Source organism: Bradyrhizobium sp. CCBAU 65884, from assembly GCF_028128835.1.
GTDB lineage: Bacteria > Pseudomonadota > Alphaproteobacteria > Rhizobiales > Xanthobacteraceae > Bradyrhizobium > Bradyrhizobium ottawaense.
The window spans coordinates 1-44,922 of the sequence record NZ_LBJU01000085.1 but is presented as its reverse complement, the minus strand read 5'-3'; the positions used below and the strand labels follow the sequence as shown (position 1 = coordinate 44,922).

Sequence of the window (44,922 nt, the reverse complement as noted above, 5' to 3'; positions counted from 1 at the left end):
GTAAGATGATTTTCGAAAGAGGTTCCGATGAAGGGGGATGCAGCGGTTGTCATGGGATTGAAGACGGCGAGCAGCGCTTTCCATTCATCAAAACATGGAGAACCGTGGTCCAGAACGTCGGTACCGATACGCGTGAGTACGATGTCCTCGCCTGGAAAGCCAAGACGGGCGTGCTGAATGGAGCGTACATTCCCTTCGCGACCGCTCCTCTTAAGGAGAAGGATCAGGTTCTTAACATTCTCGCGACCTCGGTGATTGGTTCGATCGCAGAACACCTGGTGGCCGGTGGCGCCCCTTCCACCAACGCACGGGTCGCGACGGCGCCAGATCCGGGGTCGTCGGAGACCCCGGAGTCTCTGGGGTTGGTACGACTACCGCCGACCCTGCAGGATCTGGTAACGGCGTTCGACGCTGTCAGCACTTCGGAAGAGATCAAAAAAGCCAGGCGGAAGGGGGCAGAAAAAGCGTCGCGCAGTCGACTCCCTCAATGGGGCGCCTACGAGGCCCGCGTTCTTCAGGGCATTTGGGCCGCCGCACCTTATCTTCATAACGGCTCGGTTCCTACCCTGGCGGAATTGCTCAAGCCGTCCGCACAGCGCAAATCGCAGTTTAGCATTGGGCGGAAGTACGACATCGAAAACGTTGGTCTTGCGGCCACCCAGGAGCCTCAAAGTGACTCACTATCCGTCACGGATTGTAATGACATCAATTCTGGAAACAGCCGATGCGGCCACGAGTACGGGACGAATTTGAGCGAACAAGACAAAAAGGCGCTGCTCGAATACCTCAAGACGCTGTAACCCGCTGCGTCGTTCGCTCGCCGAGCATTCTCAAGAGGTCGGCACCCAAGGTCGCTTGAGAAAATGAGGCCGTCGGCAAATCCGCCTCTGGAGAAAATCTAGCGAAACTACGAAGCGAGAACTTTTTGTGGACGGGGTGCATTTCTGGGTTGAGTGTGGAAGCGAATTGCATGGCCGTATCGTCTGAGCGAACCTATATCCGGCAGCGTTTGTGCAGTTGCCTAATGCCTAGGGGAATACCATGACACGCTTGTTTGTGCTTCTGCTCTTTGCCGTCATATCGGTATCTGCTCACGCGCAGTTGCCTGTCCCCTCCGCATGGGTGAATCAAAGGGGCTCGCTTCTCTTGATCCAGACGCTAGACCCGTCAACAGGAAATTTCGCGGGAACGTATGTCAACAACGCGACTGGATTTTCGTGCCGGGGACAGCCTTACCCTGTCGCAGGTGTCGTCACCGCAGATAGAATAGATTTCTACGTCAATTGGACGGCACCCGCGGCCCCAGACTGCAAAACAATTACGATTTGGAACGGTCGTGTAGCTGCTAATAAGATTCCAGCTGATTGGACGCTATATTACGTGGGATCGAACTGGCAGTTTCACAAAATGACGGGGCGTGACTTGTTCACGAGGAGGTAGACCAAACTGCTTCAAGTTGTTCCTCCCTTGTCAGGGGAGCGAGCGAGGTCCGTCACTGCGTGTATGCGCCTTCTCCGCCGACGTGATGATGCGCAACGCAAAAGGCGAGATCGGCATTTTCTTCTGCCAGTCGTTGGACAGAGTTCGGAATCTGTCTGTCGTCAGATAATTTGAGACTGATTAGGCTTTTCGAGAAGGGAGGCTCTGGCTTATCAGGGGTAAGAGTTTAAGAGAGCTGGCCCCGGTTGTTTGAACAGAATTTCCGCGTTGATAGGTGGAGCGTCTGCCATGGTTAGGCTGCCATCCGGAGCGGCAGCGAGTTGAAGTAGGCTTGATCCGGAGTGCCGCCGTCAAGGCTCGACTGAGGACTCCGGCTTTTGTAAAAGTCGAGATATCGGCCCATCGAGGCGGGCATCGGACACCGTGTCGTAGGCGCGCAGGTAAACCTCCTCGTATTTGACGCTGCGCCACAGCTGCTCGATGAACATGTTGTCCATCCAGCGCCCGCGACCGTCGATCGAGATCCTGACGCCGGTGGCGGCCAGCGCGCCGGTGAAGGCGGCGCTGGTGAACTGGCTGCCCTGGTCGATATCGAAGATCTCAGGCCGGCCGAAGCGCGCCAAGGCCACTTCGAGCGCTGACACGCAGGACGATGTGTCCGTCGTGTTCGACAGGCGCAAGGCCGAGGTGACCATCGGTCTTCAGCTGTCCGATGATGGGCTCGATGGCGGAGCGGCGGCGCAGCTCGCGCTTGATGACACCGAAGACGCCGCGCTTCTGGCCGGAGATGAAGACGCGACGAGGATTTTGCGCGTCGTGGCCACGGTATCCCTTGTCGACATAGGCCCGCTCGATCGCACAGCCGGTGAGTGTCTCGGTGCGGTCGATGACGTCCCGCAACATGTGACCATCGTACGGGTTATCGGATAGCGCCCTGGCGTGCAGCACGAACAGGCCTCCAGGAGCACGGCGGTTGTTGGTGACGATGGAGGCTTTGACACCGAACTCGTAGGGCGCGGCGGCCTTGCCCTTGCCGATGCACTCGACCTCTGGAGCGTGGAAGGAATAAAGCTTTCAGCCGCGCTGGCGCTGCTACTGCGAGCGGATCTGCGAGGCCCGGCCGACGGCGAAGGCGTTCTCGAGCACGGCCTGACCTTCGATCTGCGGCGGATATCGCGGATGATCCGGCCCAGCCGGCTGCGCAGGATGCGCAACTGCCGCTGATGCCGCTTGAATTGCTTGGCGTGGGCGTAGCGTCCCGCCATCATCGCCGCGGTCTTGGCAATGCGAAGATAGGACTGGCGCAGCTTGACCCCGTGCTTCCTCGCCAGGCCGTTGAGCCCCTTGATTTTCGCGTGCAGCAGCTTGGCATCGATCGGGAAGGTGATGGCCGCCTTCGGTTGCACCGTGGTATCGACCGTGACCCGCTTGAGGTCCTGGCTGCGCAACGCGCCGGCCTGGTGCGCCACCCGCAGGCTCTCGGACAACAGCAGCTCCAGCTTGTCGCCGAGCCGCTTGCGCCAGTGGCTCAGGTCCGAGCGCTCATACGGGAACGCATGCTGAAAGAACTCTTCGCCCGTGAAGTACTGGAAATTCGGGCCGTGGACCCAGCGCTCGCACACCCCCTCATCGGACAGCCTTTGCATACGAGGAGCCTTACAGCTCTAGTTTCTGTGCTCTTCTCCGACGCAAAGTCGAGGAGGCTAGCCTGCGCGAAGCGATATCATCATTGCCGTAGAATTCGCAGAACGGATGGTGAGCATCGCCCGCTGGGGATCGACGAACCTAAAATGGGCTTGCCGGAGAACGGCCCTTGATGCGCGCGACTTTGCGGAGCGAACGACGCGAGCACCGAACTTGCCGCACGATGAGCATTGGATGTCAGCGCGGATCGCACCGCAGAAGCGCTGAGAAGCTCTGCCCCATCGCGTTCCGTCGTCGGCTGCACGCTTGTCATCAGCGCCGCGAGCTGGTCGACATCGATTTCGCGGGCAAAGCTGACTGAAAAAGCAGTTGCTGGCATTTACCTCCCCCAAAGCACATTTGATCGTTAGGCGTCGGCGATGCTCAGGAAACGTTCGAAGAAGCCCAAATGAGGGGACACACCCGCCGAGTCAGGCCGCAATCCCGCGAAGTGTTCTCATGGAGCGCTTCCATTCGATTGCGGGCCAAGCCAAGCTAGGGTTTCTCAAGAGAAAGAGACTATACTCCGGATCGTATCGACGTTTCGAGGCCTCGCTCGGTAGGCGTCCCAATGCCTCGCAACAGAGGTCGATTCCTGGCTTTGTATAATGCTCGATCGCGCGCCATTCCTCAGCTTCATCGTCAGGAACGTTGTCAAGAAATGATAGATCGCTAACGAGCAGGTACCCGTTCAGTAGACTATGAATATATTTGTTATGAATCGGGCAAAGCCATAGGTGATCGTGGATCGGTTGGTCCAAGCCGCACTCGAATTGAAGGAGCGCGGAAATGCGTGATGGGGTGGACGAATGCGACGTACTTTTTGCAAACCGCGCAGGGTTGTCGTTTGCCTCTTACCCATTCTTCAAATTCTGATCGAGCAGCCTTGATCCAGCGGGATCGCCGAGCACGCATTTCCGCGCGCCCCTTCGGGCTGCCCGCGTTTTCCAGAGTGGGGACGATATGTTTGCGCGTCGGCGAATGAGGCGCGCCACACCGTTCTTCATTCGCCACAATGCAGAAGCGCAAAGGGGCCTGTCGACGTAGGGGGACCAACCATGGCCTAAATCCTAGACTACGGCAGGCCTCGTACCGCGCGCGACCGTCCCAAATCAGGCCTTCATAAAGGGCAATTGGGAGATGCTGCCCCTTGGAGCGCATGTTCTCCAATAACAGCTCATAAAAGCGTTCTTCAAGCTTGGGCAGTTGTGCTGCCAGCGGATGGATTTGCAAGTGAGTCATTCGTTGAAGCCACATTGCCATACAGCGGTCGCGAATCGCGATCGGCATGGCGCTCATCTTAAATTCTGCGCCGCAGGTACCCTATGAAGGCGCTGTTGATTGTCGGCGCGGTAGAAGTTAGCGGTCACGTGACTCGGCGCCATTGTCAGAGGGAAGCGCTGTCCCTGCTGCGCGCCGCCAACTTCACCGCCAGCCTTCGCGAGCAGCACAAGCTGGCGGCGGGTATATCGTCTCGGAAAAATCCGCGGCACAACTACTAGAAATGATCGGCGCCTCAGGTCCCTCTCGAAGGGGATTCGCACTCACTTCCTCCCCTCTAGAAGCGTGCGTATGCGCACAGCGATCTTCCGTGCCTCCTCTGGCCCGGGGTCGAGTTTCACGCAATCTAGGATGCCTAAGATTTCCTGGGCGTCCTCAGCATCAAACGTCGCGACCTGGCGATCTGCCAGGCTCAAAGACTGATCGACCGCCCGGGCCTGATTGGCTGCAAGCACCGCAAGCGCTTGCGACCTCAGGGACGCGATGTACCGCTCGAATATGTGCATCCGTTGGCCTGTAGCTACCCTTAACGTACGCTTCACAAGCGCTGGTGGCTAGCCCGTGCCCTGGAGACGGGCTAGCCACCTTTGCTCCCGAGAGGCTCAAACTCTCAAGGGTGCCACCAACTTGTATCGTCGAGAAGTGGCCTGCGCACCTGTCAAATTTGGTGGGATCGCTAAATCTCGTTCGGGGCCTGTTGAAGAATCGCTTTTGCCGCTGCAATCGCCTGATCCTTCTCCTCGCCTCCGAATGAGGCGGATCGAAAGGAAATTGGGTGGTTATGATTTTCGGATGCTGTGGATCGGCCTGATCGACAGCAATAAGTGTCGCGGTAGCATTGATGAGATCAACGTTGATGTTCTGGACCTTGAAAGCCATTTGGACCTTCCCGTTGAGACATCGCCTCTGGTGAAGCCCCGCCGCGCCTGCGTCGTCCACAGTCGAAGTTAGCGGCCACGTGACTCGGCGCCCGTGCATACGAAAAGCGCTGTCCCTACCACGCGCTGCTAACTCCACCGCGCCAGCCTCAAAGCAGCGGAAGAAGCTGACGGTGGGGATCATCCATCGGAAATAGCCGTGGCACAACTATCAGAATCGATCGGCTCCATCTCGTCAGACACGCTCTAAGCCTGTCCGACAGTGTGCAGAGAGAGGAGACACCCGCAGCATGGCAAAACGCGTGCGCATTTCATTGCATAAACAAGGCCGACCGGCGAAGCGCTCATGAGAGAATCAAATACGTTGGCGGGCTGAATTCAGACGGAACGCGATGGAGGCTATCCGTTCAGAAGACTATCCAAGACCTCGAAAGCCGCGAGTGGGAGTACTACGTCGAAGAATCAGGCATCACTGCCGAGGTCATCGTCGCGACCGACGGCCGACACAAGTACATCAAGAAAGGCGTTCGGCCCGCTCACGATCAGCGGCCACCGCACCCGGGCGACGGGCCGGATTGGCGCTCAGCCAAGCCACTGTTGAAGATTTTGTCAGGTGACATTCCTTACACAGACTGAACGACCTTGCGACCCTCAGCCGGTAAGGCAGTGAAGACTGCGGTCGGGGATACATCGATGTCTGTGAGAAAGCAGCTTGGATGCGACTCGGCGCCTTTATCGACCGGGGGCCTTAGGTAACGGCGCTGTCCCTGCCGCATCCGCACTTCCGGGCGAGTCAGAAGCGACGTGAGCCTCCCTCTGGAGAGCAAAGGAAAGCACGGTCACTATCGCGTGCTGCTAGCGGGAAAGCTATCCGAAGTGACCTACCAGGATTGGTGGTCATGAAGACCGAGCGACTAAACGCCGACCAGTGATACGTTGATGCCTGTGTAAAGCAGCTCGGATGCGACTGGCGCCTCTAACGACCGAAGAGCCCTCAGATAAAGGCGCCGTCCCTGCCGCATCCGCACTGCAAGTGAAGTAAGCGGTGGCATGACTCGGCGCATTCCGCTGGAGTAGAAGGCACTGTCCCTATCACGTGCCGCTAACCTCAGGCGATGGTTTAGCGGGCAAGTGGCCTTAAGGGACCTACTAAAGGTCTAAACTTGGAGGACGGGCAGGGAGCCGCGAACAAGCGTTTGCCCACGCGCTCCCTCTAATTTGACTCTCCCGCAACCATCAGCGAATTGAAGGAGCTGGTCTAAACCTAAGCGCGCCTCGTTGATGAACTCGCGATTTTCGGACGGATGCTGCAATACATTTCACTCAAATTTAAACTTTAGCGCGTCGATAAAATCGCAGCAAAATTGAAAGCTCTTCGTGCCTTTTCAGAGGAGATCGAAAAAACGGCCGCGACAATCTACGGCCGCGTGACCGGCGAAAGGCGATTAGCTGATCGATCTTTCGGTCAGATGACAAGCTACGGCTATCGTGTTCCGGCTCGCAGTTTTGGGATTCGCAATCTTTTCGTTTTTAAGGTTGCGCGCACTTGAAGGACTCGGCGACGAACCGTCATTGTGGGTCTCAGCGGTATTCTGATCGCGTCTTGATTTGCCCCAACCCTGACTATGAGTGCGAGCGGGAACGTCTGCACCTCCGATACGGAATGTATGGCGCACCAAATTCCGGCAAACTTGGACGAAGGGAGAAGGCGGATCTTACTGAAACGCCGCCTAATGACTCCGCCTCCTATACAGCAAGTATTTTTTCTCTGCTCCACGCTAGTCCCCTACGACGGCTGAATACTTGTTGAACTAAGCCAGTTCCTGCCATTTCTATCCATCCCCGTCGCCGACCGCTTTTTGCGATTGGCGCTCGACGGGGGGACGATCGTGGCGGGCACTTCACTCCATTCGGAAGCCTTTTCGCGTGGCGCACGCATGCTGCGCACCGCGCTTGGCCCGGCGATCGCGACGTTTCTCGAAGACCCCTCGATCGTCGAGGTGATGCTCAACCCCGATGGCCGGCTCTGGATTGATCGGCTGTCAGGCGGGCTTGAGGATAGCGGACGCACGATGTCCGCCGCCGACGGCGAGCGGATCGTGCGTCTGGTCGCACACTATGTCGGCGCTGAGGTCCATGCGGAGAGGCCGCGCGTCTCGGCCGAGCTTCCCGAGACGGGAGAAAGGTTCGAAGGGCTTCTCCCGCCTGTCGTTGCGGCGCCGGCCTTTGCGATCCGCAAGCCAGCCGTCGCGGTGTTCACTCTCGATGATTACGTCGCCGCCGGCACGATGACGGCTGCTCAGGCCGCGGCGCTGAGAGCTGCGGTCGCCTCGCGCAAGAACATCCTGGTTGCTGGAGGCACGTCGACCGGCAAGACTACCCTCACCAACGCACTGCTCGCCGAAATCGCCGGCACCACAGATCGTGTGGTGCTGATCGAAGACACGCGCGAGCTGCAGTGCCGCGCACCGAATCTCGTCGCGCTACGCACTAAGGACGGCGTCGCGTCGCTTTCTGATTTGGTCCGGTCCTCGCTGCGTTTGCGCCCCGACCGCATTCCGATCGGCGAGGTACGAGGCAGCGAAGCCTTGGAACTCCTCAAAGCCTGGGGAACCGGCCACCCCGGCGGCATCGGTACAATTCACGCTGGGACTGCGCTGGGCGCGCTCCGTCGGCTCGAACAGCTTATCCAGGAAGCCGTCCTCACCGTTCCCAAGGCGCTGATTGCCGAAACGATCGATGTCGTCGCGGTGCTGCGCGGCCGTGGCAGCGAACGCCGCCTTGCTGAACTTGCTCTCGTCGCCGGCCTCGATCCCGCCACTGGCGACTACCGCGTCCAATCCGCCGGGGCGGGCGGCGAAACCTCACTTCCCGGAGATTCATCATGACCCAATTTGCGCGCGTAGTCCTGCGCATTCGCCGTCGCTTCACCGACGTCGCGACCATTGCTTTCATCTCGGTCGCTTTTGCACCGGTGGCGTACGCCTCGGGCTCCTCGATGCCCTGGGAGACGCCGCTGAACCAGATCCTGGAGTCGGTGCAGGGTCCGGTCGCCAAGATCATCTCGGTCATCATCATCACCGTAACCGGCCTGACGCTTGCGTTCGGCGACACCGCGGGCGGCTTCCGCCGGCTGATCCAGATCGTCTTCGGCCTATCGATCGCCTTCGCCGCCTCGAGTTTCTTCCTGACGTTCTTTAGCTTCTCGGGTGGAGCGCTGGTCTAATGGCTGGGCTTGTCGATCCAGAGGTGCCGGGTTTCTTCGCGCCGGTCCACCGCGCGCTCACGGAGCCCATCCTGATGGGCGGCGCTCCGCGCGCGGTGGCGATCGCCAACGGCACGTTGGCGGCCGCCATCGCGCTTGGGCTGCGGCTCTGGCTTCCCGGCGCACTGATCTGGGCCGCGGGCCACGCCGCGGCCGTCTGGGCGGCCAAGCGCGACCCGCAGTTCGTGGACGTCGTTCGCCGTCACCTCCGCTATCCGCCCTACCTCGCCACATGAGGATTCCATGCTGAACCTCACTGAGTATCGCAATCGCCCCGCGAGCCTTCCCGACTTCCTGCCCTGGGCCGCGTTGGTCGAACGCGGTGTGGTCCTCAATAAGGACGGATCATTCCAGCGAACGGCCCGCTTCCGTGGTCCGGATCTCGACAGTGCGACGCCTGCGGAACTGGTCGGTGTGACGGCCCGCCTCAACAATGCGCTCCGCCGTCTCGGCTCAGGCTGGGCGATCTTCGTCGAAGCCCAGCGCAGCGCCGCGCAGACTTATCCCTATAGCGCCTTTCCGGATGCCGCATCGGCACTGGTTGATCTCGAGCGGCGGGACGCTTTCGAAGAGGCCGGTGCGCATTTCGAGAGCCGCTATTTCCTGACCTTCGCCTGGCTTCCGCCAGCCGAAGACGCCTCGCGCATCGAGGGCTGGCTTTATGAGGGCCGTGCGCAGAGCGGCGTCGATCCTTACGAGCTGCTGCGCGGTTTTGTCGATCGGAGCAACCGCGTCCTGCAACTGGTCGAAGGATTCATGCCCGAGGTGGCGTGGCTGGATGACGGCGACACGCTCACCTACCTGCACTCGACCGTCTCGACCCGACAGCAGCGCGTTCGTGTCCCGGAGACGCCGATGCATCTCGATGCGCTGCTCGCCGACGAGCCGCTCGCCGGCGGCCTCGAGCCACGCCTTGGTAGCTACCACCTCCGTACGCTCAGCGTGGTCGGTTTTCCCACCGCAACGCATCCCGGAATCCTCGACGAGCTCAACCGGCTTGCCTTTCCCTACCGCTGGTCGACACGCGCGATCCTCCTCGACAAGACCGAGGCGGTGAAGCTGCTGACCAGGATCCGCCGGCAGTGGTTCGCCAAACGAAAGTCGATCGCCGCCATCGTCAAGGAAGTGATGACAAACGAGGCTTCGACCCTGGTCGATAGCGACGCTGCCAACAAGGCCACTGACGCCGATCTCGCCTTGCAGGAACTCGGTACCGATGATGTCGGCCAGGCCTACGTCACCGCGACCGTCACCGTCTGGGACGAGGATCCCGGCCGTGCCACCGAGAAACTTCGTCTCGTCGAGAAGGTGATCCAGGGACGCGATTTCACCTGCATGCCGGAAGGGGTGAATGCGCTCGAAGCCTGGCTCGGCTCCCTCCCGGGCCACGCCTACGCAAACGTTCGTCAGCCGCCGCTCTCCACATTGAACCTCGCCCACATGATTCCGCTGTCGGCGGTCTGGGCTGGACCAGCGCGGGACGAGCGTTTTCGTGCCGCCCCGCTGTTCTTTGGCAAGACCGAGGGCTCGACGCCGTTCCGCTTTTCGCTGCATGTCGGCGACGTCGGACATACCTTGATCGTCGGCCCGACCGGCGCCGGCAAGTCCGTATTGTTGGCGTTGATGGCGATCCAGTTCCGCCGTTACCGCAAAAGCCAGATCTTTGCCTTCGATTTCGGCGGCTCGATCCGCACCGCGGCGCTCGCCATGGGCGGCGACTGGCACGACCTCGGCGGAAGCCTCTCGAACAGCGCTGATGAATCCGTCTCGCTCCAGCCGCTCGCGCGGATCGGCGATGCGGCGGAGCGCGCCTGGGCTGCCGAATGGGTGACCGCGATCCTCGCCAAGGAAGGCGTCACCATCGACCCGACCGCGAAGGAGCACGTCTGGTCGGCGTTGACCTCATTGGCTTCCTCGCCGGTCGAGGAACGGACGATCACCGGCCTGACCGTCCTGTTGCAATCCACTGCGCTCAAGCAGGCGCTGCAACCCTATTGCGTCGGCGGCCCGTCGGGACGGCTGCTCGATGCCGAGGTTGAACACCTCGGCTTCGCGTCGGTCCAGGCCTTCGAAACCGAGGGTCTGATCGGCGCCGGCGCGTCTCCCGCCGTCCTCACCTACCTCTTCCATCGCATCGAAGGACGGCTCGACGGCCGGCCAACGCTCCTCATCATCGACGAGGGTTGGCTCGTCCTCGACGATCCCGCCTTCGCCCAGCAGCTTCGCGAATGGCTGAAGACGCTGCGGAAGAAGAACGCCTCCGTCGTCTTCGCCACGCAATCGCTCTCCGACATCGACGGCAGCAACATCGCACCCGCGATCGTCGAGAGCTGCCCGACGCGCATCTTCCTGCCGAACGAGCGCGCCATCGAGCCCCAACTCACGGCAATCTATCGGCGCTTCGGTCTGAACGATCGCCAGATCGAGATCATCGCGCGAGCGACTCCAAAGCGGGATTACTACTGCCAATCGCGCCGCGGCAACCGGCTGTTCGAGCTCGGTCTTGGGCCGATTGCGCTTGCCTTCTGCGCGGCCTCCTCAAAGGCGGATCATGCCGCAATCGAGCGTGTGCTTGCCGAGCATGGCCGCGAGAACTTTACGCCGGCGTGGCTCGCCGATCACGAGCTGCTTTGGGCCGCCGATCTCATCCCCGACCTGACAAACCTTGAGGTGCAATCATGACCATCCGCAAGACGCGCCATAGCTTAATGGCCGCGGCCGCCGTGTCGCTTGTGCTCTCGATCTCGCCGCTTTTGACGACGCGGACGTCTGCGCAGGTGATCGTCTACGACCCCAGCAACTTCAGCCAGAACGTGCTGACCGCGGCGCGCGAGCTGCAGCAGATCAACAATCAGATCCAGATGCTGACCAACCAGGCCCAGAGCCTTGTGAATCAGGGAAAGAACCTCGCGAGCCTGCCGATGTCGACGCTGGCCCAGCTCCAGTCGACGATCGCTCGGACCCAATCGCTTCTGAGCCAGGCGCAAAATATCGCCTTCAATGTTCAGGGTATCCAGACCGCCTATTCCAGCAGCTACGGTACCGCTCCGGTCACAGGCTCTAATGCGACGCTGTTCGCCGCTGCCCAAACGCGTTGGCAGAACTCGGTCGGCGCTTTCGAGGACTCCCTGAAGGTCCAGGCCGGCGTCGTAAGCAATATCTCGACCAGCTCCAACGCGATGACGTCACTGGTCACCGCCAGCCAGTCCGCAAGTGGCGCGCTGCAGGCCGCTCAAGCCGGTAACCAGCTCCTCGCGCTGCAATCCCAGCAGCTTTCTGACCTTGTCGCAGTTCTCGCCGCGAAGGGACGAGCGGACGCGCTGGAGCAGGCGCGCGTGACGGCGACCGAGTCCCAAGGGCAGCAGCAATACAAGATCTTCTCGACGCGAACCGGCTACCAGCCCGGCACCGTCACCATGTTCCACGGCAACTAAAGGCGTGGGACTATGGAGCGCTCAGATATTTTACGCGCCGTTGCGATGGTCATTCTGATGGCCGTCTTCGTGGCCACGCTGTCCTACATCCATCGGTCCCCTGCGCCGCGGACTTTATCTGACGTTCCCGCCGTGTCCACACCCGATGATCTGTCGGTCGAGCTGCGCCGCTGCCGCGCGCTCGGACCCCAGGATGCCGAAGATCCGCACTGCCAGGCGGTCTGGGAGGAGAACCGCGCGCGCTTCTTCGGCAGGCCGGCGCGGCCACTTCTGCCGCAGGCCGCGTCGGCCACTCCGTCGACGACCAACGTGAAGTAGGGAGGCCAGCGATGAACAATGTCGGTGTCATCGACACCTTTCTCAACACCTTCACCACCTATATCGATTCCGGCTTCGGCCTGGTCAAAGGCGAGGTCACCTATCTCGCCTCGACGCTGATCGTGGTCGACATCACCTTGGCAGGTGTATTCTGGGCGTGGGGCGCAGACGAAGACATTCTCCAGCGGCTGGTGAAGAAGACCCTGTATATCGGATTCTTCGCCTTCATCATCACGAACTTCAACAATCTCTCCGGCGTCATCTTCAATAGCTTCGCCGGCCTTGGCCTGAAGGCCGGCGGCTCGTCGATCTCGACGGCGGACTTCCTGCGGCCTGGCCGGCTCGCGCAGGTCGGCTTGGATGCCGGGCAGCCGCTGCTGGACGAAGCAAGCCAGATGATGGGCTTCACCAGCTTCTTTGCGAATTTCGTTCAGATCGCGGTGCTGATGGTATCCTGGCTATTGGTGCTGATCGCCTTTTTCATCCTGGCGGTGCAGCTGTTCGTCACGCTGATCGAGTTCAAGCTCACGACGCTCGCCGGCTTCATCCTGATTCCGTTCGCACTGTTCAACAAGACCGCCTTTCTCGCGGAGAAGGTGCTGGGCAATGTCGTCGCATCCGGTGTGAAGGTGATGGTGCTCGCTGTCATCGTCGGCATCGGCACCGGGCTCTTCTCCCAGTTCACGTCAGCCTATGGCGGCGGCCAGCCGACGATCGAGCAGGCGCTCTCTGTCGTGCTCGCGGCGCTCGCCATGCTCGGCGTTGGTATCTTCGGACCAGGCATCGCATCCGGTCTGGTGTCTGGAGCGCCGCAGCTTGGTGCGGGCGCAGTGGTCGGAACTGGCCTTGCCGTCGGCGGCACGGCGATGGCGGGGGGCGCGGCGCTTGGGCTGGCCGGAACGGGAGCTATGGCAGCAGCGTCCGGCAGTGCCGCGGCTGCGCGTGGTGGTGCGGCGATGGCGGGCGGTATGTCCTCCGCCTACAGCCTCGCATCAGCCGGCCAGTCCGGTGCTGGCGGCGTCGCCTCCGGTCTCGGCGGTGCCGGCCGCGTGGCTGCCAGCGCGGTGGCAGCTCCCGTCAGGCGTGCCGCTGCGCAAGCAGCCGGGTCAATGACCGAAAGCTTCGCATCTGGCGCCCGGTCAGGGGTCGCGAATACCGGCGGCTCCTCGACCATGGGGACCATTGAGCGCGGTGAGGCCGCAAACGATGGACCCGCATCTCAAGCAGCGAGCGGGAGCGCTCCGCCCGCCTGGGCCCAGCGCGTCAAGCGCAATCAGGCGGTCATTCACGGCGCGCAGACCGCCGCACAAGCACTCAAATCGGGCGACAGCCATGGCGGCGGCCATTCCGTCGAGCTATCAGGGGGAGAATAACCAATGTCAGTTTTTCGGCGATCGTCGGTCCGCTACGGCCGTACGCCCGAACCCGAAACCCCTTATCAGCGCGCGGCCCAGGTTTGGGACGAACGCATTGGCTCGGCGCGGGTGCAGGCGAAGAACTGGCGGCTGATGGCCTTCGGTTCGCTGATCCTCAGCTGCGGTCTCGCCGGCGGGCTCGTCTGGCAATCCACCCATGGCACCGTCGTTCCCTGGGTGGTGCAAGTCGACAAGCTCGGCGAGGCACAAGCGGTAGCGCCCGCTGTGGCGGACTATAGACCGAACGACCCGCAGATTGCCTGGTATCTCGCCCACTTCGTCGGGATGGTGCGCTCGCTCCCGGCCGATCCAATCATCGTCCGGCAGAACTGGCTGAAGGCGTACGATTTTACGACCACTGCTGGTGCGATGGCGTTGAATGACTACGCCCGCGCCAATGACCCATTCGCCAGTCTCGGCAAGCAGCAGGTCGCAATCGACGTCTCCAGCGTCATCCGCGCATCGCCCGACAGTTTTCGCGTGGCGTGGGTGGAGCACCGCTATCAGGACGGAGCGCTCGCCGGCACCACACGTTGGACCGCCATCCTCACCATCGCGATTCAGCCACCCACCGATGCCGATCGTCTGCGCAAGAATCCGCTCGGCATCTACGTCAACGCCATCAACTGGTCGAAGGAGCTGGGACAATGAACCCACCGATCTCGTTAAGCGCGCGCCGTCCGGCTTCGCGTCTCCTCATCGTTCAGCAAAGCCCGAAATGCGACGATACGCGCTTCCGTAAATCCGCCATCGCGGCTTTGCTGATGTCCGTCTCTGCCCTTGGTGGCTGCGCGCACAATTTCATCCCGCCCGACATCAACTACGACACCGCGGAGCCGGCAGCGCTCACCGCCGATCCGCCGGCGCCCGTCAAGATCGTGGAATTGCCAAAGCCTCTTCCGCTACCCGGGCAGTTGAAACCGCTCACCGCGGCCAAGCGCGTCCCGGAAGCCGCTGATCCCAAGGTGCGCGTGAAACAGGCCAACGCCGCGGCACGGGTACAGCCAGTCCGCACCGGCTTCATCAACGCGGTCCAGGTCTATCCGTTCTCGGGCGGCGCCCTCTATCAGGTCTATACGGCGCCCGGCCAGATCACCGATGTCGCCCTGCAGGAGGGCGAGCGGCTCACAGGCTCCGGTCCGGTCGCCGCCGGCGACACCGTGCGCTGGATCATTGGCGATACCGAGAGCGGGGCGGGGGCGACCAGGAAGATCCACATCCTTATCAAGCCGACGCGGCCGGAGTTGGTCACCAATCTCGTCATCAACACCGACCGGCGAACCTATCTCCTCGAGCTGCGCTCGACGGAGAAGACCTACATGGCCTCGGTCTCCTGGCAATATCCCGAGGACCAGCTCATCGCACTTCGGCAGCAGAATGCAACGGCTGAGGCTGCCGCGCCGATCGCGGCCAGCGTTGATCTTGGCTCAATCAACTTCCGCTACGCGATCGAGGGCGATGATCCGGCCTGGCGTCCGCTGCGCGCCTTCGACGACGGAAACAAGGTCTACATCGAATTCCCCAGCGGCATCGTCCAGGGCGAAATGCCGCCCCTGTTCGTGATCGGTCCGGCCGGCGGCTCCGAGCTGGTCAACTATCGCGCGAACCGCAACTACTACATCGTCGATCGTCTGTTCGCCGCCGCCGAATTGCGTCTCGGTGACAAGGACAGCGAGCGGCGCGTGCGTATTGTCCGCACCGACGGAAGGCCGCGCGCATGGCGATAAGCGGCGACGATGAACATCAAAGCGACATCCCACCCGTCGCGCCGCCGGATCTTCGACTCCGCGGCGAACGGCCACCTGTCACACGCCTCTCGCGCAAGATCCTGATCGGTCTCGGCGCGGTGTCGGCGCTCGCAGTCGCGGGAGCGCTTGGCTACGCCCTTCAAACGCGCAATAAGCCGCAGTCCGGCCAGGAATTGCTCAGCACCCAGAACAGCCCTTCGGCCGAGGGCCTCGCCGCGCTACCGAACGACTATACCGGCCTGCCACGTCAGGCGCCGCTGCTTGGACCGCCGCTGCCCGGCGATCTCGGAAAGCCGATCCTCAACGCGGGGGCTGCGCCGAAGACCGTGGTCCCCGGAACGACGTCCGATCCGGAGGCGCAGCACAGAGCACAGGAGATCGAAGCGGCGCGCGTCAGCCGGCTCTTTGCCCAGACCGTTCAGCAACCGCAGAGCGTCGGTCAACTCATCCCGAATGCTGCGACCGGAGAGGCGACGACCCCGGCCACGACACCTCCCGTCGATGCCGGATCCGCCCAGAACATGCAGGACCGCAAGACAGCCTTTCTCAACGCTGCGACAGACAAGCGCACGGTCAGTCCAGACCGGCTCGAACCCAAAGCCTCGCCTTATGTCGTGCAGGCCGGCACGGTGATCCCCGCTGCGCTCATCACGGGTATCCGCTCCGATCTGCCCGGCCAAGTCACCGCCGCGGTCACGGCGGCGGTCTGGGACAGCCCGTCCGGCAAATATCTTCTTATCCCGCAGGGCGCGAAGCTGATCGGCCAGTACGATAGTTCCGTGGCGTTCGGCCAGAGCCGCATCCTCCTGGTCTGGACCCGCATCATCATGCCCGACGGCACCTCGATCGTGCTTGAGCGTCAGCCCGGCGCTGACACCGGTGGTTATGCCGGGCTCGAGGACGAGGTCGACAATCATTGGGGCATGCTGTTCAAGGCCGCCGTTCTCTCGACCATGCTCGGCGTCGGAGCCGAGGCCGGCACGAGCCAGAACGAGAACAATCTCGTTCAGGCAATCCGCACCGGTGCGTCCAACAGCATCAGCCAGACCGGGCAGCAAATCGTACAGCGCCAGCTCAACATCCAGCCGACGCTGACCATCCGGCCAGGTTTCCCGGTCCGCGTGATCGTCACGCGCGACCTGGTGCTGGCGCCCTACGGCAAGGGAGGAAGAGCATGACGAAGCTCAAGCTTGGGCCACTTGAAGACGACAAGCCGGTAAAGCTCACGATCGAGCTGCCGGCGGCGGTTTTCAGGGATCTCAAAAGCTACGCCGAGATTCTGGCGCGTAGCGGAGGCGCGACGACGACGACCGAGCCAGCCAAATTGATCGCACCGATGATCGAGCGTTTCATGGCGACCGACCGCGCCTTTGCGAAGGCTCGGCGAAGTGCTGCTCAACTCTCCCCCGGGTCGGCGGAAAGATCTGGATAGCGTTCACGAATCAAGTCGAGAAACGGACGTACTAATGGATTGCCGTTGGACTGCCGCCAATAGACACGGAAGCTAAGCCGCGTCGGTCCCTCGGCATCATGCACCTCCCGGAAGGTGACACCGGGATAAGTCGCGCCAGTCGCACTTTCCAGCGCGAGGAGAATACCGAAGTCCATGCCCACCAGGGAGAGAAGCCGGTCGAGCCCCACGTCATGGCGAAACAGCTTGCAAGGATCGGAAGATCCTAATTTGCTGATGAGAAGCTTGAGGAGTTCCGGTCCGGGGCCACGCTGTGACATCAAAAGGGCTTCGCGCCGCAGTTCGCCCCAGTGAACTACGTCATGACTTGCCAGAGGATGTTTCGCAGGGAGTGCTGCAACAACACGTTCGCTCCAGAGCACCAATGACTTGCCGCTCCAATTCGGATTGGGATCTGCCACGACAGCGACATCGATGGCTGAGCTGGCGAGATCCGAAATGAGATGCTCGCTCGCTCCGCCGACAAACTGTCTATCGACATCGGGAAAGCGGTGCCTGTGCTCGAGGAGGGTGGCTCGGAGATTGCCGGCTGACAGGGAGGTGTGGATCCCTATGGTCAACCGACCGCTTTCGCGACGCGAGCGGCTCTTGAGGCGAGCGGCCATTGCTTCAGCTTCGCCTACGATGCGCCGGGCATCCTCGAGAAATTCTCGACCTTCCATCGTTGGTCGCGTACCTCCGTTGGTGCGCTCGAATAGTTTGCTGCCTAACGTGTGTTCGAGACTTCGGAGGCAGCGACTGAGCGTCGACTGCTTGATTCTAAGCGTCTCTGCCGCTTGACGGATGCTTCGATGCTGGGACGCAGCAATCGCCCAGCGTAGATCTCGAAATTCCACAGCCACGCTCGAAACCCTATGGTGAGTTGTGGGACCAAGTGTTTTCTTGCCCCTCCATAAATTGTGTTGCGTCAGCTCCTACGACTTCGGCCGGAATACGTTTTTCAGCACCGAGGTTATTTCAAACGTTAGGATGGTGATGGAAAAAACAACTACAGGCTACTCACCGGCTATTTCGGTTCTCTTTCTCTTCCGCTTTTGCGTCCGTTGGGTCAGAGGACAGTCAAAGAGCACAGTGAGCAGGTGGCTGAAGGACGCGATCCGCGGCTTTCATTCGTACGCTCGGCAGTCTTAGGCCGAGCAGCAAGGGCCCGTTTATCGCCCGGTCGATCCTTCCGGCAACGTTCGGCATGGGGATTGGGTTGGTAGGCGATACTAAGGGGAGGGCCTCGATCCTGCGGCGAATTTCGCCAATGATCCGGCCCAGCCGGCTACGCGAATTTTGCGGTCGCTGAGTGCGCATGCCTTCCTTCACTAGCGCTTGCGCGAAGCCGCTTTGTTGGTCTGTTTGGCTTCTGTCTCCTGAAGGTGCCGAACCAGAAGCTCGCCTGATGTCTTGTTGTGCTCGCGGGCGTAACGTTCGGAGGTGGCCGCATCGCCCCTGAGCAGCGCCTTGACCATTTTCTCGTGGTTCGCAATGACCATCTCAGGCCGTTCAAGGATTGCGTTTGAAGAGGCCATGTACATTTGAACCTGATGTTCGACCAAGCCGTAATGATCGGCGAGGCGGTTATGTCCCGAAAGGACGACGATCGCCTTGTGAAGTGCGAGGTCACTATCGTTGATCCGCTTCTGGTTGCGGCTTTTTGCGGCAGCCTTCAAGTCATCGTAAGCCGCCTCGATCGGTTGCCTCCGATTCGGGTTTGCGGCAGCGAGCTGCGCGGCAAGGCCCTCCAGGCTTGATCGAAGTGTGTACAGCTCCCATGCATCCTTGGATGACAAGCTCGCGACCTGCCAGCCGAAGTAAGGCTTCTGCTTCACCAAGCCCTCGCTCATCAGCCGCTGCAGCGCCGCTCGTATCGTGGTGCGCGACAGGTTGAGCTCCGTGGACAGGTCGGTCTCTGTCAGTCGCTTTCCTGGCGCCAAGGCGCCACTGGTGATCGCTTGCCGGATAACATCGGCAGCCGCACGGTCCAAACTCCGCTTCTCGACCAATCCCGAGATGATCTTAGCAGCCATTTTTCCTCCAACCGCGTTTTGCGTGGAATGTTCGTTCTGAGGTCCCGGCAGATATTGGCGAACATTCGCCATTGACACCAGAGAAATCGTGCTGTTTGTTTATTGTCGACAATCGACAGCTGGGGCCACGCTTGCGCATTTCCGAAACCAAGGGCGTTAGCCTCGGCGGTCTGCAGCGCCTCTCCTCGTTCGCCCCATCTCACAAGATCGTAAAGGCGGACGCGATCCTGTTATCGATTCCGTTCGACTCCGGCGGAGTGCCGCCTTGGAGCTTCGGCGGAGCGCCGAGATTGCAGTTCGACACACTGCTGGTGCGGCTGGAAACCGAGCAGGGTGTCGTGGGATGGGGCGAAGCCTTCTCGCGGTGCGAGGACAAGTCACTGAAGGCGATGATCGAGACGCGCGTGTTGCCACTCGTGATCGGCCGCAATCCCCTGGAAATAGGCAAGATCAAACATGATCTCGAATTCCAGCTTCAGAATTTCGGCCGCCTGGGCCCTATCGTCTATGGCGTATCGGCGGTCGACATCGCCCTGTGGGACATCCTCGGCAAGATTTCCGGACTGCCGCTCACCGCGTTATTGGGCGGTGCATTCGCCGGCGAAATCGAGGTCTATGCTAGTCTGATGCGCTACGGCAATTGCGACCATGTCGTCAGGGCTACTCGGCAGGCAATTGAGCGCGGATATCGTTACATTAAGCTGCACGAGATCACGGAAGGCGAAATCCGGGCAGCGGTCGAGGCCGCGGGGTCGCAGGCCGCCGTCATGCTGGATACGAACTGTCCATGGCCGGTCGCGGAGGCGCTCAAATACGATCGGCTTCTCGAGCCTCTCAATCTGTACTGGCTCGAGGAGCCTGTCTGGCCTCCGGAAAACTATGCTGGACTCGCACGCATTCGTTCAACGGGCCGGCATCACATCGCCGCCGGCGAAAATGCCGGCAGCCTGCATGATTTTGTCGCGATGATCGCCGCAGGGGCCATCGACATTGCGCAGCCTGATGTCGCGAAAGCTGGCGGCATTTCTGAGCTCTTGAAGATCGCCGCGCTTTGTCAGGCTGAAGCAATCGAATTCGTTCCGCATTGTGCAATCTTCGGCCCCGGCCAGGTCGCGACGATACACCTCAATGCGGCGCAGCGATCGGTACCGATGCTCGAACGGCTCTATTGCGATTTCGAGGCGGAGATCTACGGCGGTGCCACGCTTCCGCTCAATGGAAAGGTTGCCGTGCCGACAGGGCCGGGGCTTGGCCTTGACCCTGATCCAGGCGTGATCAACCGCTACCGCGTTGCCTGAGAACGGAGACGTTGTGACATGGGCATAGCTAGGGTCGTCTCAACGGCCTCTTCCGCGGGCCACCGTCGAGCCCCGCCGCTGCGCGCAAGTGCTCTCTTCGTGAAGGCACGAAGGTTCGCGCGTACCAGCTTGCTTGATCAACTCGCGGGCGAGATGACGGAGATCAACATCGCGCTGAAAAGCGCGGTCCTGGACCAATTTATGTGAAGAGAGCGCTCATCTAGCGCGCTGTTTGCGCGTCCAACGCAAGAAGAGGGGACTCGAAATGGTAACACGGAGAGAGTTGCTAGCCGGAGCAGTTGCCGTGGCTGGCGGAGCGGGTCTCAAACCGCTCCCGGCGAAGGCAGCGGAAACTAAAACCGTCGTGCTGGCGTCGATGGGCCCGGTCACCGGAAATTGGGATCCGACCTCTCACACGACCCTGGGGCAATTGAAATTCGAAAAGTTCGTTTTCAATCATCTGACGCGCTGCGAAATGCGGAAAGGCAAGTCTGAAGAGCTGATCCCGGACCTCGCCACCAGTTGGAAGCTGATTGATGCACACACCCTGGAGTTCAAGCTTCGGGAGGGCGTCAAATTCCACGATGGCAAGGAGTTCGGTGCCGAAGACGTCAAGGCGACCATGGAATATGCCTCAAATCCAGCGCGCCCGGCATCCGCCCTCTATCCGGGCCGCGTTGACGTCGAAGCCGTCGACAAATTGACTGTTCGGTTGAAGACTGAAAAACACGGCTACCCCGCGTCCGCCTTCTGGTTCATTTCGAGCTTCCTTCCAATCCTGTCGGCCAAGGATATTGCCGATCCCGCAGTCCTTCAAAAGCGCCCGAACGGCACGAACGCGTTTAAATATGCGGGAACGCAGGGAGACAGGAACAACCTCGAAGCAAATGATGAATTCTACGGTGGACGTCCCAAGATCGATCGGATCATATATGCTTACGTTCCGGACGCCAACACGCGCGTGCTGGGCCTGCTGAACGGGCAATATCACATTGCCGAACGGCTCGAGCCTGAGCAATACGCCTCGTTGTCAGGCAACCCGAAAGTCACCACGCTTAAGGCGCTGACGACGGAGAACAAATATTTGCACTTCCGGTGCAACAAGCCTCCCTTCAACGACGTTCGCATTCGTCGCGCAGTCTGCCACGCGATCGACCGTGATCAGATCCTGTCCCTGATGGGCGAGGCGGCCACACCGTCAAACTGCTATATTTCGCCGACGAAGTTCGGCTTCACGGATATTCCTGATTATCCAAGGTTCGATCCGGATGCCTGCCAGAAGCTTCTCGCCGACGTAGGGTTTCCGAAAGGAAGGGGACTGCCGCAACTCGAATATATCACCTCGATCGGCTTTTACCCGAAGACGAAGGAGTATGGCGAGCTGATCACAGCGATGCTCGCCGAACAGGGGATTGACGTTCGCCTGACTGTTCTTGAACCGGCCGCGTGGGAGCAGGCGATCTATCGCCGCGCTGACGGCCAGGGGCAGGGCCACATGTGCGACGTCGGCTGGATGACGGGATCGCCGGAGCCAGACCTCGTTTTACGACCGAATTGGCATTCAAGCGCCGCGCTGATCACCGGGATCAACGACCGGGAAATTGATGCGGTGCTGGACAAGGAACGCGGCGCCACGACCCCCGAGGAGCGCCTCAGGGTCTTCAAGAATGAGACCTTTCCCACTCTCGCAAGCAAGGTTCCGAGCTTCTCGCTCTTTTCTGCCGTGACGTTCCATGGCGCGGCCAAAAATCTGACCGGGGCATACTATTTTCCCAACGGGCCAATCGACCTGAGCAAGGCGGACCTGAGCTAAAGCGGGCTGCCGCAAAACTCGTTGGCAGAAAGCAGGAGCCGGCATGCTGTTTGCGCTCGACTTCTTCATTCGGCGCATTGCGCAAGGGTTGGTATTGGTCGTCCTCGTGGCCATGCTCATCTTTACGCTGCTGCGCGTCGTCCCGGGCGACCCAGTGCGGATGATGCTGGGGCCAATGGTGTCAGCATCTGTTGCGGAACAGACCGCAAAAGATATGGGCCTGAGGGATCCAATCCCGGTTCAGTTCGGCCGCTATGCCGCGCAAATTCTGACGGGTGATTTCGGGAGCTCCTTCGTCAGAAGCGCACAAGGCGGTAGCACTGGCGGCTCGCGGGGCGGCTCGACTTACGAGACCGCCAACCGTGCATCGGTGTCGGGCCTCATTGCAACCAGTTTGCCCTGCAGCCTGTTCCTTGCTGGCCTTGCATTCGTGTTTGCCTTGGTAAGCGCGCTCCCGATCGGCATCGCCGCGGGCTTGAGATCAGGACGATGGCCGGATCGGCTTGCACTGCATGTGGCTTCCGTACTGGTTTCACTTCCCAACGTATGGCTAGCACTCGTTCTCATCTTTCTCGTCTCCGCCAAGGCCAGATGGCTGCCGGCGATCGGCTATCAGGGGCCGAGCTACGCAATCTTGCCCGCCATTGTTCTCGCGATCGAGCTTGCTCCGACCCTCATCCGATCCATCTCGGTCTCTGTGAGTGGAGGTCTCATCGAGCCATATGTGTCCCAGGGTGAAATTCGCGGTCTGACGCGCGGTCGAATGATCGTCGCGCACGTGCTGCGCAATTCGAGTATCCCCCTCCTCAATGTGCTCGGAATCCAAGCGATTGGGGTCTTGCTTGGGGGCCTGTTCGTCGTGGAATACGTCTTCAACTATCCCGGCGTTGGCCTTCTAATGATCAACGCTGTCTTCCAACGGGATTTCCCTGTCATCCAGGCCATCGCGATCCTGGCGTGTGCGACTCTAGTGATGGTCAACATTCTCGTCGACTTTGCAGCGATGGCGATTGATAGGAGGCTACAATACTAGCATCGGCAGAACTTCCGGCCAAGACCGATAGCCCGGCGGCCGCACGAGGTGGCGGCATCGCGGCCAGCATCTTCGCGCTGGCATGGCGGACAAATGAATTCAAGATCGGATTTGGGCTGTTTTGCCTGCTGATCATCCTTTCTGTCCTCGGTCCCTACATTCCCGGTCTGTCGCCGACCCAATTTAATGTCAGCAAGAAATTCCTGCCGCCGGCACTGCTGGATCATTCGAGCTGGCCTTACCTGTTTGGCACCGATCAACTCGGTCGTGACCTGTTTACGCGCTCCCTCATTGGGCTTCGCAATGCCCTGCTGATCGGATTAGCGAGCGTTGCAGGAATGTTTACCCTGGGCTCTGCTATCGGCATGATCTCAGGCTATTTCGGCGGGTGGGCCGGCCTGCTCTTGATGCGCATCACAGACGCGCAGATGTCGATTCCCGCGATCATCCTGGCGATCACAATTCTCGGGGTTTCACGCCCCACCCCGCTGGCTATCATTCTTGTTTTGATTCTAGCCGGTTGGCCCGCGTATTCTCGCGTGGCGCGCAGCGTGACGCTGTCAGAGTGCCGTAAAGAGTATGTTCGGGCGGTAAAGATTCTGGGTGCCTCAGACGCGCGGATCCTGCTCGTTCATATCGCACCCAACATCTTGCCTCCGATCGCCTTCGTTGCCGTCCTAGATATCGCTCGCATGATGATCTTCGAAGCTGTGCTGGGTTTTATCGGGATTGGAATTCAACCCCCCACGCCGACGTTCGGCACCATCATCGCCGATAGCACAAAATACATTCTAAATGCCTGGTGGATCACCACGGTGCCCGGCCTCCTCTTCGCGATTACATTGTGTTGCATTAATATCATGGGAGGGGCTCTCGAGCGGTCTCGCAACAAGATTCTGCTGGGATTGGGATGACATCAGTGAACATTCTCGAGGCGCGTAATCTGACCGTGACCCTTGATCTCGGGTCGCGCGGAACGCGCGCCGTGCTCACCGATGTCGATCTGAGTATCGAGGAAAACGAAGTCCTCGGCATTATCGGTGAGAGCGGCTCGGGAAAGACGGTGCTATCGCGCACGCTTGTGAGGTCAGTCACCAGCCCGCTCAAAATCGAAACGGGCGTTATTGCCTATCGCGGAAATGATCTCCTGAGACTAAGTGGGGAACACATGCAAGCCCTCCGTGGGCGCAAGATCGCCTACATAGGCTCCGATCCCGGCAATGCTCTCGATCCCACCCTTCCGGTTGGGCGGCAAATCGTCGAAAAACTCAGATCCATCGAGCCTGGCATGTCCAATGGCGAGGCAAAGCGACGTGTCATACGCCTGCTCGATGCCGTCAAGATGCCGGGCGCGAAGCAGCGATTTGAGGAGTTTCCGTTCCAGTTCAGCGGCGGAATGATGCAGCGCGCCCTGATCGTGGATGCGCTCGTGACGAACCCGGACCTTCTGGTCGCCGACAACATAACGCAGCCTCTTGACGTTACCGTTGCTGCGCAAATTCTCCGTCTCCTGCGCGAGTTGCAGCGGGATTTCAAAACGGCGATCCTGTTCGTTTCTTCTTCTTTTGGGGTCATCAACGAAATCGCGCACCGAGTTCTTGTTCTCGCAGGCGGTCGCGTCGTCGAGACTCAAAGCGTTCAGCAATTGCTCGCGGCTCCGCAACATGCCTATACAAAGCAGCTGATAGCTGACATCCCTCGCATATGGCAGAGCTCGACTGAGGCCGTTGCAGATGAGCCGTCACCTGCCGCCAAGGACGTCATTCTCTCGGTGCGAAACGTCAGCCGGGTTTATCCGACGAGGGATAGAAACAAGCTCTTTGCAAACCAGTTCGTTCACGCGGTGCGGGACGCTTCGTTCGATGTTCGACGGGGTGACAATTTGGCGATCGTCGGCGAATCGGGGTGCGGGAAATCAACGCTTTCGCGTCTCCTGAGCCGTCTAGAGGTCCCGGATTCAGGACAGATATTGTTCATGGGCGAAGATATCGCGCCAATGAAAGCCAAGCGCCTGTTGGCACTCCGCAAAAGATTCCAGCTTCTCCTGCAGGATCCGTTTAGCTCCATTCCGCCTCATCTTTCGATCGGGCGAACCATAGCCGAACCCCTCTATGTCCATGGAGGGATGTCGCGTTCCGAAATCCGCGATCACGTCGCGGCGACCATGCAGGAAGTTGGACTGTCTCTCGACCTGTTCGGCAAACTCCCGGTCGGATTGAGCGCCGGGCAGCGTCAACGTGTGAGTATCGCCCGAGCGCTCGTCCTCGATCCCGAGTTGCTCATTCTTGATGAGACGCTATCGGCGCTCGACCAGGTCGAGCAGCGCAAGCTTCTCGACCTTTTTCAGCGTCTTCAGGACCAACGCGGAATGACCTACATATTCATTTCGCACGACTTGGGGATGGTGCGGCGAGCCTGCAATCGCATCGCCGTGATGTATCTCGGGCGCGTGGTGGAGCTGGCTGACAATCGAACCACATTCGTTAAGCCGGGACATCCCTATACACGCGCGCTCCTGAGCGCGGTACCGGCGATTGAGGAGCGTCCTTTCAAGGCAGAGACCTACCTATTGGAAGGTGAGCCGCCGAACCCGATCCACATCTCGGCAGGGTGCAGTTTTAGAAGCCGCTGCCCGTTCGCGTTCAATAAATGCGCCTTTGATGATCCGCCGCTCGCGGCACGCGGTCGGGATGAATCGGTGGCTTGCCATCTGACAGAAATAGATCCGGACCATCAATGACTTTGCAGGATTGCGCGACCATCCAATGGTGCGTCCTCCTAATTGGAGAGTGGACAGCATGGAGTTTGACTACATTGTCGTAGGATCCGGGAGTGCAGGATGTCCGCTGGCGGCGCGCTTGGTTGAGCGGAAACAATCGGTCCTGTTGTTGGAAGCTGGGAAGAAGGAGCGTCTCAATCTGTCGCATGTTCCGGGCGCTCTCGTCCACACGATCGGGAATAAACGGTACGACTGGGCTTACAAGACAGAGCCTGATCCGAGCAGAGGTGGCGTGGTCGAGGACTGGCCCCGTGGGAAGGTGCCCGGAGGTTCATCTGCAATAAACGGGATGATCTTCATCCGGGGCGCTGCCCGGGACTATGACGCCTGGGAGGCACTAGGGAACAGAGGATGGGGATGGAAGGACGTATTGCCGTACTTCCGCAAAATGGAGGCTGCCGATGAGGCCAGCGACGATCAATATCGCGGAGCTCTCGGGCCTCAACGTGTGTCAGCCTTACGTTGGCGTCATCCGATCTCTCAAGAGTTTATCGACAGCTTTCAAGCCGCTGGCATTCCCTTCAATGAGGATTTGAACGGTGCCTCGCACGAGGGAGTTGCCTGGAACCAGGGGTCAACGCGCGATGGGCGTCGGCTTTCGGCCTTCGAGGCTTTCGTAAGGCCAAAGCTGTCTGCAACTCATCTGAAGTTCTTGGATGACACCATTGTTCGCCACGTTCTGTTTGACAAGACGCGCGCGACCGGTGTTGCCGCCACGCATCGCGGACAAAACGTCGATTTCGTCGGAAAAAAGGGTGTTATTCTTTCCGCGGGCTCCATCAATTCCCCGCAACTATTGATGCTTTCCGGTATCGGTGATCCCCGCCATCTCACAAGACATGGCATCATTCCCCGTGTGGAAAGTCCTGAGGTTGGACGGAATTTGATGGAGCACCCGGGGCTGTATGTGCTTGCCGAACTCGATGTAGAGACCGCAAATGCGCTCTCGCATCCGGTAAGGGGAGCACTCGCTTTGGCGGAGTGGGCCTTTAAAAGGTCGGGGTTCCTGAGCGTGCCTACGGCGCAGGTCCTGGCGTTTCTCAGATCGTCTCCTGAGCTTGCTGAGCCGGATCTGCAATTTCACCTGTTTCCATTCGGCCTCACCAAAGAGAATGGAAGACTGAAAGCACCGAGAGCTAACCTTGTGACCATCCTGGTGAATGTCAATTATCCGAAAAGCGCGGGCCATCTCGAACTGAGATCGAACGATCCCCGCGCTCCCATGGCGATCTTTCCGCGCTTGCTTGAACATCCAGACGACTTCGAGGGAGTTATGCGGGGATTTGATTGTGTCCGGAAGATCTGCTCTATGCCCCCATTCGGCTCTCATGTCCTGAAGTTTTGGGAAGCGCCAGCATCGAGCGCCGGGCGGGAAGCTGACGAAGCCTATATTCGCAAAGCAACTGTCCCCTTCTTTCATCCGGTCGGGACTTGCCGCATGGGAGCAGATGATCGAGCGGTTCTCAGCCCTTCTCTTAAGGTGAGGGGCACCGAAAACTTGTGGGTCGCGGACGCCTCCATCTTTCCTCGTCATATCGCTGGGAATACCAACGCGACGTCTATTATGATCGGAGAGAGAGCAGCAGATCTTATCCATCCGTAAGTCGTTAGTCCGTAAATCCAATCGGAGAAAGTCCGTGGCGGGCTTCTGCGGTGCCACGATAGGAAGGATCGAGCAGGCACGCATGCATTCGACATCTGTCGTGCTCACTTAGAGAAATCGCACGACCAGAATCATGTGCACTATCGTAATTGCGTCGCGCGCCATGGAAAGCTGCCCCTCGCAAATAAGCAAACGATGATGTAATTGCGGTCGGCGCTCGGGGCAGACATCTACCGTTATCGTCGTGCCCTCGCAATCAAGCGATTCGGAGGTATCATGAGGCAATACGTCGGCCTGGATGTCTCGAAGAGAGACTTCGGTTTGTGGAGTCAACGAGAGTGGTCAACCGATTTTGGAAGGCCAAGTCTGATTCCGGCGATCTGTCCAAGCTGCTTCGTAAACATGCGCCACTGGCGGAGCGTATCGGCTTTGAGATGGGCGCACAGGATGGTCGCGTTGGTTACTCGCGGCGTAGATGGCCCTCACACTGGAGGCACTCGGCGGCTGTGAGCAGCGTGTGATCGATCGTGGTCGCGCCGATGACATGCGTATGTGCCGCATCGATTTGCGGACGGCGTCGAGAAAGGCCCGAATGGCGTTCTCCATCGCCTTAACTCGCGCCGAACTCAAAGCCGATTGCAAGAAAATGGCCGATGATGGCATTCTGCACGACGCCGAGACGTTCGACGATCTTATGAAGCGTTGCGAAGCCTTGCAGAAACGAGCGAAATGCCCAGCAATCGCGGCACCGTCAGGCCACAAAATAGTTGGACTTTAGCCAGTGGTTTAAGTACTGGGCGCATGACATGGTAAGCGCATGAAAGCTCGTGCGCTTGTGGCCTTGAACGTGCGTCAGATCCGCATAAACCGCGGTATTTCGCAAGAAAAACTGGCTTATGAGGCCGGGATTGACCGCTCCTACTTGGCTAGCCTTGAGCGACAATCGAAAAATCCCACAATTGATATCCTGGATCGCATCGCCGAAACGCTGGGTGTTCATGTATCCGAATTGGTTGTCCTGCCCTCCAAACGCGCCAAAGCCGCAAAGACATTGTCCAAAGGTCGTAAGCGCGTGTCTCTCTAGCCGCCACCTCCCCTGAAACAGACGCAGATCTTGGAGAATTGCCAGCCAAAGGGCGCGGCCTGACCTGCTCTCGCAAACTCGCTGAGCCGGGAACCTGGACCGGAACCGGTTTTGCGTGATTGCGCTTGAGCAGAGCGGCACCTCGACCACGCCAAGGGCGCTCACGCGGCTCTTCATGAGAGGTGAAATCTGGGGCCTATCAACGCATTTCTTCCAGACATATGAGGCCGGCCCTGTCATCCCGGTCGCGATCGTGGAGAATGTCTATCGCCGCGTTTTGCGGCCACAGCACTTTGATGGCGGGCAGCCGCAGCTCGTTGAGCAACAGATTGAGGCGCGCGGTGTCGACGGTGCTGGCCGTGTTCATGCGGCGTCTCCGATCTGGCTGGCGCCGATGAGGCACTCATAGCTGGCGAGCGGGGCAAGCTGCACCATGACCTGCGGCATGCAGGCAGGATCGGGCGCGAAGTGGGCGCGCAGCCGTCCGAGGTCGGGCAGTTGGCCGGCGTCCAGGTCGGCGGCGAGCTACCGGCGAGTTCGGCCTCGCAGCCGCGCTCGTGCGCCAGCGCAAGCAGATCGACCATGAGCCGGCAGGCTTTCTTGTCCGGCAGCCGTTCGCGCAAACGATCGAAGGTTCGGCGATAGGCATCGCGCGGGAACAGCCGATCACGGTAGACGAGATTGAGCAGCGCCATTGGCTTGCGCCGCAAGGAATGGATCACGTGCCGATAATCGACGACCTGCTCGTGCTTGCCGTTGGGATGCGGCCGCCCACGCGGCGGGGTGACGAGATGGGTGCCGCCGACGAACACGTCGAGACGATCGTCGTAGAGGCGCACCCGCAGTTGGTGGCCGATCAGGCGTGACGGCACGGTGTAGAACACCTTGCGCAAGGTGAAGCCGCCGCTTGACGTCACGCGGACAATCACCTCCTCGTAGTCCGAGGTGCGGCGATCTGGCAGCGCCTGCAGGTGGCGCGCTCGTGGTCGATGCGCTTGGCGTTGCGGGCATTGCGGCGGCTGACGATCTCGTCGATTAAGCCGCGGTAGGCGGCGAGATCATCGAAGTCGGCAGTGCCGCGCAACAGCAGCGCATCGGCGATCGTCCGCTTGAGATGGCCATGCGAGCTCTCGATCGCCCCGTTCTCATGGGCGATGCCGCGATTGTTGCGGGAAGGCCGCATGCCGTAATGGGCGCAGAGGTCCTCGTAGCGCCGGGTCAGATCGTCCTGAGCATTCCGATCCAGATTGCAGAAGGCGGCCGACAGACTGTCGGTCCGATGCTCCCGCGGCGCGCCGCCGAGCGACCACAGAGCATTCTGCAGTCCTTCGGCCAAGGCGACGAAGCTCTCGCTACCGAGCACGACATGGGCGTGCTCAAAGCCGGAATAGGCCAGCCGGAAGTGATAGAGGCGATGATCGAGCGGCACGCCCGCGATGGTGACCCCGAGCTCGCCCATTTCGGTGAAGTCGGACAGGCCGACCTGACCCACTTCGTGGGTCTGAGGAAGATGACTTCCTGCTCCTCGCCGTGGATTGCCCGCCAGGCGCGGATCCGGCGCTCTAGCGTGCGGCGGATTCTGACCCCGAGCTCGGGGTGGCGGCGTAACATCTCCTCGAAGATCGCGACAGCCCGCACGCCGGGGGCCGCCTTCAACATCGGCACGACCTCGATCTCAAACACACTGGCCAACGGGTCCGGTCGGCGCCGGCCGCGGGCTCCCTCCTTCTGCGATGGGAGCCTTCGATCCTTCTCGAAACGATATGCGGTCGAGGTACTGAACGACGCCTTGGCGGCGGCCACTGGCCGGGGTATCGGTCTGACGGTACTTCATGTAGAGCCTTCTGTGGTTGCCGCCCGCAATGCAAGAAATTTCTGACCTTTTGGCGTGTGATCTGTCAGGCCTTCCTTTACGGCATTTTCAGAAGCCGCTGGCCGGTATGGTGATCCGCGGACCAGGTCCAATTCTCATCTCCGAGCACATCGGCTCTTTGGCTCTAGCTGGTTTCCTGATCCAGATCTGTTCGATCGTTGCGCCCATTCGGGTCGTCGCCTTCTCACACCCCCTTCACCAACGTCAGGCTATTTCGTGCTGCATGCAGTCATGCCGTCACTGCCTGCGCTGGGTTCCGATAATCCTCCTTCCGGTTGAGCATGGCCCAAATCGTCCGAGCCATCTTGTTCGCCAAGGCGATCGCCACAAGCATGCGCGGCTTCCTCGCCAGCATCTGCGCGAGCCGGGATCCGCTAGGGATCGACTTGCGCCCGAGCCAGTTCAGCCGCGACATCGCCCCAACGATGAGCAACTGGCGAATGTCCGCCTGTCCTTCCTTCGAAACGCGTCCGAGCCTCTCCTTTCCGCCTGAGGAATGTTGCCGTGGGACCAAGCCGAGCCAAGCCGCGAAGTCTCGGCCAAGTCTAAAGGCCGCCATGTCGGGCGCGAAAGCCTCGATCGCCAGTGCGCCCCCCCCCCCCCCCCCCCCCCCCCCCCCCCCCCCCCCCCCCCCCCCCCCCCCCCCCCCCCCCCCCCCCCCCCCCCCCCCCCCCCCCCCCCCCCCCCCCCCCCCCCCCCCCCCCCCCCCCCCCCCCCCCCCCCCCCCCCCCCCCCCCCCCCCCCCCCCCCCCCCCCCCCCCCCCCCCCCCCCCCCCCCCCCCCCCCCCCCCCCCCCCCCCCCCGACAGTCCGCGTCGCCAACTTCTTGAGCTGCTCTGCCTTGGCATCGATCCGCTCCGTCTTGTAGGCGATCTGATCAATGAGACTCCGACATTCCTCGCGGACCAGTTCTGGTAGATCGCTGTTCGGACCTTCAAGGATTGCGTCAATGCGTTTAAGTTGTTCGATTCCTTGCGGGATGATATGGCCGAATTCGTAGAGAACAGCACGCAGCGCATTCACTAGATCGGTGCGCTGATGAACAAGGCGCTTCCGAGCCCGAAAGAGCACTGCCCTGGCCTGCTGTTCTTCCGATTTCGGCTCGACGAAGCGCATCTCGGGGCGCTGTGCCGCGATCACGATTGCTTCGGCATCAGCCGCGTCGTTCTTTTGGCATTTCACAAAAGGCTTCACATATTGCGGAGCGATCAGTTTTACTTCATGGCCGAGCTTGACCATCTCCCGTGCCCAATAATGGGCGCTGCCACAGGCCTCCATCACCACCACCGCCGATGGATGCCCCGCCATGAACTTCCGAAACTGAAGCCGCGACAGTTTCTTTCGAAACTTCAAGTGTCCCGCCATTGACGCCCCGTGGAGCTGAAACACATTCTTGGCCAGATCCACTCCGATCACCGTATCCATCAATTTGCCGTCCTCTTCGCTTCGTGGTTCAAACACTGCGTTCTTGGCACATTACGATGCCGTCTGGGGAGGGCGGCAACCATCCCATCTCATTTGGTGATCTGTGATGTGTCGGCCGGGCAAGCGAGTGATTCCTCTTGGCGGAAGAACCACTTGCATAACCTGCCGGCCGCGATCACCAGTCGGCGCGGTCCCTCGCGGATCGCGCCGACGCTGGGCTCGTAACTCCGGTCGGGCTACGCCCTCCCTACGTCACGAGCCCAGCGAAACTCTCTCACCTTGATTGGGTTCTTCCGCATATTTGGTGCAGCTTGAGCTTGGCGCATGGACAGTCTCTCGGTCGGCATCTCGATCCTCTGCGGTTAGGCAAAAGACAAAGCTACCCGGGTTGCAGACTGTCAGCCGTGCGCGCCTCCTGGTTGCCCTCCATCGCGATCGCTGGAAATAGCGATCACGATCGTCTGGAAATGGTGATCACGATGCTCTGGAATGGGTGATCACGATGGCTTGGAATCGATGATCACGATCGGCTGGAACGCGCAGAAGGCAAAGATCGCGCTGGAAGCCGTGCGGGAGCAGGCGACGGTGGCCGATCTGGCCCAGCGCTATGAGGTTCACCCAAACCAGATCTATGCCTGGAAGAAGCAGCTGCTGGACCAGGCGGCCCGGGCTTTTGACGCGGGTGTCGGGCGCGAGAGCGAGGAAACGCGCGAACGCGAGCTCGAGAAGCTGCACGCCAAGATTGGACAACTGACAGTCGAGCGCGATTTTTTAGCGCGGAGGTCCGGAAGATGAGCACGCCGGACTTGTCGAGGAATGCTCGATCGCGCCGACCAAGCGCTGTCGATCCGCCGGCAATGCATGTTGCTTGGCATCGCCCGTTCTGGGGTCTACCGGCCGCCACGGCCGGCCAACGACAACGACCTTGCCCTGATGCAGCGGATCGACGAGCTGTTCACCGCCTGGCCATTCCTGGGCTCGCGGCGACTGACCGCGATGCTGAAGACTGAGGGGCTTCAGATCAATCGCAAGCGCGTGCAGCGGTTGATGCGCAAGATGGGCATCGCGGCGCTGGGACCGAAGCCGAACACGACAAAGCCGGCGCCGGGCCACAAGATCTATCCCTATCTGCTGCGCAACATGACGATCGACCGGCCGAACCAGGTGTGGGCGGCCGACATCACGTATCGTGCGCCTCGCCCCACATTTGGGGAAGCGCGTGCAAAAGAGAAAGGAGGACTAAAAAAAATGACTTGTCCCCTGCTGTGAGGGGACACGAGCCCAAGCGGCGGTGACCTGTCGTCAACTGGCAGGGTGACGTAGCCCGCAGGTAGAGGGGATTGAGGCGAAGCCGTTAAGCCGAGATGGTCCCCGAGGCTGAAGTATTGGAAGGTTGAGGAACACGAACCGGTTCACCCGCATCTGAGGGCTGAAATGTCGCCTCCGTCTACACGGCTTAACAGGTGGAATGATGATGATGTCGCCGGACAGATATGGCGGCCGGCATCCGAACGCGAGCCCAGGTGTAAGGACGCTCGCGAGGGGTCATGGGGAGAACGCAGCCAGACCATGGCATCGGCATCGACTTGCGGAAAGCAAGGGAAAAGACTGCGACCGGCAGCCTCACCAATACGATGACGTCCAGTATAGGAACGAGGGAAGGCATGATGGAATGCCCACGATGCTTTGCGTCGCAAGGGAGTTGACCCTGATGTCCATCATGCTGGCGGAGTTCTCGTAGTAGTCCGCGGCAGGGAAAGCCTGCCACATGGCGAAGGGGAACAGTTCAAACTGCTTGGAGTGCAAACTACCTGACCGAATGAGGTGAAGACCTTTGATAATCAGTGAAATGCAGCACAAGCTCGCGAGATGATGTTGCTATGGCCATGGGCCAAGCTTTGAACAGAGAGCCGTATGCGCTGAAAGGTGCACGTACGGTTCGGGGAGGAGAAGCGCGCTCGCGCTTCTTACTCCACTCAAGATCACCGGTTGGGGGGTGGTACTATCTCTCGACCGTGCTTGACGACTTCTCACGCTACATCGTGCCCTGGAGGCTCGGTCCCGCCATGTGCGCTTCCGATGTCACAGCCACCCTCGACCAGGCACTCGCCGCATTCGGCCTTGACCACATCGCCGTCGCGCACCGGCCAAGGCTTCTCAGCGACAATGGTTCGAGTTACGTGGCGGATGATCTGGCCGAGTGGCTCGACCAGAAGGGCATGCAGCACGTGCGCGGCGCTCCGTACCATCCTCAGACCCAGGGAAAGATCGAGCACTGGCATCAGACGCTGAAGAATCGCATCCTGCTCGACAACTATTACCTACCCGGTGATCTCGATCGTCAAGTAGGAGCCTTCGTCGAACACTATAATCACGTCCGCTATCATGAGAGTATCGACAACCTCACGCCAGCCGATGTCTACTTCGGCAGGGCTGAGGCGATCCTCGCAGAACGAAACCGCATCAAGCGCGATACCATCGCAAACCGCCGCTTGCAGCATCAACTGCAGGTCGCTTAAACTCTAACCCTGATGAGCCAGAGCCTCCCTTCTCAAAAAGCCTGACCAGTCTCAAATTATCTGACGACGGACACGTGCGCTTCAAGCTAGGTAAGCGGCGCTTATTGTGTGCCGCGCCCCTGATCCGAAACTGTGTTAGGGCCAGAACTCAGAGCGGTGGGTTTGCACTTTGCGGGCGAAGACGATGTGAGCCCTTTGAACGACTATGAGCTTGCGCATGCGATTGATGACGTGTTCGTGCGATTGAACGTTGGGCTGATTGTGCCGTGACTCTGTAGCAGGGTTTAAAGGCGCGAAGGAAGTCAACTTTCGCGCTGGCGATACGCGGGTATTCCGAGCAGCCGAGAGAGCTTCTGGCCGCGCGCAGGCCTAGTCGAGGACCTTTGAAACTCGGCACCGCGCAACTCATTAGGCAAAACTTTGGAGCCTATGTTAGCAGGTGATTCGGACGAAATCGATGGAAACGGCATTGGAGATGATGAGTGGTGCGCAATGAGCAGCAGACAGCCTGAAGATGACTATGACCGCGAGGAAGCGGAAGCGATTGCCGCGGCCCTTGACCTCACGCCCGATGAACTAAATGAGATCGAGTATGCGATACACGAGATCGCCAACGACGACGGGTTAGTTTACGCTTACGGCGTGGAGATCAAAGAAGGAGCTCCGCAGTACATTCTCGACAAGCTTGCGCCGCTGCCCAGGCGGGGCAACTTAGTGCTGATTCATCTGCGCTGATACGCCGGCGACGCAGCAAATGGAAACAGAGATGGCGAGGACAACCGTTTACAAAGTAAAGCTCCACAGCACCGCAACCCATGAAGTGGTCACTCTCTCCCGCTTGGCCGCCCACTGAGTGGCCAACATGCGAGCCGCCGAGGCAATCGCGGCCGAGGTTGACAGCGTGCTGCCGCACGACCAGGACGGTCGGCTCGCTGTGCGGGCCGAAGTCGCGGCGCAGCAGATCGAGCAGGTCGCTCGCGACTGGCATATCCCGCTGACAGATCACGACGCAGCGCTGGCTCGCGTCAAATCAGCGGTGAGGCACGTCCAGGAGGTGATCGATGCGGCGAACGCGACCGGCGAGCTTGCCTGGTTCAACGCTGCCTATCGGGCGTGGCGTCTCGATGCGGAAAAAAGCGGGGCTGGGATGAGCTACGCTGAAGCGCGAGCGCGACTGCGCAAGGCTGTCACCAAACGACTGATTACGTTAGACGTTCTCGATTGCAGCGAACGCCTATTGCCGGACATCTTCCCGCTGCTTGGAAGCGTCGGGCAAGAACCAGCCGAAAAATGTCCGACGCGCTGATGAAGATTTACGTTGACGCCGCAAAAAATCCCGCTCATCTATCGCGCGACGGCGAGCGGGCCTATCGGTTGCCCGAATGACAATCACCCAGCAACAGAAGCGCAAAGAGCTGGAGAAGCAGGCGACTCTGCTCCTACAAGGAGAGCGGCTTGCACCCGTTGGGCCGATTGGATTAATCGGAAAGCTCACGAGCCGCGAGGCGGATAGCAATCTGACCAAACGTAACCGTCGCGAGACCGTGGTCGCGCTTCGCTTCCTCTACCAGAAGCTCTCGAAAGCAGCGCGCCAGGAACTGGCCAGCCGCTTCAAACAGCAGCGCATCCTCGATCCGACGCTCGACTGGAATGAATGGCTCGCCAGAAATTTACGTTGACTGCTGGGTTCTGGCCTGCGCTTGATCGCAGTATAGCTCGATGCCAGAGCCCAGCGCTCTCGGGTCGAGTCGTGGTTTCATCTTACACAGAGACTTGCACCATCCGGCTCCGGTTAACGGATGCCGGTTGATTTTTGATGGATGGTCAGATGAAGCAGCTGGCGACCAACATCGTCGAGAGCCTGCGCGGCGAGCCGCTCGCGCTGGTGCTTGTCCTGGTCAACGTCACCGTTCTGGCTGGCTTTGCCTTCACACTGCACGAGGTTGGCAAATCAATCGAGCGCAAGGACGCGCTGCTGCAGAACTGCGTTCTGCAACGACAGTAAGGGAAACAGCCATGGCACTCGACTGAACGGCCCGATCATCGCAGCGGGCGAAGCGTTGTCCGATGGTGTGGATTGCAGCGCTGGCAGCATTCCCCCTCACAACCGCCATTCAGGCGACAGGCGGATTTCGTCGCAAAAGGGGCCACGAGTTGACGCCGTCGCTCTTACACCGGTTCATCCTCAAGCCAAGAATGGATGCCTGAAGACGGAATGAGCCGTTTGGGTAAGTGGGGATTGATTGTGCCTGCGAAGATCGCCAAGCCTTCTTCGAGCATCAACCGCGTGAACGCCTTGGCTTCTGCCTCGGTCGCAAAAGTCTTCGTTTCGCGGGGGCTGCGCTGCTTGGCAGGACACCGCGCTTGCGCTCAAACGTGACGAACCAAGTCGGTGTCATTGCATCCACCAGGCCCGTCCTCCAGCACACTACTCGGCCCTGCCCAATAGGTGGTCAAAGGCAGATTACGGATAACGGCCGCTCCTCAGCGCGTCATTGCACCATCGTAAAGCATCGAGCTTCGGTCCGGATTGCCGCCTAGGGGCTGGTGACCGGCAAGACAGCCTCTACCGCCGGACGCTAACGCGATTGAGATGTTTCCACGGTCGGCTTGCTCGCCAGTCCCTTCATGATTTACCGCCTGCAGGGGCGAGGTACGAGCTACCTGATGACACGCCCTCCGTGCCCGTTCTCTGCGCAGGCGATGACACGTATCAGTATCGTCAACTGTTCGTCTTCGCTGTCCATGATCGACGGCCCGCACCGCAAGCTTGTTTGCTGCGTTCATTTTGCCAATGTCTTTCGGGCTGGCTCGAATGCTTCCTGGTCCTTCGGGTCTGCAGGCTCAAACCAAGAGCCGGGTGCAGACGTGTCGATAAGCCTGGCAAAGAAGGATTGCGGCTCCCAATCCTGCCCTTCGCCCTTCTCGAAAATGATGACTCCGTCACGGGTAAAATAACTAGGTTCGGGAATATTGCAATCGACCGAAAGCTCGACGTGCCACAGGTCACCATCAGCGGTTTGCTGCTCGTCTATTTTCGGCGAGTTGTACACTTCAACAGGATCGCCGATAGTGCAACGGCCACGCCGCAGAAGATCGCCCAGCTTGCCTTGCGCCGTCGTCACGAAGTTGAAGTTAGCGGGATCATGCAGAAAGCGACGGTTCGCGCCCCTTTCGTCGTTCGCTACCTCGTCAGCAACAAGAGAGAGTGCGAACGCTTGCCAGCCTAGTTCCATCGGTTTCGCATGCGGAGCCACAAGATTTATTGTGCCGTCGGGTGCCACCTCCCAAGTAACCGTATATTCGTCCTTCGTTTTATCCGACCGGTGTTTGGCCCATGAAAAGATGACGGGCTCGCCAGTGTCGGTCTTTCGGCCAACCTCCCATCCCCTCGGAACGAAATGGGCTACCGTCGAGACCTTGGCAAAAATTTCCTCCGCCGTCTCACCATCCTGCGCTCGCCAAGTTTTTCTAACCTTGTCGATCAGAGGGTTGTCATCCGCAGGGGCGCCATCGCCATTACCGGCCAGCCCGCTGGTCAAAACCAGCCATAGACTAAGGCCGACACAGCCCCCGAGCCCGAGACCGAACCAAAGCAGGCGTCTATCAGTCATATTCTTTCTCTTACCCCACGCTGCCAGCCCTTATATCCGCGTCGCATCGTATCTCCGAAGAGACCCAAGACGCACCTATCAGGGTTGGTTGGTCACAATGCCGCTGCGTCTGGAGTGAAGGCCCGTCGGGCGGGTGATTTACGGCTCGGGAAAGCCACTTTCTTGCGAGAAACCAAAGGCCGAAAACGCCACCGCCAAATATGCGCGGACTGGGCGATCCCGCCTGACGAGGCAGGCCTCAAAGTACCTTAAGAAGCTCTAGGCTGTGCGAACAGCCGGTCTTGGTGATAGGCCGTGGATTGCTGAGCACTGTTTGGGGAAGGGCTATGCGCATCAACCGACGTCAATCGTTCGCTGAATGCTTAGCCAGCCAATCGAACCAACTGCACGTTGGCGCCACGCCGAGGCTAGCCGTATAGCGCAGGCGCCAGTGCAGCCCTCGCTCGTCTACTTCTTTAGAAGTACGGCTTCTTGCTTCTTCTGCATAGGGACGGTCGTGCTGTAATACGGCCAGATGTAGGGGCCCCCGGCACCTTGATTTAGGTCTTGATTGATCGGTTCATACCCGCTGATAGCCGGCGGTTTGGATTGCTGGGTCGGAAGCAGTTGCAGGGCTGTGATGGGTTGCTTGCCCGCCTCGTCGTTTTTCTAGACCATGTAGATGAACTTCCCACCTGCTCCTTCTTTCAGATCTTGACCAGTCCAATGCCAACCGGGAGGCGGATTCCTTTGCGCTTCGTCATATGCAATGAAATCGACAGACGTCACCGGATTTCGGTCACCGAGAGTATAACCGATGTAAATGTACTTCCCTCCCACGCCTGTATTCGTGTCGACGAGCAGGAAATCCCAAGGCGGCTGGTATCCTGGCCCAGGATTGTCATCAACTTGGTTCGTCAGCTGCTGGATTGCCATTTGAAATGCTCCATTTGCTTTGTTGTGGATCTCCGCGCCACGAGCAGTCCTCGGTTCGTGACCCAGCGGGGCGACAGCAGGGCAAGCAAGTGCTGCGCCAATCAGAGAACTCATTTTAGAACAGCACGATCCTCTGATAGAGCTGTGTTTCAATTCCCGACTTTGTCAAAGATCCGACACCGCAATGCAGAAGTGGAGCGCACCAATCACGATCATCGCCGGCGCCCGAGCCTTGTCAGTCCTTGTAAGGCGGGATACCGTGGCTTTACCATTTCGGTGGGATCCACTAAATTTCACGTTCTAGCATTGCTTCTCTCAGTGAACTTCGTTCGTGGGAAGCGTTTATGGTTCGCCTCACGTGGGAGGGAGACGATGCCGAACCCCTGGTCAAGAGATGGGCATTATTCACCGATTAGTTCGAGACTCCGCGATGGAGCCCGAAATGGTCAGCCGCATCAGGGCGGCTTACAAGCAAGCGCTCCATACCCTTTGCGTGAAGGATGGTGACGATCCGCTAACGGAAATGATCGCGAGGAAGGTCATCAAGATTGCACAAACAGTTGTCCGTGACCCGGCGGAAATCGCGGCCCTTGCGATCAGAGAGCTTGAACTTCGGTAAGGCGAACACCGCCATCTGTGCAAAGCTCGGCAGCCGTGAGGGATCGACAGCCGTGCCCCGGCGGGCGCGGGCCTTGTCCAATTCGAGTAACTCGATCTTGAACGCTTGATCCCGGTAGCCGAGGGAGCTCAACGCATTGTGGGCGTCGGACCAGGACATCGCGCGTGCGACGTATTGCTCGACGATGTTGCGATAGTAGGCGCGCCACCGCGCGAAGTATTCAGGATCGAGCCGATTGACGCCCGATCTCGCACATGCGCTGGATCACCACGGCTTGATCCTTGTAAGGCGGCGCGCCCTGGGTGGTATCTTGGTCCGCCGTCTGCCGCTGTACACGAATCTCGGCGTTGGGTATAAATGTCGGCCGGTAAAGGGCGCAGTTGTCTACGAAGCTGATGGAAAGCCGCCGCACACCTTCAAGGCAGGCGAGGCATACGCGGAGATGCCGGGCGAGGTCCACAAATTGAGAACGCGAGCTCGACGCAGCGAGCGAGGCTCTCGGTTTCCAATACGCTAACAAGGGCCAGCCGCTTCAAACCAATGCCCCCTGAACAGGTCTTAGAAGAAGGAGGTTTGGACTCGCTCGGGGCGCGCTCCGCCCGCGCTGAGACCGCACCGGTTGGCATTCGCGTAGCTTGCGCGAACTGTGCAAGTCTTCCTATGTGGCCCATCACGGCATTTCGATCACGATAAATTCCCAGGAAGAAAGCAGCGTTTTATCACGTTGCCCTTCGTCCGGAAGCCACAGCCAGAGTAAAGCGTCGTCCGTTAAGAAGCCGAGTTGAGCGGGGCTGGACAGGCGAGCGTACGCCATGGATGGATCAGGAATAGGCACAAGAGTTCTCTGAGCCAGGCGAGGATGCGGCGGAAGATACTATGGGGTGACCAGCAAAGCCGTGAGAGTATTGAGGCTGGTCATGAGCAATGGAGCACCCCCATGCAAAATGCAAACGATCTTGGCCGGTCTTCCACGGTCCTGGAACAGAACAGTACGCTGATCGCGGTCATCGAGATGAGCCTCTCTAGCTGGCTCGTCGCTGGAATCGTCCCCGGATTGGATCGTCATCCGTTGAAGAAGCTTGGCGCCGACGAAGACGCGCTGCTCCGGTTGCTACACCGCTGGCGCGAGGAGGCCGCAAAGGTTGGGCACGCGATCACACGCATAGCGGTCGCCTTTGAGGCCGGTCGCGATGGCTTTTGGCTGGCGCGGTGGCTGCGAGCGCGTGGCGTTGAGGCCTTCGTTATCCACGCAACAAGCGTCGCCGTCCCCCGCGAGCACCGGCGGGCTAAAACCGATCGTCTCGACACCGAGTATTTGAAGCGCGCTCTTCTCGGTTGGCTACGCGGAGAGCCGAACCATTGCCAAATGGCGGCAATCCCAAGTCTCGATGAAGAGGACGCCCGACGTCCGAACCGCGAGCGTGAGAACCTTGTCAGCCAGCAGACCAGCATTGTCAATCGAATGAAGGCATGTCTCGCTCGCCTGGGTATTCGCAAGTTTAAGCCGACGCTGCGTCATGCGTCAAAGCAGCTCGAGACGCTGCGCACGCCGGAAGGGGTACTTCTGCCGCCCAACACTGTCGCCGAGATGCGCCGGGACATGGTCCGCCTTCGCCTCGTCAGGGAGCAGATCAGGGAGATCGAGGCGGCTCGATTACAGCGTTTGCAGGTTTCCGAGAGCGGTGCGAACGCGATGGTCAAATTGCTGGCGCGGATTATTGGCGTTGGAGTCGAAACAGCGGACATGCTCGTGCATGAGATCCTCTCTCGGCAATTGAGAGATCGCAGAGCGGTCGCGCGTTACGCGGGCCTCACGGGCGCTCCCGATGAGAGCGGCAAGCGAAGACGGGAGAAAGGCCTTGCACGCGCTGGCAATGCCCGGGTACGGCGTGGGATGATCCAACTGGCCTGGCGTTTTCTCCTCTTCCAAAAGGACAGCGCATTAGCCCAATGGTTCCGCACTCGCGCGGCCGACGCGCGCGGCGGTACGCGCAAGACCATGATCGTGGCGCTGGCGCGCAAATTGCTCATTGCGTTCTGGCGCCTGACGACGACAGGCGAAATACCTGTCGGGATCAAGTTACGCCCGGTAGCATGAACGCGCGACGAGACACCTCAATTGGGGCTTGGCGAAGCAATCGCTGAACCCTGATACTCCGAGGTGGCGGTGACCCGCGCCACAACTTGGTCCATATGACCTCGCGGAAGAATGGGCCCGCTGCCCGAGCTTCGCTTGAGATGCGCATTGCTGCATCATGGTCGAAGATTGCGTTCGACCGCATACAAGTATGCGGCGCGATGGCCGCCGGATATTGCAAGCTCCCTCGGAATGTCTCTCAGTCGCGCCATGCCATGGAGTTCGTAATCTCTGATGACCATCCGGGCTTGAAGAAGGCGATCGTCAAGGTCCGTGCCTTCCCGCCTGTCATGCTCAGGCCCCACGAGGATGGGCCACCCCTCTCCGCCGCCGTCGCTCGCCAGCGCTGCGCGTGGGGCAAGCGAGCGACGGCGGCTCCGAGGGGATGGCTTCGTCGAACCCCACGATCAATTTGCTGAAGCTCGATGCACACAACTGCACCCTCCGCGCAAGGAGAAGAGTCGCTAACTAAGGCTCTTGACAGGAGACACCCCATACAAGTTGTGGCCCACGGCTGAGAGCACGACGTTGGCCGCGTCGCCGGCGCGGCCTTTGAGGTAGCAGCGGCCGAGATGACCTTCGGCCTTCAGGTGTCGTGATGATGGGCTCGATGGCGGAGCGGCGCCGCAGCTCGCGCGTGGCACCGAACACGCCGCGCTTCTGGCCGGCGATGAAGACGCGGCGAGGATTTTGCGCGTCGTGGCCGCGGTATCCCTTGTCGACATAGGCCCGCTCGATCGCACAGCCGGTGAGTGTCTCGGTGCGGTCGATGACGTCCCGCACGGTGTGACCATCGTACGGGTTATCGGGTAGCGCCCTGGCGTGCAGCGCGAACAGGCCGCCAGGAGCACGGCGGTTGTTGGTGACGATCGAGGCTTTGACGCCGAACTCGTAAGGCGCGGCGGCCTTGCCTTTGCCGATGCAGTCGACCTCTGGAGCATGGAAGATGGGATGGTTGCCGTCCATCCCCGACGGCATCGCAATGTGCCAAAAGGGTGGTGATTCACAACCACTCAGCGGAAAGGACGGCAACCGTGACGAAGGATACGATGATCGGCGTGGATCTGGCAAAACATGTTTTCCAATTCCATGGCGCTTCGATGACGGGGCACGTGAAGTTTCGCAAGAAGCTCTCGCGAGCTCAATTCCACAAATTCATGGGTGAGCAGGCGCCGAGCGTAGTGGTGATGGAGGCTTGCGGCGGGGCCCACTTTTGGGCTCGGCAGATGATCAAGCTGGGGCACGACGTGAAATTGATCTCACCGCGCTACGTCAAGCCGTTCTTGAAGCGTCATAAGAATGACGCGGCCGACGCCGAGGCGATTGTTGACGCGGCGCAGCGTCCGGAAATGCGTTTTGTCGAGATCAAGACCGTGGCGCAGCAGACGCGGGCGGTTCTGTTTCGAAACCGGGAGCAGTTGGTCCGTCAGCGCACCGAATTGACGAATGCCTTGCGCGCGTATCTCTATGAATACGGCTACATCGCTCCGCAAGGAAGCCCAGGCATGAAGCAGATTCAGGACTTGCTCGACCAGCAGCGAAGTGATTTGCCGAAGCTCGTGCGCGATCTCTGCCGCGATATGCTGCAGCAGATCGCTGAAAAGATCACTCGGATCCAGGCCATGCTGGTGCGGCTCAAGGAGCTCGCCACGGAGACCGAGACGGCAAAGCGCCTGCAGACGATGCCCGGCGTGGGCCCGATCACCGCGCTGCCGATTGAGGCCTTCGCGCCGCCGATGGAGATATTCAGATCCGGCCGGGATTTCGCCGCCTGGCTGGGGCTCGTCCCACGGCAACATTCATCGGGTGGTAAGCAACGGCTTGGCCGGACGTCGAAGGCAGGCCAGGTGGACATACGTAAGCTCCTGATCGTCGGCGCAATGTCCCGCCTGAGCTGGCTGGGACGCAAGTCCATAAGCCAGGGAACTTGGTTGGCCCGCCTGCTGGTCAGGAAGCCCCGTATGCTCGTGGCGGTCGCACTAGCGAACAAGATGGCGCGCGCCATCTGGGCGATGCTGACGAAAAAGGAGGACTATCGAGATCCGGCGCTGGCGGCCATTGGATGACGATCAGTCTCCAGCGAGCTTTAATCTAACGCCGGTACGTTGGGGAGTGTGAGAAGACGACGACTTGCATGGGCAAATGATCGAAAGATCTGGATCAGGAAAACCAGCTCTATTCCTGGAGCTTCGAGCTCGAATGGAAGATTTGGACTTGATCCGCAGATCACCATACCGGCCGGCGGCATCTGAAGGCTGCACATGAAGGCCTCACAGAAGTGCGCACTCGATCACATGCTCGCATGCCAAAAATCTTCTTGCATCACGGACGGCAACCACAGAAGGAATAAAGCTTGAAGCCTCGCTGTCGCTGCTGCTGCGAGCGGATCTGCGAGGCCCGGCCGAGCGGGAGGGCGAAGGCGTTCTCGAGCACGGCCTGACCTTCGATCTTGCGGCGGATATCGCGGATGATCCGGCCCAGCCGGCTGCGCAGGATGCGCAACTGCCGCTGATGCCGCTTGAATTGCTTGGCGTGCGCATAGCGTCCCGCCATCATCGCCGCGGTCTTGGCAATGCGAAGATAGGACTGCCGCAGCTTGACCCCGTGCTTCCTCGCCAGGCGGTTGAGCCCCTTGATTGCCGCGTGCAGCAGCTTGGCATCGGTCGGGAAGGTGATGGCCGCCTTCGGTTGCACGGTGGTATCGACCGTGACCCGCTTGAGGTCCTGGCTGCGCAACGCGCCGGCCTCGTGCGGCACCCGCAGGCTCTCGGCCAACAATAGCTCCAGCTTGTCGCCAGCCGCTTGCGCCAGTGGCTCAGGTCCGAGCGCTCATGCGGGAACGCGTGCTGAAAGAACTCTTCGCCGGTGAAGGACTGGAAATACGGGTCGTGGACCCAGCGCTCGCACACCCCTCATCGGACAGGCCGTAAATGTGCTTGAGCAGCAGCAGCCCGATCATGAAGCGGGCCGCGATGCCCGGCCGACCGTTCTCGCTGTAGAGCGGCGCGATCTCGCCGTCGATCCAGTCCCAGTCGACCTTGCCGGCGAGCTGAACCAGCTCGTGCTTCATGTTGATGATCTGGTCCAGCCTGGCCCGGAACAGATCGCCCGATCCCGTCGCTTTGGGCTTCTTCGGTCGCATCGCCACCTCCGAAGCGAGGAGGGAATCATGACTGGCGATTCGATGGAATCTTGAGGGTTCTGTGAGGTCGCGTGGCAGGCTTAAGCCGCGCGCTATCGTAGCGTGCGACCTCATAGAAGCC

The 44,922-nt window shown here is 60.1% G+C and carries 40 protein-coding genes and 9 pseudogenes; 33 read left to right on the top strand and 16 right to left on the bottom strand.

Going from position 1 to position 44,922, the window contains the following annotated elements:
• On the top strand, positions 1-800 hold an 800-nt coding region (locus XI03_RS05455), incomplete at its 5' end, for a di-heme-cytochrome C peroxidase (protein ID WP_271591564.1).
• 241 nt (positions 801-1,041) lie between these two features.
• Positions 1,042-1,440, top strand: coding sequence for an avidin/streptavidin family protein (locus XI03_RS40475; RefSeq protein ID WP_442869698.1), 399 nt, complete (start codon positions 1,042-1,044; stop codon positions 1,438-1,440).
• Between the two features lie 292 nt (positions 1,441-1,732).
• Here the strand turns inward: XI03_RS40475 and XI03_RS05450 are convergent.
• From XI03_RS05450 to XI03_RS05435, 4 genes and pseudogenes are all read right to left on the bottom strand, one after another.
• A pseudogene (locus XI03_RS05450) lies at positions 1,733-2,117 on the bottom strand (transposase); the annotation flags it as partial.
• A 4-nt stretch (positions 2,118-2,121) separates the two neighbouring features.
• A pseudogene (locus tag XI03_RS05445) lies at positions 2,122-3,077 on the bottom strand (IS5 family transposase); the annotation flags it as partial.
• Between the two features lie 89 nt (positions 3,078-3,166).
• Positions 3,167-3,463 (bottom strand): hypothetical protein, encoded by a 297-nt coding sequence (locus XI03_RS05440; protein WP_271591563.1) that lies wholly within the window; start codon positions 3,461-3,463, stop codon positions 3,167-3,169.
• Positions 3,464-3,837: 374 nt separating this feature from the next.
• Positions 3,838-4,413: a hypothetical protein gene (locus tag XI03_RS05435; RefSeq protein ID WP_271591562.1), complete on the bottom strand. Its 576-nt coding sequence runs from the start codon at positions 4,411-4,413 to the stop codon at positions 3,838-3,840.
• A 35-nt stretch (positions 4,414-4,448) separates the two neighbouring features.
• Between XI03_RS05435 and XI03_RS05430 the strand changes: the two genes are divergently transcribed.
• The 13 genes from XI03_RS05430 (at position 4,449) to XI03_RS05370 (ending at position 16,894) form a co-directional block, all read left to right on the top strand.
• Positions 4,449-4,625, top strand: coding sequence for a hypothetical protein (locus XI03_RS05430; RefSeq protein WP_271591561.1), 177 nt, complete (start codon positions 4,449-4,451; stop codon positions 4,623-4,625).
• Between the two features lie 921 nt (positions 4,626-5,546).
• Positions 5,547-5,918 (top strand): DUF3892 domain-containing protein, encoded by a 372-nt coding sequence (locus XI03_RS05425; protein WP_271591560.1) that lies wholly within the window; start codon positions 5,547-5,549, stop codon positions 5,916-5,918.
• 1,253 nt (positions 5,919-7,171) lie between these two features.
• Positions 7,172-8,170: a P-type conjugative transfer ATPase TrbB gene (trbB, locus tag XI03_RS05420; protein ID WP_271591559.1), complete on the top strand. Its 999-nt coding sequence runs from the start codon at positions 7,172-7,174 to the stop codon at positions 8,168-8,170.
• Positions 8,167-8,508: a TrbC/VirB2 family protein gene (locus XI03_RS05415; RefSeq protein ID WP_271591558.1), complete on the top strand. Its 342-nt coding sequence runs from the start codon at positions 8,167-8,169 to the stop codon at positions 8,506-8,508. Before trbB ends, XI03_RS05415 begins: the two co-directional genes overlap by 4 nt.
• Positions 8,508-8,783 (top strand): VirB3 family type IV secretion system protein, encoded by a 276-nt coding sequence (locus XI03_RS05410; protein ID WP_271591557.1) that lies wholly within the window; start codon positions 8,508-8,510, stop codon positions 8,781-8,783. Before XI03_RS05415 ends, XI03_RS05410 begins: the two co-directional genes overlap by 1 nt.
• A gap of 7 nt (positions 8,784-8,790) precedes the next feature.
• Positions 8,791-11,229: a conjugal transfer protein TrbE gene (gene trbE, locus XI03_RS05405; protein WP_271591556.1), complete on the top strand. Its 2,439-nt coding sequence runs from the start codon at positions 8,791-8,793 to the stop codon at positions 11,227-11,229.
• Entirely contained in the window at positions 11,226-11,981 is a 756-nt protein-coding gene (gene trbJ, locus XI03_RS05400; protein ID WP_271591555.1) for a P-type conjugative transfer protein TrbJ, read from the top strand. The genes trbE and trbJ overlap by 4 nt, the downstream gene beginning before the upstream one ends.
• Before the next feature lie 12 nt (positions 11,982-11,993).
• Positions 11,994-12,299: a putative entry exclusion protein TrbK-alt gene (gene trbK-alt, locus XI03_RS05395; protein ID WP_271591554.1), complete on the top strand. Its 306-nt coding sequence runs from the start codon at positions 11,994-11,996 to the stop codon at positions 12,297-12,299.
• Between the two features lie 11 nt (positions 12,300-12,310).
• Positions 12,311-13,672 carry a P-type conjugative transfer protein TrbL gene (gene trbL, locus XI03_RS05390; protein WP_271591553.1) on the top strand — a complete coding sequence of 454 codons (1,362 nt, stop codon included), beginning with the start codon at positions 12,311-12,313 and terminating at the stop codon, positions 13,670-13,672.
• A 3-nt stretch (positions 13,673-13,675) separates the two neighbouring features.
• Complete coding sequence (gene trbF, locus XI03_RS05385) at positions 13,676-14,365, top strand: conjugal transfer protein TrbF (RefSeq protein WP_271591552.1); 690 nt, start codon at positions 13,676-13,678, stop codon at positions 14,363-14,365.
• On the top strand, positions 14,362-15,441 hold the full coding sequence (trbG, locus tag XI03_RS05380) for a P-type conjugative transfer protein TrbG (RefSeq protein WP_271591551.1): 1,080 nt from the start codon (positions 14,362-14,364) through the stop codon (positions 15,439-15,441). The genes trbF and trbG overlap by 4 nt, the downstream gene beginning before the upstream one ends.
• Entirely contained in the window at positions 15,432-16,640 is a 1,209-nt protein-coding gene (locus XI03_RS05375; protein WP_271591550.1) for a TrbI/VirB10 family protein, read from the top strand. Before trbG ends, XI03_RS05375 begins: the two co-directional genes overlap by 10 nt.
• Positions 16,637-16,894, top strand: coding sequence for a DUF2274 domain-containing protein (locus XI03_RS05370; protein WP_271591549.1), 258 nt, complete (start codon positions 16,637-16,639; stop codon positions 16,892-16,894). Before XI03_RS05375 ends, XI03_RS05370 begins: the two co-directional genes overlap by 4 nt.
• Here XI03_RS05370 and XI03_RS05365 read toward each other — a convergent pair.
• Positions 16,858-17,769, bottom strand: coding sequence for a LysR family transcriptional regulator (locus XI03_RS05365; protein ID WP_271591565.1), 912 nt, complete (start codon positions 17,767-17,769; stop codon positions 16,858-16,860). The genes XI03_RS05370 and XI03_RS05365 overlap by 37 nt on opposite strands.
• 474 nt (positions 17,770-18,243) lie before the next feature.
• A complete protein-coding gene (locus XI03_RS05360) occupies positions 18,244-18,948 on the bottom strand; it encodes a GntR family transcriptional regulator (RefSeq protein WP_271591548.1) in 705 nt (234 codons plus the stop codon).
• A gap of 131 nt (positions 18,949-19,079) precedes the next feature.
• Here XI03_RS05360 and XI03_RS05355 point away from each other — a divergent pair, with 131 nt between their 5' ends.
• The 9 genes and pseudogenes from XI03_RS05355 (at position 19,080) to XI03_RS05320 (ending at position 28,558) form a co-directional block, all read left to right on the top strand.
• The gene (locus XI03_RS05355) at positions 19,080-20,246 is read left to right on the top strand and encodes a mandelate racemase/muconate lactonizing enzyme family protein (protein ID WP_271591547.1); all 1,167 of its coding nucleotides are present in this window, start codon (positions 19,080-19,082) and stop codon (positions 20,244-20,246) included.
• 265 nt (positions 20,247-20,511) lie between these two features.
• Entirely contained in the window at positions 20,512-22,059 is a 1,548-nt protein-coding gene (locus XI03_RS05350) for an ABC transporter substrate-binding protein (protein WP_442869697.1), read from the top strand.
• 46 nt (positions 22,060-22,105) lie between these two features.
• On the top strand, positions 22,106-23,092 hold the full coding sequence (locus XI03_RS05345) for an ABC transporter permease (RefSeq protein WP_333935478.1): 987 nt from the start codon (positions 22,106-22,108) through the stop codon (positions 23,090-23,092).
• A gap of 338 nt (positions 23,093-23,430) precedes the next feature.
• Complete coding sequence (locus XI03_RS05340; protein ID WP_271591544.1) at positions 23,431-24,006, top strand: ABC transporter permease; 576 nt, start codon at positions 23,431-23,433, stop codon at positions 24,004-24,006.
• A complete protein-coding gene (locus XI03_RS05335) occupies positions 24,003-25,832 on the top strand; it encodes a dipeptide ABC transporter ATP-binding protein (RefSeq protein WP_442869696.1) in 1,830 nt (609 codons plus the stop codon). Before XI03_RS05340 ends, XI03_RS05335 begins: the two co-directional genes overlap by 4 nt.
• A gap of 58 nt (positions 25,833-25,890) precedes the next feature.
• Positions 25,891-27,474: a GMC family oxidoreductase gene (locus tag XI03_RS05330; RefSeq protein WP_271591542.1), complete on the top strand. Its 1,584-nt coding sequence runs from the start codon at positions 25,891-25,893 to the stop codon at positions 27,472-27,474.
• A gap of 276 nt (positions 27,475-27,750) precedes the next feature.
• A pseudogene (locus XI03_RS40470) lies at positions 27,751-27,950 on the top strand (IS110 family transposase); the annotation flags it as partial.
• Positions 27,950-28,252, top strand: coding sequence for a hypothetical protein (locus tag XI03_RS05325; protein WP_271591541.1), 303 nt, complete (start codon positions 27,950-27,952; stop codon positions 28,250-28,252). The pseudogene XI03_RS40470 and the gene XI03_RS05325, both read left to right, overlap by 1 nt.
• Before the next feature lie 39 nt (positions 28,253-28,291).
• Positions 28,292-28,558, top strand: coding sequence for a helix-turn-helix domain-containing protein (locus XI03_RS05320; RefSeq protein WP_271591540.1), 267 nt, complete (start codon positions 28,292-28,294; stop codon positions 28,556-28,558).
• Positions 28,559-28,757: 199 nt separating this feature from the next.
• On the opposite strand, the gene XI03_RS05315 is transcribed toward XI03_RS05320, so the two are convergent.
• From XI03_RS05315 to XI03_RS05300, 4 genes and pseudogenes are all read right to left on the bottom strand, one after another.
• Positions 28,758-28,925 (bottom strand): hypothetical protein, encoded by a 168-nt coding sequence (locus XI03_RS05315; protein ID WP_271591539.1) that lies wholly within the window; start codon positions 28,923-28,925, stop codon positions 28,758-28,760.
• Positions 28,922-30,392 (bottom strand): annotated as a pseudogene (gene istA, locus XI03_RS05310) (IS21 family transposase). Before istA ends, XI03_RS05315 begins: the two are co-directional and overlap by 4 nt.
• Positions 30,393-30,660: 268 nt before the next feature.
• Positions 30,661-30,987: pseudogene (locus tag XI03_RS05305) on the bottom strand (transposase); the annotation flags it as partial.
• Between the two features lie 250 nt (positions 30,988-31,237).
• Positions 31,238-31,855: pseudogene (locus XI03_RS05300) on the bottom strand (IS110 family transposase); the annotation flags it as partial.
• 489 nt (positions 31,856-32,344) lie between these two features.
• Between XI03_RS05300 and XI03_RS05295 the strand changes: the two are divergent.
• The 7 genes and pseudogenes from XI03_RS05295 to XI03_RS05265 all read left to right on the top strand — a co-directional run bounded on the left by XI03_RS05295 (position 32,345) and on the right by XI03_RS05265 (position 36,379).
• The gene (locus XI03_RS05295) at positions 32,345-32,650 is read left to right on the top strand and encodes a transposase (RefSeq protein ID WP_271591537.1); all 306 of its coding nucleotides are present in this window, start codon (positions 32,345-32,347) and stop codon (positions 32,648-32,650) included.
• A gap of 21 nt (positions 32,651-32,671) precedes the next feature.
• A complete protein-coding gene (locus XI03_RS05290) occupies positions 32,672-33,124 on the top strand; it encodes an IS3 family transposase (protein ID WP_271591536.1) in 453 nt (150 codons plus the stop codon).
• A gap of 700 nt (positions 33,125-33,824) precedes the next feature.
• Positions 33,825-34,374 (top strand): annotated as a pseudogene (locus XI03_RS05285) (transposase); the annotation flags it as partial.
• A 492-nt stretch (positions 34,375-34,866) separates the two neighbouring features.
• A complete protein-coding gene (locus tag XI03_RS05280) occupies positions 34,867-35,109 on the top strand; it encodes a hypothetical protein (RefSeq protein WP_271591535.1) in 243 nt (80 codons plus the stop codon).
• 127 nt (positions 35,110-35,236) lie between these two features.
• Positions 35,237-35,680, top strand: coding sequence for a hypothetical protein (locus tag XI03_RS05275; RefSeq protein ID WP_271591534.1), 444 nt, complete (start codon positions 35,237-35,239; stop codon positions 35,678-35,680).
• A gap of 76 nt (positions 35,681-35,756) precedes the next feature.
• Positions 35,757-36,053, top strand: coding sequence for a hypothetical protein (locus XI03_RS05270; RefSeq protein ID WP_271591533.1), 297 nt, complete (start codon positions 35,757-35,759; stop codon positions 36,051-36,053).
• A gap of 149 nt (positions 36,054-36,202) precedes the next feature.
• Positions 36,203-36,379 carry a hypothetical protein gene (locus tag XI03_RS05265; RefSeq protein WP_271591532.1) on the top strand — a complete coding sequence of 59 codons (177 nt, stop codon included), beginning with the start codon at positions 36,203-36,205 and terminating at the stop codon, positions 36,377-36,379.
• A gap of 778 nt (positions 36,380-37,157) precedes the next feature.
• Here the strand turns inward: XI03_RS05265 and XI03_RS05255 are convergent.
• The 4 genes from XI03_RS05255 to XI03_RS05240 all read right to left on the bottom strand — a co-directional run bounded on the left by XI03_RS05255 (position 37,158) and on the right by XI03_RS05240 (position 40,336).
• Complete coding sequence (locus tag XI03_RS05255) at positions 37,158-37,988, bottom strand: nodulate formation efficiency C protein (RefSeq protein ID WP_271591531.1); 831 nt, start codon at positions 37,986-37,988, stop codon at positions 37,158-37,160.
• 648 nt (positions 37,989-38,636) lie between these two features.
• Positions 38,637-39,017, bottom strand: coding sequence for a hypothetical protein (locus XI03_RS05250; RefSeq protein ID WP_271591530.1), 381 nt, complete (start codon positions 39,015-39,017; stop codon positions 38,637-38,639).
• A gap of 400 nt (positions 39,018-39,417) precedes the next feature.
• Positions 39,418-39,681, bottom strand: coding sequence for a hypothetical protein (locus XI03_RS05245; RefSeq protein WP_271591529.1), 264 nt, complete (start codon positions 39,679-39,681; stop codon positions 39,418-39,420).
• 511 nt (positions 39,682-40,192) lie between these two features.
• The gene (locus tag XI03_RS05240; RefSeq protein ID WP_271591528.1) at positions 40,193-40,336 is read right to left on the bottom strand and encodes a hypothetical protein; all 144 of its coding nucleotides are present in this window, start codon (positions 40,334-40,336) and stop codon (positions 40,193-40,195) included.
• A 123-nt stretch (positions 40,337-40,459) separates the two neighbouring features.
• On the opposite strand from XI03_RS05240, the gene XI03_RS05235 reads away from it, so the two are divergent.
• The gene (locus tag XI03_RS05235) at positions 40,460-41,620 is read left to right on the top strand and encodes an IS110 family transposase (protein ID WP_271591527.1); all 1,161 of its coding nucleotides are present in this window, start codon (positions 40,460-40,462) and stop codon (positions 41,618-41,620) included.
• A gap of 539 nt (positions 41,621-42,159) precedes the next feature.
• On the opposite strand, the pseudogene XI03_RS05230 reads toward XI03_RS05235, so the two are convergent.
• A pseudogene (locus XI03_RS05230) lies at positions 42,160-42,604 on the bottom strand (IS5/IS1182 family transposase); the annotation flags it as partial.
• 89 nt (positions 42,605-42,693) lie between these two features.
• On the opposite strand from XI03_RS05230, the gene XI03_RS05225 reads away from it, so the two are divergent.
• Positions 42,694-43,725 carry an IS110 family transposase gene (locus XI03_RS05225; RefSeq protein ID WP_271591526.1) on the top strand — a complete coding sequence of 344 codons (1,032 nt, stop codon included), beginning with the start codon at positions 42,694-42,696 and terminating at the stop codon, positions 43,723-43,725.
• A 274-nt stretch (positions 43,726-43,999) separates the two neighbouring features.
• Here XI03_RS05225 and XI03_RS05220 read toward each other — a convergent pair.
• Positions 44,000-44,801 (bottom strand): annotated as a pseudogene (locus XI03_RS05220) (IS5 family transposase); the annotation flags it as partial.
• Positions 44,802-44,922 lie beyond the last annotated feature (121 nt).

Excerpts from the sequence above, each read along its gene's own strand:
- XI03_RS05280 (WP_271591535.1), top strand. The coding sequence starts at position 34,867 with ATGAGCAGCAGACAGCCTGAAGATGACTATGACCGCGAGGAAGCGGAA.
- XI03_RS05370 (WP_271591549.1), top strand. The coding sequence starts at position 16,637 with ATGACGAAGCTCAAGCTTGGGCCACTTGAAGACGACAAGCCGGTAAAG.
- XI03_RS40475 (WP_442869698.1), top strand. The coding sequence starts at position 1,042 with ATGACACGCTTGTTTGTGCTTCTGCTCTTTGCCGTCATATCGGTATCT.
- trbE (WP_271591556.1), top strand. The coding sequence starts at position 8,791 with ATGCTGAACCTCACTGAGTATCGCAATCGCCCCGCGAGCCTTCCCGAC.
- XI03_RS05270 (WP_271591533.1), top strand. The coding sequence starts at position 35,757 with ATGACAATCACCCAGCAACAGAAGCGCAAAGAGCTGGAGAAGCAGGCG.
- XI03_RS05435 (WP_271591562.1), bottom strand. The coding sequence starts at position 4,413 with ATGCCGATCGCGATTCGCGACCGCTGTATGGCAATGTGGCTTCAACGA.
- XI03_RS05340 (WP_271591544.1), top strand. The coding sequence starts at position 23,431 with ATGTTTACCCTGGGCTCTGCTATCGGCATGATCTCAGGCTATTTCGGC.
- XI03_RS05325 (WP_271591541.1), top strand. The coding sequence starts at position 27,950 with ATGGCCCTCACACTGGAGGCACTCGGCGGCTGTGAGCAGCGTGTGATC.
- XI03_RS05320 (WP_271591540.1), top strand. The coding sequence starts at position 28,292 with ATGAAAGCTCGTGCGCTTGTGGCCTTGAACGTGCGTCAGATCCGCATA.
- trbL (WP_271591553.1), top strand. The coding sequence starts at position 12,311 with ATGAACAATGTCGGTGTCATCGACACCTTTCTCAACACCTTCACCACC.
- XI03_RS05240 (WP_271591528.1), bottom strand. The coding sequence starts at position 40,336 with ATGGCGTACGCTCGCCTGTCCAGCCCCGCTCAACTCGGCTTCTTAACG.
- XI03_RS05245 (WP_271591529.1), bottom strand. The coding sequence starts at position 39,681 with ATGTCCTGGTCCGACGCCCACAATGCGTTGAGCTCCCTCGGCTACCGG.
- XI03_RS05250 (WP_271591530.1), bottom strand. The coding sequence starts at position 39,017 with ATGAGTTCTCTGATTGGCGCAGCACTTGCTTGCCCTGCTGTCGCCCCG.
- XI03_RS05275 (WP_271591534.1), top strand. The coding sequence starts at position 35,237 with ATGCGAGCCGCCGAGGCAATCGCGGCCGAGGTTGACAGCGTGCTGCCG.
- trbF (WP_271591552.1), top strand. The coding sequence starts at position 13,676 with ATGTCAGTTTTTCGGCGATCGTCGGTCCGCTACGGCCGTACGCCCGAA.
- XI03_RS05235 (WP_271591527.1), top strand. The coding sequence starts at position 40,460 with ATGCAAAATGCAAACGATCTTGGCCGGTCTTCCACGGTCCTGGAACAG.
- XI03_RS05350 (WP_442869697.1), top strand. The coding sequence starts at position 20,512 with ATGGTAACACGGAGAGAGTTGCTAGCCGGAGCAGTTGCCGTGGCTGGC.
- XI03_RS05335 (WP_442869696.1), top strand. The coding sequence starts at position 24,003 with ATGACATCAGTGAACATTCTCGAGGCGCGTAATCTGACCGTGACCCTT.
- XI03_RS05315 (WP_271591539.1), bottom strand. The coding sequence starts at position 28,925 with ATGAACACGGCCAGCACCGTCGACACCGCGCGCCTCAATCTGTTGCTC.
- XI03_RS05375 (WP_271591550.1), top strand. The coding sequence starts at position 15,432 with ATGGCGATAAGCGGCGACGATGAACATCAAAGCGACATCCCACCCGTC.
- XI03_RS05430 (WP_271591561.1), top strand. The coding sequence starts at position 4,449 with ATGAAGGCGCTGTTGATTGTCGGCGCGGTAGAAGTTAGCGGTCACGTG.
- XI03_RS05290 (WP_271591536.1), top strand. The coding sequence starts at position 32,672 with ATGCTCGATCGCGCCGACCAAGCGCTGTCGATCCGCCGGCAATGCATG.
- XI03_RS05410 (WP_271591557.1), top strand. The coding sequence starts at position 8,508 with ATGGCTGGGCTTGTCGATCCAGAGGTGCCGGGTTTCTTCGCGCCGGTC.
- XI03_RS05440 (WP_271591563.1), bottom strand. The coding sequence starts at position 3,463 with ATGCCAGCAACTGCTTTTTCAGTCAGCTTTGCCCGCGAAATCGATGTC.
- XI03_RS05415 (WP_271591558.1), top strand. The coding sequence starts at position 8,167 with ATGACCCAATTTGCGCGCGTAGTCCTGCGCATTCGCCGTCGCTTCACC.
- trbG (WP_271591551.1), top strand. The coding sequence starts at position 14,362 with ATGAACCCACCGATCTCGTTAAGCGCGCGCCGTCCGGCTTCGCGTCTC.
- trbK-alt (WP_271591554.1), top strand. The coding sequence starts at position 11,994 with ATGGAGCGCTCAGATATTTTACGCGCCGTTGCGATGGTCATTCTGATG.
- XI03_RS05265 (WP_271591532.1), top strand. The coding sequence starts at position 36,203 with ATGAAGCAGCTGGCGACCAACATCGTCGAGAGCCTGCGCGGCGAGCCG.
- XI03_RS05360 (WP_271591548.1), bottom strand. The coding sequence starts at position 18,948 with ATGGCTGCTAAGATCATCTCGGGATTGGTCGAGAAGCGGAGTTTGGAC.
- XI03_RS05330 (WP_271591542.1), top strand. The coding sequence starts at position 25,891 with ATGGAGTTTGACTACATTGTCGTAGGATCCGGGAGTGCAGGATGTCCG.
- XI03_RS05255 (WP_271591531.1), bottom strand. The coding sequence starts at position 37,988 with ATGACTGATAGACGCCTGCTTTGGTTCGGTCTCGGGCTCGGGGGCTGT.
- trbJ (WP_271591555.1), top strand. The coding sequence starts at position 11,226 with ATGACCATCCGCAAGACGCGCCATAGCTTAATGGCCGCGGCCGCCGTG.
- XI03_RS05295 (WP_271591537.1), top strand. The coding sequence starts at position 32,345 with ATGGGTGATCACGATGGCTTGGAATCGATGATCACGATCGGCTGGAAC.